Annotated in this window: 52 protein-coding genes (1 of these 52 cut by a window edge); 37 read left to right on the plus strand and 15 right to left on the minus strand. The window is 63.0% G+C overall.

The window, feature by feature from the left end; translation table 11 throughout:
- From ACQ4WM_RS00005 to ACQ4WM_RS00035, 7 genes are all read left to right on the plus strand, one after another.
- The coding region (locus tag ACQ4WM_RS00005; RefSeq protein WP_436544666.1) for an IS4 family transposase at positions 1 to 271 on the plus strand (271 nt) is incomplete at its 5' end.
- Between the two features lie 197 nt (positions 272 to 468).
- On the plus strand, positions 469 to 762 hold the full coding sequence (locus ACQ4WM_RS00010; RefSeq protein ID WP_436544667.1) for a hypothetical protein: 294 nt from the start codon (positions 469 to 471) through the stop codon (positions 760 to 762).
- Positions 763 to 817: 55 nt separating this feature from the next.
- On the plus strand, positions 818 to 1,108 hold the full coding sequence (locus ACQ4WM_RS00015; RefSeq protein WP_436544668.1) for a hypothetical protein: 291 nt from the start codon (positions 818 to 820) through the stop codon (positions 1,106 to 1,108).
- Between the two features lie 250 nt (positions 1,109 to 1,358).
- Entirely contained in the window at positions 1,359 to 1,781 is a 423-nt protein-coding gene (locus ACQ4WM_RS00020) for a DUF2061 domain-containing protein (protein ID WP_436544669.1), read from the plus strand.
- A 106-nt stretch (positions 1,782 to 1,887) separates the two neighbouring features.
- Complete coding sequence (locus ACQ4WM_RS00025; RefSeq protein ID WP_436544670.1) at positions 1,888 to 3,018, plus strand: catalase family protein; 1,131 nt, start codon at positions 1,888 to 1,890, stop codon at positions 3,016 to 3,018.
- 63 nt (positions 3,019 to 3,081) lie between these two features.
- Positions 3,082 to 3,735, plus strand: coding sequence for an SMI1/KNR4 family protein (locus tag ACQ4WM_RS00030; RefSeq protein ID WP_436544671.1), 654 nt, complete (start codon positions 3,082 to 3,084; stop codon positions 3,733 to 3,735).
- A gap of 92 nt (positions 3,736 to 3,827) precedes the next feature.
- On the plus strand, positions 3,828 to 4,211 hold the full coding sequence (locus ACQ4WM_RS00035; protein WP_436544672.1) for a hypothetical protein: 384 nt from the start codon (positions 3,828 to 3,830) through the stop codon (positions 4,209 to 4,211).
- Positions 4,212 to 4,228: 17 nt separating this feature from the next.
- Here the strand turns inward: ACQ4WM_RS00035 and cadR are convergent, their stop codons facing one another.
- Positions 4,229 to 4,660: a Cd(II)/Pb(II)-responsive transcriptional regulator gene (gene cadR / locus ACQ4WM_RS00040; RefSeq protein ID WP_436544673.1), complete on the minus strand. Its 432-nt coding sequence runs from the start codon at positions 4,658 to 4,660 to the stop codon at positions 4,229 to 4,231.
- Positions 4,661 to 4,757: 97 nt separating this feature from the next.
- On the opposite strand from cadR, the gene ACQ4WM_RS00045 reads away from it, so the two are divergent.
- The 4 genes from ACQ4WM_RS00045 to ACQ4WM_RS00060 all read left to right on the plus strand — a co-directional run bounded on the left by ACQ4WM_RS00045 (position 4,758) and on the right by ACQ4WM_RS00060 (position 9,118).
- A complete protein-coding gene (locus ACQ4WM_RS00045; protein WP_436544674.1) occupies positions 4,758 to 7,061 on the plus strand; it encodes a heavy metal translocating P-type ATPase in 2,304 nt (767 codons plus the stop codon).
- Between the two features lie 2 nt (positions 7,062 to 7,063).
- Positions 7,064 to 7,645: a hypothetical protein gene (locus ACQ4WM_RS00050; protein ID WP_436544675.1), complete on the plus strand. Its 582-nt coding sequence runs from the start codon at positions 7,064 to 7,066 to the stop codon at positions 7,643 to 7,645.
- Between the two features lie 353 nt (positions 7,646 to 7,998).
- Positions 7,999 to 8,526 (plus strand): hypothetical protein, encoded by a 528-nt coding sequence (locus ACQ4WM_RS00055; RefSeq protein WP_436544676.1) that lies wholly within the window; start codon positions 7,999 to 8,001, stop codon positions 8,524 to 8,526.
- A gap of 154 nt (positions 8,527 to 8,680) precedes the next feature.
- Positions 8,681 to 9,118 carry a PaaI family thioesterase gene (locus ACQ4WM_RS00060; protein ID WP_436544677.1) on the plus strand — a complete coding sequence of 146 codons (438 nt, stop codon included), beginning with the start codon at positions 8,681 to 8,683 and terminating at the stop codon, positions 9,116 to 9,118.
- On the opposite strand, the gene ACQ4WM_RS00065 is transcribed toward ACQ4WM_RS00060, so the two are convergent.
- Positions 9,102 to 10,262: an acyltransferase family protein gene (locus ACQ4WM_RS00065; protein ID WP_436544678.1), complete on the minus strand. Its 1,161-nt coding sequence runs from the start codon at positions 10,260 to 10,262 to the stop codon at positions 9,102 to 9,104. The genes ACQ4WM_RS00060 and ACQ4WM_RS00065 overlap by 17 nt on opposite strands.
- A gap of 68 nt (positions 10,263 to 10,330) precedes the next feature.
- On the minus strand, positions 10,331 to 11,332 hold the full coding sequence (locus tag ACQ4WM_RS00070; protein WP_436544679.1) for a site-specific integrase: 1,002 nt from the start codon (positions 11,330 to 11,332) through the stop codon (positions 10,331 to 10,333).
- Positions 11,333 to 11,552: 220 nt separating this feature from the next.
- Between ACQ4WM_RS00070 and ACQ4WM_RS00075 the strand changes: the two genes are divergently transcribed.
- On the plus strand, positions 11,553 to 12,572 hold the full coding sequence (locus tag ACQ4WM_RS00075) for a DNA-binding protein (protein WP_436544680.1): 1,020 nt from the start codon (positions 11,553 to 11,555) through the stop codon (positions 12,570 to 12,572).
- A gap of 18 nt (positions 12,573 to 12,590) precedes the next feature.
- Here the strand turns inward: ACQ4WM_RS00075 and ACQ4WM_RS00080 are convergent, their stop codons facing one another.
- The 6 genes from ACQ4WM_RS00080 to ACQ4WM_RS00105 form a co-directional block, all read right to left on the minus strand.
- A complete protein-coding gene (locus tag ACQ4WM_RS00080) occupies positions 12,591 to 13,241 on the minus strand; it encodes a hypothetical protein (RefSeq protein WP_436544681.1) in 651 nt (216 codons plus the stop codon).
- A gap of 281 nt (positions 13,242 to 13,522) precedes the next feature.
- Positions 13,523 to 14,251, minus strand: coding sequence for a hypothetical protein (locus ACQ4WM_RS00085; RefSeq protein ID WP_436544682.1), 729 nt, complete (start codon positions 14,249 to 14,251; stop codon positions 13,523 to 13,525).
- Entirely contained in the window at positions 14,248 to 14,607 is a 360-nt protein-coding gene (locus ACQ4WM_RS00090; protein WP_436544683.1) for a hypothetical protein, read from the minus strand. The genes ACQ4WM_RS00085 and ACQ4WM_RS00090 overlap by 4 nt, the downstream gene beginning before the upstream one ends.
- A gap of 28 nt (positions 14,608 to 14,635) precedes the next feature.
- The gene (locus ACQ4WM_RS00095) at positions 14,636 to 15,826 is read right to left on the minus strand and encodes a low temperature requirement protein A (protein ID WP_436544684.1); all 1,191 of its coding nucleotides are present in this window, start codon (positions 15,824 to 15,826) and stop codon (positions 14,636 to 14,638) included.
- Between the two features lie 19 nt (positions 15,827 to 15,845).
- A complete protein-coding gene (locus ACQ4WM_RS00100; RefSeq protein ID WP_436544685.1) occupies positions 15,846 to 16,799 on the minus strand; it encodes a 2-hydroxyacid dehydrogenase in 954 nt (317 codons plus the stop codon).
- 74 nt (positions 16,800 to 16,873) lie between these two features.
- Positions 16,874 to 17,539 carry a hypothetical protein gene (locus tag ACQ4WM_RS00105; RefSeq protein ID WP_436544686.1) on the minus strand — a complete coding sequence of 222 codons (666 nt, stop codon included), beginning with the start codon at positions 17,537 to 17,539 and terminating at the stop codon, positions 16,874 to 16,876.
- 257 nt (positions 17,540 to 17,796) lie between these two features.
- Here ACQ4WM_RS00105 and ACQ4WM_RS00110 point away from each other — a divergent pair, with 257 nt between their 5' ends.
- The 8 genes from ACQ4WM_RS00110 to ACQ4WM_RS00145 all read left to right on the plus strand — a co-directional run bounded on the left by ACQ4WM_RS00110 (position 17,797) and on the right by ACQ4WM_RS00145 (position 27,250).
- A complete protein-coding gene (locus ACQ4WM_RS00110) occupies positions 17,797 to 19,995 on the plus strand; it encodes a TonB-dependent receptor (protein WP_436544687.1) in 2,199 nt (732 codons plus the stop codon).
- 149 nt (positions 19,996 to 20,144) lie between these two features.
- Complete coding sequence (locus ACQ4WM_RS00115) at positions 20,145 to 20,885, plus strand: hypothetical protein (RefSeq protein WP_436544688.1); 741 nt, start codon at positions 20,145 to 20,147, stop codon at positions 20,883 to 20,885.
- Positions 20,886 to 21,099: 214 nt separating this feature from the next.
- On the plus strand, positions 21,100 to 22,542 hold the full coding sequence (locus ACQ4WM_RS00120; protein WP_436544689.1) for a circularly permuted type 2 ATP-grasp protein: 1,443 nt from the start codon (positions 21,100 to 21,102) through the stop codon (positions 22,540 to 22,542).
- Positions 22,542 to 23,486, plus strand: a complete 945-nt coding sequence (locus tag ACQ4WM_RS00125) for an alpha-E domain-containing protein (RefSeq protein ID WP_436544690.1) — start codon at positions 22,542 to 22,544, stop codon at positions 23,484 to 23,486. Before ACQ4WM_RS00120 ends, ACQ4WM_RS00125 begins: the two co-directional genes overlap by 1 nt.
- Complete coding sequence (locus ACQ4WM_RS00130; protein ID WP_436544691.1) at positions 23,486 to 24,295, plus strand: transglutaminase family protein; 810 nt, start codon at positions 23,486 to 23,488, stop codon at positions 24,293 to 24,295. Before ACQ4WM_RS00125 ends, ACQ4WM_RS00130 begins: the two co-directional genes overlap by 1 nt.
- Before the next feature lie 103 nt (positions 24,296 to 24,398).
- Positions 24,399 to 25,277: a proteasome-type protease gene (locus ACQ4WM_RS00135; RefSeq protein WP_436544692.1), complete on the plus strand. Its 879-nt coding sequence runs from the start codon at positions 24,399 to 24,401 to the stop codon at positions 25,275 to 25,277.
- An 87-nt stretch (positions 25,278 to 25,364) separates the two neighbouring features.
- Entirely contained in the window at positions 25,365 to 26,729 is a 1,365-nt protein-coding gene (locus tag ACQ4WM_RS00140) for an alpha/beta hydrolase (protein ID WP_436544693.1), read from the plus strand.
- A 98-nt stretch (positions 26,730 to 26,827) separates the two neighbouring features.
- Positions 26,828 to 27,250, plus strand: coding sequence for a Fur family transcriptional regulator (locus ACQ4WM_RS00145; RefSeq protein WP_436544694.1), 423 nt, complete (start codon positions 26,828 to 26,830; stop codon positions 27,248 to 27,250).
- On the opposite strand, the gene ACQ4WM_RS00150 is transcribed toward ACQ4WM_RS00145, so the two are convergent.
- The gene (locus ACQ4WM_RS00150) at positions 27,222 to 28,253 is read right to left on the minus strand and encodes a CobW family GTP-binding protein (protein WP_436544695.1); all 1,032 of its coding nucleotides are present in this window, start codon (positions 28,251 to 28,253) and stop codon (positions 27,222 to 27,224) included. The genes ACQ4WM_RS00145 and ACQ4WM_RS00150 overlap by 29 nt on opposite strands.
- Entirely contained in the window at positions 28,250 to 28,408 is a 159-nt protein-coding gene (locus tag ACQ4WM_RS00155) for a hypothetical protein (RefSeq protein WP_436544696.1), read from the minus strand. Before ACQ4WM_RS00155 ends, ACQ4WM_RS00150 begins: the two co-directional genes overlap by 4 nt.
- Before the next feature lie 160 nt (positions 28,409 to 28,568).
- Here ACQ4WM_RS00155 and ACQ4WM_RS00160 point away from each other — a divergent pair, with 160 nt between their 5' ends.
- Together ACQ4WM_RS00160 and ACQ4WM_RS00165 are read left to right on the plus strand one after the other, a co-directional pair.
- Positions 28,569 to 30,665 (plus strand): bifunctional 2',3'-cyclic-nucleotide 2'-phosphodiesterase/3'-nucleotidase, encoded by a 2,097-nt coding sequence (locus ACQ4WM_RS00160; protein WP_436544697.1) that lies wholly within the window; start codon positions 28,569 to 28,571, stop codon positions 30,663 to 30,665.
- A gap of 23 nt (positions 30,666 to 30,688) precedes the next feature.
- Positions 30,689 to 31,381, plus strand: a complete 693-nt coding sequence (locus ACQ4WM_RS00165; RefSeq protein ID WP_436544698.1) for a tetratricopeptide repeat protein — start codon at positions 30,689 to 30,691, stop codon at positions 31,379 to 31,381.
- Positions 31,382 to 31,385: 4 nt separating this feature from the next.
- Here ACQ4WM_RS00165 and ACQ4WM_RS00170 read toward each other — a convergent pair whose 3' ends face one another.
- Together ACQ4WM_RS00170 and ACQ4WM_RS00175 are read right to left on the minus strand one after the other, a co-directional pair.
- A complete protein-coding gene (locus ACQ4WM_RS00170; protein WP_436544699.1) occupies positions 31,386 to 32,435 on the minus strand; it encodes an SDR family oxidoreductase in 1,050 nt (349 codons plus the stop codon).
- The gene (locus ACQ4WM_RS00175; RefSeq protein ID WP_436544700.1) at positions 32,435 to 33,727 is read right to left on the minus strand and encodes a nucleotide sugar dehydrogenase; all 1,293 of its coding nucleotides are present in this window, start codon (positions 33,725 to 33,727) and stop codon (positions 32,435 to 32,437) included. The genes ACQ4WM_RS00170 and ACQ4WM_RS00175 overlap by 1 nt, the downstream gene beginning before the upstream one ends.
- Before the next feature lie 218 nt (positions 33,728 to 33,945).
- On the opposite strand from ACQ4WM_RS00175, the gene prsT reads away from it, so the two are divergent.
- Genes prsT through ACQ4WM_RS00190 form a run of 3 tightly spaced genes read left to right on the plus strand, consistent with a single transcriptional unit; the run spans position 33,946 to position 39,953 of the window.
- On the plus strand, positions 33,946 to 36,723 hold the full coding sequence (gene prsT / locus ACQ4WM_RS00180; RefSeq protein ID WP_436544701.1) for an XrtA/PEP-CTERM system TPR-repeat protein PrsT: 2,778 nt from the start codon (positions 33,946 to 33,948) through the stop codon (positions 36,721 to 36,723).
- 3 nt (positions 36,724 to 36,726) lie between these two features.
- Positions 36,727 to 39,147 (plus strand): O-antigen ligase family protein, encoded by a 2,421-nt coding sequence (locus ACQ4WM_RS00185; protein WP_436544702.1) that lies wholly within the window; start codon positions 36,727 to 36,729, stop codon positions 39,145 to 39,147.
- Complete coding sequence (locus ACQ4WM_RS00190; RefSeq protein WP_436544703.1) at positions 39,144 to 39,953, plus strand: S1 family peptidase; 810 nt, start codon at positions 39,144 to 39,146, stop codon at positions 39,951 to 39,953. Before ACQ4WM_RS00185 ends, ACQ4WM_RS00190 begins: the two co-directional genes overlap by 4 nt.
- Here ACQ4WM_RS00190 and ACQ4WM_RS00195 read toward each other — a convergent pair.
- Together ACQ4WM_RS00195 and ACQ4WM_RS00200 are read right to left on the minus strand one after the other, a co-directional pair.
- The gene (locus ACQ4WM_RS00195; protein WP_436544704.1) at positions 39,922 to 40,722 is read right to left on the minus strand and encodes an N-acyl amino acid synthase FeeM domain-containing protein; all 801 of its coding nucleotides are present in this window, start codon (positions 40,720 to 40,722) and stop codon (positions 39,922 to 39,924) included. The genes ACQ4WM_RS00190 and ACQ4WM_RS00195 overlap by 32 nt on opposite strands.
- 142 nt (positions 40,723 to 40,864) lie before the next feature.
- Positions 40,865 to 41,488: an XrtA/PEP-CTERM system exopolysaccharide export protein gene (locus ACQ4WM_RS00200; RefSeq protein ID WP_436544705.1), complete on the minus strand. Its 624-nt coding sequence runs from the start codon at positions 41,486 to 41,488 to the stop codon at positions 40,865 to 40,867.
- 58 nt (positions 41,489 to 41,546) lie between these two features.
- Between ACQ4WM_RS00200 and ACQ4WM_RS00205 the strand changes: the two genes are divergently transcribed.
- The 12 genes in view from ACQ4WM_RS00205 to ACQ4WM_RS00260 are tightly spaced (at most 52 nt apart) and all read left to right on the plus strand, a layout consistent with a single transcriptional unit that may run on beyond the window.
- On the plus strand, positions 41,547 to 41,717 hold the full coding sequence (locus tag ACQ4WM_RS00205; RefSeq protein WP_436544706.1) for a hypothetical protein: 171 nt from the start codon (positions 41,547 to 41,549) through the stop codon (positions 41,715 to 41,717).
- A complete protein-coding gene (locus ACQ4WM_RS00210; RefSeq protein WP_436544707.1) occupies positions 41,705 to 43,234 on the plus strand; it encodes an XrtA system polysaccharide chain length determinant in 1,530 nt (509 codons plus the stop codon). The genes ACQ4WM_RS00205 and ACQ4WM_RS00210 overlap by 13 nt, the downstream gene beginning before the upstream one ends.
- 19 nt (positions 43,235 to 43,253) lie before the next feature.
- Positions 43,254 to 44,108, plus strand: a complete 855-nt coding sequence (locus ACQ4WM_RS00215; RefSeq protein ID WP_436544708.1) for an XrtA-associated tyrosine autokinase — start codon at positions 43,254 to 43,256, stop codon at positions 44,106 to 44,108.
- Positions 44,092 to 45,615, plus strand: coding sequence for a TIGR03016 family PEP-CTERM system-associated outer membrane protein (locus ACQ4WM_RS00220; RefSeq protein ID WP_436544709.1), 1,524 nt, complete (start codon positions 44,092 to 44,094; stop codon positions 45,613 to 45,615). Before ACQ4WM_RS00215 ends, ACQ4WM_RS00220 begins: the two co-directional genes overlap by 17 nt.
- Before the next feature lie 9 nt (positions 45,616 to 45,624).
- Positions 45,625 to 46,770 (plus strand): non-hydrolyzing UDP-N-acetylglucosamine 2-epimerase, encoded by a 1,146-nt coding sequence (gene wecB / locus ACQ4WM_RS00225; RefSeq protein ID WP_436544710.1) that lies wholly within the window; start codon positions 45,625 to 45,627, stop codon positions 46,768 to 46,770.
- A complete protein-coding gene (locus ACQ4WM_RS00230) occupies positions 46,767 to 47,615 on the plus strand; it encodes an XrtA system polysaccharide deacetylase (protein WP_436544711.1) in 849 nt (282 codons plus the stop codon). The genes wecB and ACQ4WM_RS00230 overlap by 4 nt, the downstream gene beginning before the upstream one ends.
- Positions 47,615 to 48,709 (plus strand): FemAB family XrtA/PEP-CTERM system-associated protein, encoded by a 1,095-nt coding sequence (locus tag ACQ4WM_RS00235; protein WP_436546176.1) that lies wholly within the window; start codon positions 47,615 to 47,617, stop codon positions 48,707 to 48,709. The genes ACQ4WM_RS00230 and ACQ4WM_RS00235 overlap by 1 nt, the downstream gene beginning before the upstream one ends.
- A gap of 2 nt (positions 48,710 to 48,711) precedes the next feature.
- On the plus strand, positions 48,712 to 49,998 hold the full coding sequence (locus tag ACQ4WM_RS00240) for a TIGR03087 family PEP-CTERM/XrtA system glycosyltransferase (RefSeq protein WP_436544712.1): 1,287 nt from the start codon (positions 48,712 to 48,714) through the stop codon (positions 49,996 to 49,998).
- Positions 49,995 to 51,569 (plus strand): exosortase A, encoded by a 1,575-nt coding sequence (gene xrtA, locus ACQ4WM_RS00245; protein WP_436544713.1) that lies wholly within the window; start codon positions 49,995 to 49,997, stop codon positions 51,567 to 51,569. Before ACQ4WM_RS00240 ends, xrtA begins: the two co-directional genes overlap by 4 nt.
- A complete protein-coding gene (locus ACQ4WM_RS00250; protein ID WP_436544714.1) occupies positions 51,559 to 52,764 on the plus strand; it encodes a TIGR03088 family PEP-CTERM/XrtA system glycosyltransferase in 1,206 nt (401 codons plus the stop codon). The genes xrtA and ACQ4WM_RS00250 overlap by 11 nt, the downstream gene beginning before the upstream one ends.
- Positions 52,765 to 52,774: 10 nt before the next feature.
- Entirely contained in the window at positions 52,775 to 54,703 is a 1,929-nt protein-coding gene (locus ACQ4WM_RS00255; protein WP_436544715.1) for an XrtA/PEP-CTERM system amidotransferase, read from the plus strand.
- A 52-nt stretch (positions 54,704 to 54,755) separates the two neighbouring features.
- A protein-coding gene (locus ACQ4WM_RS00260) for a TIGR04063 family PEP-CTERM/XrtA system glycosyltransferase (RefSeq protein ID WP_436544716.1) crosses the window boundary here: on the plus strand, positions 54,756 to 55,714 show its 5' portion. 289 nt of this gene lie beyond the right edge of the window; only the first 959 of its 1,248 coding nucleotides appear in the window; the start codon lies at positions 54,756 to 54,758; the stop codon falls past the right edge of the window.

The following is a 55,714-nucleotide window of genomic DNA, read 5'->3' on the forward strand; positions in this document are numbered from 1 at the left end:
GGGCAGGACCTGTCCGGATTTGGATGCGGAACTTTTCTTCGACCCCGATGAGATTCAAGCAGCCTACCTGCTGCGCAAAAAGACACCGCCAGACAAACCCCGCTTGAACGAGGTTCTACGCCAAGTGGCCTGCATTGGCGGCTTCCTCGCCCGCAAGGGCGATGGCGAACCGGGCGTTAAGACGATCTGGCTTGGTTTGAAGGATGTTCATGTGGCGGCGCAAACAATACGCACCCTACGTGAAATGGGGGCGCTCAACAGTTATGTATAACGAGGTGGCTATAACTTCAACATGAATCACCCGCCTTAGTTTTTTATTTTACATAATATAAATTATGCGAAGTCATACCATGATTTATGAGAATGATCGTTTTACCATTTTCTCAATCGCAAATGCGATTTTGCGTAATCATGCTGCCCCGTCTTTGATCGGCGCAGTTTCCTCCAACACAAGCACACAGGATCAACATGATCAACAGCTGCGATAGCGTTCGCACTTCAGGCAACGTGCAGGCGCCAGATCCGCGGACTCAACACCAAACTCTTGAACAACGGCTCGGCTATATCGACCAGTTCACCCTCTCTGCCGATGTGCCCGACGAAGTGCGGATTCATTTCGAGACTGGCAGAAATCTGTTCGTCTATGCCTGGTACGTGTATCGCTTCAACATGGTGGCGGAACAGCATATTCTGGCGAGCCTGGAAATGGCGGCGCGCATTCGCCTGGCAAGTTTTACAAGTGAGGAACCGCCACGGGGATAGACGAAGTTGTTACGCGCAGCCAGCGTCCATGGACTGATCGCTAACGAGCGTTGAAGTGAAAGATGAACGGGCGCTGGAGATGGCGCGGGATCGCCATCGTCGTGCCGAGATGCGCAGAATGAACGAGGAAGGTTTGGACAACTGCGTTGTTGACGATATGAATGTGCAGCCAACCGAGGAAGAGATTCAATTCGACTGGATTGGGCGTTTTATTACGACACTGCCGCATTTGAGAAATATGCATGCCCATGGGACAGATAATCTTCGTCCCAACGTTGGCCTGAGCTTTGATATCGTTCGTGAACTCATCAATCAGCTGTTCGAACAGCATGCAGGCCAGGAATAGTCGGTTTTTGATTGAATCTGTTTTTTGCCCATTTCGGACACTTTTTCGATGGTGATCACACCGGCGTCCTTGCCCGCTAGCGGTCCCCCGCAGCAGGGCAGCCTCAACCGTGCTTCCCTGCCCCTCCCCGTTCATCAAGCAGCGTCATAGTCACAGCCTACTGCTTTGGTTGAGAAAATTTACTTTCATTCGCAAATGAGAATCATTACTATGTAAGTCAATGATCAGCCAGCTCAGAAAGGAGCCTTCCATGCTCACCGCTATCAAAACCGTCAGTCAAGTCATTACCCATATGTCGATCGCATTTGGCCTTGCTTACCTGCTGACGGGCTCACTTGCCCTCGGTGGCCTGGCCGCGATTATCGAACCGGTCATCAATGTGGCCTTGCTGCCGCTGCATGAAAAGTTGTGGCACGCGATTCGCAGCCGCCAGGCAAAAGAACAGTTGGGCATGGCGGCGGTGGCAGGCGAAAAGCTGAGCCAGACCATGATGCATATGGGCGTGGCCTTTTCCGTGATGTACCTGGCCACGGGTTCGGCGGCGTTTGGCAGCTTGCTGGCGATTGTCGAACCGATCTGCAATGTGATCGTGCTGCCTTTCCATGATGGTTTCTGGGAACGCCTGCGCACGCGCCTTGAGGTGCGCGACGCGCTGCGCCTGGCGCCGCTCTGAGCGCACTGCGGCGCGGCTGAATGTCTGCACTCTGTATGCCAGCATACAGAAGGGAAAGCTGCTTGCGGTAATCATGGCCCACACCTACTATTTTCAAGGAAAAGCCATGTCCGCCATTCCCCGCCCGCCCCTGCCTTACGATCCTCGCTATGAATACGAAGAGGAAGGCGAGCAAGATACCAAGGCGCAACTACTGCAAACCTTGCATGGCATCTCGTCCACGACGTTTAAAGACTCCGGCCACCCGATCCGCAGCGTGCACGCCAAGAGCCATGCCTTGCTGCGCGGCCAGTTGCAGGTGCTTGATAACCTGGCGCCCGAGCTGGCGCAGGGGCTTTTTGCGCAGCCGGGCACTTACCCGGTGGTGATGCGCGTATCGACCATTCCAGGCGACATGCTTGACGACAATGTATCAGTGCCGCGCGGCATGGCCATCAAGGTCGTTGGCGTGCCGGGCACGCAGCTGTCCACGCTGGACGGTGAAGACAGTACGGCCAGCGTGCCGGCGGCCACCCAGGATTTCGTGATGGTCAACGGCCCTGTGTTCCAGGCGCCGACCGCGAAGAAATTTCTCGGCAGCCTGAAGCTGCTGGCCAGCACCACCGACAAGGTTCCGCGCCTGAAGCAGGCACTGTCGACCGTGCTGCAAGGCGCCGAAAAAGCGCTGGAAGCGGTTGGCGGCGAAAGCGCATTGCTCAAAGGCATGGGCGGCCATCCGGAAACCAATGTACTTGGGGAAACCTATTTCAGCCAGGTGCCGATCTTGTATGGCGCGTACATGGCCAAGCTGCAGCTGGTGCCGGTGTCGCCGGAACTGGCGGCGCTGAAAGACGCGCCGGTCGACCTGGACGGCAAGCCGAACGGCTTGCGCGAGGCGGTACAAGCGTTTTTTGCCAGCCATGCTGCGACGTGGGAGCTGCGCGTGCAACTGTGCCGCGATATCGACGCCATGCCGCTAGAAGACGCTTCAGTCGAATGGCCACAGGAAGACAGCCCTTTCCTGCCGGTAGCGCGCATTACGGCGCCGCCACAGGCGGGCTGGAGCGAGGCGCTGTCACGCGCCATCGATGACGGCATGTCGTTTACGCCGTGGCACGGCGTGCTGGAGCACCGTCCGCTGGGCTCGATCATGCGCGTACGCAAGGCAGCCTACGCGATGTCCGCGCGCTTTCGCTTCGAGCGCACGGGCATCGAGGCACGCGAGCCACGCGGCGAGCAAGACTTGCCTGTCGTCTAAGGGAACACGGCCTGGCGGCCAGATTGCTTACACTAACGGTTTTGACTTGCCGCCAGGATACCCATGAGCTATTACAACCGCTATCGCCATCTCGCCATCGACGAAGCCAAGCCGGCGCCCACGCCCGGGCAGATCGCTGCCATAGAAACCGAGCTGCAAGCAAGCCTGCCCGCGAGTTTCCTGGAGTTTCTGCAGGTAGCCAACGGCGGCGAGATCGACTACTACTGCGACGTGCCCGATGGTCGTGGCGGCTTCGAGCAGATGTCGTTTCCGGGTATCTTCAGTGCTGACGAGGGCGATTTTTGCGATTGCACGCTGGTGGGCGAGCTGCGCGCCGCACGCAAGCATATGGAGATGCCGGAAAAAATCCTGCCGTTTACCCGTGATGGCGGCGACTCCATGCTGTTCCTGGACTTGAGCGACGAAGGCCAGGGCCGGGTACTGGCCCATATCCGCGAGCTGCCGGCCTGGACCGGGCCACGCGCACCAGCCGGCCTGATGGTGCTGGCGCCCTCTTTCGATGCCTATATCAGCAGTCTGTATCTGGACAAGGACACCGTCGTTCGTGACCTGGAGCAATACGCTAGCCAGCCATCGCACCTGGCAGCCACCGCCGAATATCTCGATATCGGCCTGCCCGGCTGGCGCGAGGACCCGGATATTGGCCCGCTGTTTCGCCGCCTGGAAGTTGAGCTGGGCGGCAGCACCGTCGAGTAAAAGAAGCCCGCGCCGGGCGGCCCTGCCTTGGCGCGCGCCCGGGTGCTGGCCGCATGGCTTACAATGCTTTCATCTTGTCTTCCATGTCTTTCATGTCTTCCATACTCAAGAAAAGTCTGCTGATGGTTGCCGGCCTGCTGTTGGCCATGCTGCTCGCCATCTGGCTGTCGGTCAAGATCAATGCCGCCGAGCACGCCAAGCTGTACGCCCAAGCCTGGAGCCCCAGCGGCAAATGCGTGATCAATACCTATTCGCCCGCCTATGGCAGCGGCACGGTATCGAATATTGTGCGCTCGCTGAGCACGCAATCGTTCTTCCGTGTGTATGACAAGCAGGGAGAAATGCTGGAAAGCACCGAATGGGTGCTCGATCTGCATGAGGATGGCTTGCAGGACTTTGCCCGCTGGGGCAAGGAACGCGCAATCTACCCGACCGACATGGGTTATGAGGGCTGGACCCTGCCACAATGCGCGTAATTTGAACGCTTGCCCGATTAATGCAGTTCGGTATGGCAGGCGCAATCGTTGGCGCTGGCCGCTTCCGACAGGTTTTGCAGGATTGCGCAGTCTTGCGACGGCGTCGGCTGGTCGCACTGGTGGCGCAGGCTGACCAGTTGCTGCTGCAAGGTTTGCAGGTTGGCCATCTGCTCGGCGATGCGCTCGATATGATGGTCCAGCAGTTGATTGACGCTCTGGCAGCCTTCGGCCGGGTTGTTCTTAAATTCCAGCAAGGCGCGTATATCGCTCAAACCGATCTGCAATGAACGGCAATGGCGGATGAATTGCAGCCGTTCCTGGTGCTCCGCCTTGTATTCGCGGTAGCCGGCGCTGCTGCGGCCTGGTTCCTGCAGCAAGCCCGCCTTTTCATAGTAGCGCACCGTTTCAACGTCGCAATGGGTGCGCTTGGCCAGTTCTCCGATACGCATGGCAGTCCTTTTCTTGTATCGTGTAAATTTCGCTTGACCCTGTAGCGGCTACAGGGTTTCTAATGCAAGCATACACGAATCCCTGAAGGATGATGCGATGCCGCACGATCACCACCACCATACGCCAACGCCAGCACCGTCGAACGACCAGCCGCACGATCACGGCCATGACAAGCCAGATGCATCTGCGCATTCCCATGGCGGCTGCTGTTCCCACAGCCATGCCGAGGTGGCTGCGCCAGCGGCGGCATTCGAACTGCCCAGCGCTGCGGGTGCGCCTGCTGGCGCGCAAACGGCCAAATACCGCATCGCGAACATGGATTGCCCGGTGGAAGAACGCCTGATCCGCAACAAGCTCTCCGGCATGGACGGCGTGGTCGGGCTTGATTTCAACCTGATGAACCGGGTGCTGGACGTGCACCACACCCTGCCGTCTATGGCGACCGTGGAAGCGGCGATGCACGGCATCGGCATGCAGGCCGTGCCGGTCGAAGATGGCGTGGCCACCGTGACCAATCCCGACGAAGGCAAGCTCTCTGGCATGCAGAAAAGCCTGCTGGCCGTCTCCGGCTTAGCCGCCGTGGCCGCCGAGGCCTTGGCCTGGACCGCGCACCAGGACAATTCGCCGCTGGTGATCGCGCTGGCCCTGCTGTCGATCGCCACCGGTGGCTGGCCGACCCTGAAAAAGGGCTGGATCGCCCTGAAAAGCTTGACCCTGAATATCAACTTCCTGATGAGCCTGGCGGTGCTCGGTGCAGTGGCCATCGGCCAGTGGCCGGAAGCGGCGATGGTGATTTTCCTGTTCGCGATTGCCGAACTGATCGAAGGCCTGTCGCTGAACCGCGCGCGCAATGCCGTGCACAGCCTGATGCAGCTGGCACCGGACGTGGCCACCGTGCAGACTGGCAATGAGTGGCACAGCGTGCCGGTGGCGCAGGTGGCCGCAGGCAGCCTGGTGCGCGTGAAGCCGGGCGAACGCATTGCCCTGGACGGCATCGTGCAAAGCGGCCAGTCCGCCGTCAACCAGGCGCCGATCACGGGCGAAAGCATGCCGGTGGACAAGGCTGCCGGCGATGTGGTGTATGCCGGCACCATCAATGAACTGGGTTTGCTCGATATTAAGGTGACGGCCAGCAGCGGCAATAGCACGCTGGCAAAAATCGTCAGGGTGATCGAGGAAACCCAGGGCAAGCAGGCACCCACCCAGCGTTTTGTCGACCAGTTCGCGCGCTATTACACGCCGGTGGTGGTGGTGTTCGCCATCCTGGTGGCCGTGCTGCCGCCCTTGCTGCTGGGCCAGCCGCTGATGGACTGGATCTATAAAGCGCTGGTGATGCTGGTGATCGCCTGCCCTTGCGCCCTGGTCATATCCACGCCGGTCACGGTGGTCAGCGGCCTGACGGCGGCGGCGCGGCGCGGCATCCTGGTAAAAGGCGGGCAATTCCTGGAAACCGGCCATCAAATCAAGGCGATCGCCGTCGACAAGACCGGCACCTTGACCATGGGCAAACCTGCCGTAACGGAGGTGGTTGCCTTCGATGGCCGCAGCCGTGAAGATATCCTGTTGCTGGCCGCCAGCCTGGAAGCCGGTTCCGCCCATCCGCTGGCCGCTGCGATTGTCAAGGCGGGCCCGCCGGCGGACCAGTTGCAAGCGGTAACGCAATTTACCGCACTGCATGGCCGTGGCGTGCAAGGCCTGCTTGCCGGCCAGACCTATTACCTTGGCAACGCGCGTCTGATGCAGGAGTTGAAGCTGCTGACACCAAAGCTGCAAGCGGTTCTTGCTCGGCTGGAACAGCAAGCCTATACGGCAATGGTTATTGCCGACGGTCGCCAGGCGCTGGGCGTAATCGCCGTGGCCGATGTGCTGCGCCCACAAGCGGCCGCCGCGATTGCTCGCTTGACTTCCATGGGCGTGACCACCGTCATGCTGACCGGCGACAACGCACTGACGGCGCAGCGCATCGCCGATGAAGTCGGCGTGACGCTGGTGAAGGCGGAACTGCTGCCGGAAAACAAGCTCGATGAAATAGTTGCCCTGCAGCGCCAGTTCGGCGTGGTGGCCATGCTGGGCGATGGCGTCAACGATGCGCCGGCCCTGGCGCAAGCCAATATCGGCTTTGCCATGGGCGCGGCAGGCAGCGATACGGCAATCGAAACAGCGGACGTGGCACTGATGGACGATGAACTGGGCAAGCTGCCGGAATTTATCAGCCTCTCCCGCCGTACGCGACACATCCTGATACAAAATATCAGCTTTGCCATCGGCATCAAGCTGGTTTTCTTCGGCCTGGCGCTGTCTGGCCTGGCGACCTTGTGGATGGCCGTGTTTGCCGATGTGGGCGCCAGCTTGCTGGTGGTGGCCAATGGCTTGCGGCTGCTGCGAAGCGCAAAGGATTAACCATGTTGCAACATCAAAAAATCACACTGGAAACGCCGGGCATGGTGCTGTTCGATCCTGTCACGCTGGCTGCGTTTATCGAGCAGCAACAGATCAAGGCCATCGATCTGCTGCAGTATTTCAATGATTTTCCCGCGGTGGGAAACGCCGCCATCGCCCAGGGCTGTTTGCTGCCGGTTTATTATATTTCTCCATGGGACTACCAACTGGTCTTCAACGACGGCGCCGCCTTCAGCACCCAGCCTCCGCTGCTCGATACCGTGCTGGACATTGTTTTGCCTTTGAAAATCACCAGTAGCAGCCTGATCGTGACGGATCTGTTCGGCATCATGGACTTCGACCTCGATTACTGCCTGAACTTCCCGCCAGCGCACGAGCGCCTGGGTGTGGACGCGCAAATCAGCGTGGCGCCGGGAAACTATGCGGTCAGGGTCGCCAAGTTTATCGACCGGCAAGATAGCGATCTGGAAAACCGTGTCTGCGGTTATGAGTTCCTGCTGCAGCCAGTGGCAAGCCTGCCGGCCATGCCTGATCTCGATATCGATGACATCGCCTACGACATTGACGGCCTGATGCAGGCCTGAGAGGCTTGCGTAGGCAGCCCCCTGCCGGAATGCACTGCGCTATATCCGGGGTGGACAGTTGCCATAAAAAAACGTTCCATCAGGGTTAATTTCACAACAAAATTCAAGGACCCGTGAGTAAGCTCGCAACCGCCCTGCTCCTGCTATTTTGTGCCGGCGCCGCCGCAGCTGCCCCGCCCGCCGCGCTAGCTACGGCCTGCACTTCACCTGCGCAGGCCGTGCGCGAACACGGCTATGTGATCATAAATGGCATTGAGCATAGTCAATCCCGCCCTGGGCTGGCGCAGGTGGCATATCGTGACGCACAATGATACGCGTGCCTGCATCTGGCTACCACTACAAGGAATAATTTCATGCATCATTTTTATCGCGCGAAGCTGCAGATAGCCGCCGTTGTGCTGGCGATGGCATCCTCGCTGGCATGCGCCGAGACCGGCCCTGAACTGGAAAATGGCCTGACCAGCGCGCTGCACCTTAAAAAAGGCGGCAGCGAACGGGTGGGCACTTCCGGCAAGGCGATCCAGGCATATGCGCGTGCCGGCTATATTGACGCCAGGCCGGACTTGCGGGCCGACTATACCGACTACTACCTGCTCAAAAAGCCGGCGCCTTTCATGGGGCACGAACTGGTGATGATCGAAGAAGAATATATGTTGCGCTATATCGGCTGCTGCGTCAGTCCCGGTGCCGGCCTGAGCGTGAAAGTCAACGGCAGTATCAGAGCACTGGAGGCCTTTGCCCATGCACACCGCTGCAGCCTCATCGATAATGCTGATATGCAAGGTGAATTGGCCAGCCTGGGTATCCGCCGAAAGCTGGCGCCGGGCCGCTATGCGACGCTGAGTTGCCGTGAACGCGATGCCGAACGCGAACGCGATTGAGCATGCGCGTGCTGTCCGGCCAGCCTGAATGCGCAGCTGAAACCGGGTTTCAGCGAAGAGGAGCTGGCGGTTGTCGCCCGCTTTCTGATGCCTGCGGCAGGGCTGCGCTTCCGGCAGGATCACCCACCATTGACCAACCCACCGGAGCAAGACCATGCAAGTAAATGAAATGAGCGGCCTGGAACTGATGCAGGCTTTCGCCAAGGGCCTGTTTCCGCGCCCGGGTATTGCCTATGTGATGCCGATGGAAGCCGACACCATCGAGCACGGCCGCGTGGTGTTTACGGCCACCGCGAATCACACCCACACCAATCCGATGGGCGGCGTGCATGGAGGGTTTGCCGCCACCGTGCTCGATACCGTGACCGGGTGCGCCACGCACACGGTGCTGCCGGCCGGTGTCAGCTACGGCACGACCGACCTGAATATCAAGATGTGCCGGCCGCTGCCGTTCGACCAAACTTTATATGCGGAAGGGAAAGTCATCAATGCGGGGCGCAATCTGGTCATTTCGGAAGGCACCATACGCGACGAGGCTGGCAAAATCTACGCGCACGCCACGGCCACCTGCATGATTATCCGCCCGTCCTGAGCACCACTGCCGCTGCCGTGCGCCGGGCATGCCACGCGCGCAGCGCGCGGTTGGCCGGTTCGGACACGTAACGGCTGACCAGCATCGCCAGCAAGGCTGACAAGGCCACGAACAGCACCAGATACGGCAGCCGCATGGCGTAACTCACTTCCGCCCTGGTCAGGAAATTGCGCATCACCGCCAGCACGATCACGTGAAACAAATACAGCTCATAACTTTGGCGCCCGGCCCAGCGCAGCGGCGTTCCGAGCTTGCCCGTGGTCCAGCCCGGCGCGCTTTCACCGTGGGCGCCCAGCAGGATGCCGGCAGTCGCCAGCGCGATTGCCGTAAAGCCAAATATTTCGTGGCCGCCAATGCCGCGCAGGTAAATCAGCGGCAGCGCCATGCCGCAGGCCACGCGCAAGATGCGTCGCGCCTGGAAGGGCAAGGCCAGCTGCGGCGCCAGCAAGGCAGTCAGGCAACCGATCGAGATGGCATCGAAGCAGGCAAAATAGCCGTACATGAAAAACAGCTCATTGCCAGCGTGTGCGGCGCGATACAGCGGGCCGGTCACGACCGCAGCAAGGCACACCAGGGCTACCAGCCAGGTGCGGCGCAACAGCAGGCAGAGCGGCGGCAGGCTCAGATAAAACATTTCTTCGACCGATAGCGACCAATAAACGTTGAGGCAGTAGTTGAAATAGCCAGCTGACTGCATCAACACGTTATGCCAGAAGGTCAGGATGGACAGGATGGCGATGCCAAAATAACTGGCCGGCAAAGGTGGCTTGGCGTCACCGTTGTTGAAGAAGGGAACGTCCAGCACGCCCAGCACCGTGATGATGGCCAGTGCAAGCAGCAAGCTGGGCACGATGCGAGCGGCACGCATCACATAAAAGCTGCGTGCATCGATGTTGCGCAAGCTGCCCCAGCGCCGCAGAATGCCGCTGGTGATCAGATAGCCGGAAATGACAAAAAAGATCGTCACGCCATAGTTGCCGTTGAAGGCAATCGCCTTGATGGCGTCACGGCCCAGCAAGCTGCCCAGCGGACTGTCAAACAGGCCAAAGGCCAGTGTAAAGTGCAGGACCAGCACGCAGGCAATCGCCACACCGCGCAAAAAATCGATGCGCGCGCTGCGCGTGCCGGTATTGTTGTGATTCATGAAGCTCCTTGGGCGAGAGTCGGGTGCACGCAGTATCTGGCATGGCGCGCTGAACCCCAAGCACTGTTTTACGCCGACGGGGTTTTCTTGCGCAGCAGACTGCCCGCCGCATTGCTGTCGAAACGCCCTGCCTCTTCGATATAACCATGCACGGTGCCGTCATGGCGCCAGCCGCCCTGGCGCTTGATGGCCTGGAAGTCGGCGCCGGCGCGGTGCGCGCTGGTGGCCATGCCGCGCCGCAGGCTGTGGCTCGACAGTTCCGGTACATAATCGAGCCCCGCCAGCCGGGCGCAGCTTTCCAGTATGGTGTTGATGCTGCCCGCATGCAGCGGCTTGTCGGCCACATGACCCCATTGATTGACGGTGCGCAGCAGCGGCCCGGCGGCAATCCCCGCGGCTGCCAGCCAGTTCTTCAGTGCCGTCGCCGGGCAGCACTCCCCTTCCCCATACGGCACCGCCTTGACGATGCCCTCGCCCGTTTGATCCGTTTTCGAGCGCGGCAAGGTGATCACCATGCCTTGCGGCTCCCAGCTGACATCGTCCACGCGCAAGGCCACCAGCTCGCTGCGGCGAAAACCGCCGAAAAAACCCAGTTGCAGCAAGGCGCTGTCGCGCAGCGCCTTCAGCGTGCCCAGTTCATGCAGGCGCGCAACGATGGTTTCCAGGTCTTCCAGGGGCAGCGCCTTGGCCTTTTTTTTCGGCTTGCCGTGCAGGCGGGCGATACCGGCCAGCGTTTTGCGCACGGTAGGCGTCGCCGCTGCATCAAAAAAGCCCTGATAAACATGCCATTGCGACAGCGCCGTCAGGCGCAAGGCCAGGGTGCGTGCGTTCAGGGTATCGGCATGGGCCAGCAGATAGCGGATCACAGCTGCTTCATCAGCCGGCAACGCCCCACCCCAGGCCTGGAAGTGGCGGATCGCCGAGCGGTAGGCGCGGCGCGTGTTGTCGGCGGTGGCGGCGGCCAGGAAAGCCTGGTGTCGCGCGACCAGTTCGGCATTGATCAGGGCGCCGCGTAACGGCACGACGGCTTGCGTGGCGGCGGGTGATTTTTTCAGGGGGTGCTGGGCCATGGAATGCGGGAAAACAGGGTTTTGTACTGGGTATGACGCAGGATACCACGCACAACGCCACCATAACCCACGATAATACATTTTATCGAGACTTATTTTTTACATTTTTTTGAAAATTTATATCGTAATATTATCTCGTATTACGTATCATGTAATACGTTACTAAATTTCGTTCATAGGTGGTTTTATGGCTCGCGCCGGCATTTTGTACTCTGATGTTATGAAAGCAGCCCAAATCGTGGCCGCCGATGGGCGTAATCCCACGGTCGACAATGTGCGCGAGGCGCTGGGCAGCACGGGTAGCAAAAGCACCATCGCCCCGCTGCTCAAGCGCTGGAAGGAGGAGTTCCAGGGCGCTGGCGCCGTGAAAACGGAAGGCGGACTGCCGGCCGAACTGATGGAAGCGATGCGCGGCGTGTATCTGAAGCAGCAGCGCGATGTGGCGCAGCAGCTGGAAGCGGCCATGCAGGAAAGCCGCATCGAGCTTGATGCAGCGCTGGAAAAACTGAAGAAAACCGAGGCGGAACGCCTGAAACTGACGGAAGTGCGCACTGCCCTGACGCAGGAACTGCGCGCCACGCAGCAGGCGCTGGCCCAACTGAAGGAAGAACATCATTTTCGCGCCGTCACCCTGGCCAGCCTGCACAGCGACAATGCGGGATTGACGCAGCGCCTGGCCGACCGGGGCGAGGAAATTGCGGCGCTGAACCGGCAACTGGCGCAGGTACGCTCGCAGTTCGATCATTACCAGGAAGCGTCGGCGGCGCAACGCAGCGAGGAACGACAAACCCAGCAGCAGCAACTGAGCCGTCTGGAACAGGAAAACGCCCAGCTGCAGCAGCGCTTGCAAGGCCAGCAGGCGACCCTGGTGCAACAGGACATGCGCCTGGCCCAGCTGCAAGTGGAGCAGCAGCGCCTGGAGCACAGCGCGGCGGCCGACCGCGAGGCGCTCGCCACCGTGCGCCCCGAGCGCGATCAGTTTGAATATCAGTATGGCCAGGCGGCAGCCTCGGCCGACGCCCTGCTGGCCAAGCTGGAAGCGGCCATGCTGGCGCTCAACGAATCAAAGGTGGCGCTGGCCACGCAGGACCGGCAGCTGGCGATGCTGGCCGACAAGACCGAAGCGGGCTTGCAGCGCACGCGGCAACTGGAACAGGAGCGCGACACCCTGCTGCGCGAGCACGCCGGCATGGCGGCGCTGCTGGCGCTGCTGGACGAACGGCGGCAAGAGAAAAAATAGCTGACGGCGCGCGCCGCGCTACCAGAACTTCCACCACGGCCGCGCCTCCATCACCACCTCGGCACCATTGGATTCGACACGCGGCTCAGGTTCCGGCAAGGCCGGCGGCCAGCCCTCGGCGCTGATCGCCGTGCCGGCCAGCACAAAGCCGTTGCAGCGCCGCAGTTCGGCAGGATGTGGCAGGCCAGCCAGGCTGGCCAGTACGGCGCTGACCTCCAGGGTGCCGCTGGCGCAAGCCGCGTCGAGGTCGGCCAGCGCCGCCAGCATATCGTGCTGCAAGGACCCTTCTTCGTCCATCATGTCCAGTTCTGCCGTGCGCACCAGTATATTGCTGTGACTCTCGCGGGCCAGGCGCGCCTGCCATTCCAGGTACAGCGCGTGGCGCTCCTCACCCAGGGCGCGCCGCATGACCGCCGAGCGCGCTTTCAGGCGCGCCAGGCCCTCGTCGCGCGGGCAGACCAGGTAAGCATAGTCGCGCGGCCCATCGTCCAGGTCTTCCTCTGCGGGCGCCAGGTACACATCCTGCGGTCCGAACAAGCACAGCCAGAAAAACGGCACACAGTAGGCCGCCTCGTATTCCATGCCGGACTCATCGCCAAAGGCCGGCCAATCCGTTTCCTGCGGCGGCGTGGAAAAATTCGTGCAACACAGATAAACACGGTTGGACATGCGTCGCTTCCTGGCAAAAGTGAGCCAGCTGGCAGCCTGGCATGCCCATTCTGCCATCAACCATCGTCTTCTTCACGCGAAATTCACCCTGCGCGGCTAACATGCCAGCCGCGCTGGCCGCCACCGTGCCTCCCCTGGGCTGTGCACCGGCCGTCGCCGCGCCTGTGCTTGACCTTACCGTGCGCGAACGCGCCGAACTGCTCACCCGCGATGTGGCCAGCCTGATACCGGGCACCCTGGCGCCACTGGAAGCGGCACCAGAACAACACAAGCAGCGGCGCTCAGCCGCAGGAAGGCAGCACGATGTTCCTGTCTTGTTCGATGGCGCGCACTTTCACGGCTTGCGCGAAAGCGGCACCGCTGACCTGGCTGAGGCAGGCGGTAATCAGCACCAGGGGAATCGACCACGAAAAGGCGCTGAACGCCGGCCAGTGCGACTTTATGACCAGGCCGGTGATCATGCCGATAATAAAAACAATCCAGACAGCGGCGGCCCATTTGGCTGGTACGCCGGGAATCAGGATCGCCGGCTCGATCCGCATTTTCCGCACCACCTTGTCCCAATTGACGCTGCCGTCCCTGGGATTGAATTCCTGCTCGAAAGCGGGAGCGGCCAGGTCCGCCCAGCGCCGGTTGACGAGTCGCCAGCCGACTACCAGGTTATACAGAAAGATGGCGGCGAAAACGGCCGCCAGGATGGCCTTGGCCGGCACAGCCATGACACTGAGCCAGAACACGGGGAGTATGATGGACAGCATGAAAAACGTCAGCGTCCAAGCCATCGAACCCATGAACAACAACTGATACAGCAGCCGGGTGCGGGCCTTGGGAAACAGCAGGCACTGGCACAGGAAGAGCGCCAGGCAGAACGGCAGCCACCACCAGAAAAAACTCCAGCCCAGTTCGTCATTGCGGTTGGCCAACTTGCGCGTCATGGCGGCGCCGCCGGTCGTGCCGAACAGCAAAATGAACAGCGACAGCAACAGATAATTGATGCTGACCCTGGTCATGCCGTCAGCCCGCGCTTAGGCTGCGCCATGAACCCTTCCACGTACGCCACGAAATCGGCCTTGCTGCGCGTGCGGAAGTCGCCGAGGAAGACTTCGCTTCCCTTGACGGCCTTGCCTTGCCGGTCGTAACTTACCTTGCCCCATTCGAGCACGAACTCGCCGTCGGGCTCATCCTCCGGCTCGAAATGCGAATTGAAGCAATAGCCGCTGTGGCGGCAGTATCCCCACAGCAGCAGCGCGCCGCTGAACCACTGCATGGTGTCGGGGCCGGGCTCGACCTCGAACAGGGTATTGACTGAGATGGTCCAGCCGCCCGGTACGCGCAGCGGCTGCAAGGGATAAGGAAACTCGTTCATGATGAGGCTGTGAAAACTCAGGTGTGCATTATGGATCAAGTTCCGGCGGCGGACGGCGCAGCGCCATATGTTCCCAGATCGCCACCAGGACCAGCACGCCGGTGGTGATGCAGGCCAGTATCAACGGCGTATACAAGCGGCCGAAGGCCATCGGGATCAGGGCCAGGATGATCAGGATGCCCAACACGTGCGACAGCGGCGGACCGCTGCGCTCGCTGCTCACCCATTTGAACAGCGCATTACCCAGCAGATACAGGATCGGGCCGCCGAGCATGGCGCAGATGCCGGCAAAGCTGGTTTCGTCGGCATGCAGCAGCGACAGTTCGTCGGCCACGGCGCTGACGATGACGCCGCCGATAATCAGCATATGAATATAGGTGTAGGCGCGGCGCGCGATGCGGCCCGGGTCTTTCGAGCCGGCGATGCGTGCCTGGCCCAGCTCGGCGCCCTTGTCGAAATACAACCACCACATGGCGATGCTGCCCAGCAAGGCGGAAATAAAACCGGCCCAGTTGCCGGCTGTCCATTCCAGGCCCGCAAAACTGGCGCCCGTCACCAGCAAGGACTCGCCCAGGGCGATAATCACGAACAGGCCGCAGCGTTCGGACATATGGTTGCCGTCGATATCCCAGTCGCCGGTCGAGGAGCTGCCCAGGCCCGGCACCTTGAACAGCAGCCACGGCCCGGCCAGGTCGATCAGCAGCGCGGCGGCCCACCAGTAAATACGTACGGCCGGGTCGACCGCGCCACCGATCAGCCAGAACACGCCGGCAAAGCCCGCCCACAGCGCAATACGCAGGAAATTGTGGCGTCGTGCCGTGTCTTCATGGCGCACGGCCCAAAGCGCAAACAGCGGACGACCCACCTGCATCGCCACATAGGCGCCGGCAAAACCGAGGCCGCGCGTGCCGAACGCTTGCGGGATCGAGGCCGACATCAGCAAGCCGCCCAGCATCAGCACGAACAGGCTGATGCGTACCGGCATGCGCTCGGGATCGAGCCAGTTGGTAATCCACGAGGTATAGATCCAGACCCACCAGACCGCCATCAGCAGCAAGGTCGTTTGCAGCCAGCCTGCGGCGCTCAGGTGTTCCAGCAGCGCATGCGACAGCTGGGTTACGGCAAACACGAACACCAGGTCGAAAAACAACTCGATCATGCTGACCTTGCCGCTGTCAAACCTGCCTCGCGTGCGCAGCAGCGATGTTTTCAATTCCATCCGTTTCTTTCTTTGTTATTTACAATTTAACCGGGGTCGGCAATGGCTGTCCCGCGAAATGCGCCTGCAGGTTGTCCACCACCAGCTGGCCCATGGCATGGCGAGTTTCCACCGTCAGGCTGCCAATATGCGGCGTCAGCACCACATTCGGCAAGGCGCGCAAGGCGGCCGGTACGCGCGGTTCGTCGGCAAACACGTCGAGGCCGGCCGCGCCCAGGCGGCCCTCGGCCAGCGCGGCTATCATCGCTGCCTCATCGATCAGCGCGCCGCGCGCGATATTGACCAGGGTGCCTTGCGGCCCCAGCGCGGTCAGTACTTCGGCATTGACGGCGTGGCGGGTGGCCGGCGTGCCCGGCGCGCAGACGATCAGATAGTCGCTTTCGTGGGCCAGGGCCAGCAGCGATTCAGCGCGCGGCGCGTCGACCCCGGGTTTGGCACGCGGCTGGTAGTAGCGCACCTGCACGCCAAACGCGGCCAGGCGCAGCGCGATGGCCTGGCCGATCTGGCCGAAGCCGAAAATGCCGGCCGTCTTGCCGCGCAGGCTCGATGCCGGCTTGACGGCTTCACGGCGCTCCCAGGCGCCGTCGCGCACGAAACGGTCGAGCAGCGCGATATGGCGGGTGCTGGCCAGCAGCAGGCCCAGCGCCACATCGGCCACATCGTCGGTCAGCACGTTCGGCGTGGTGGTGACAGCAATGCCGCGCGCGCGGGCCGCGTCCAGGTCGACCGCATCGAGGCCAACGCCATTGACGGCGATAATTTCCAGCGCCGGCAAGGCCGCCATGTCGGCTGCGTTCAAGCCCAGCGCGCCGGTGGTGACAACGGCGCGGATGCGATCGGCGCGTTCCTGCAGCCAGGCTGCGCGCTGTTCGGCCGCCACCTGCCAGGCATGGTGGCAGGTGTAGTGGCGTTCCAGTTGTTGATTGACGGCGGCAGACGGGCTGGTGGCGAGTATCAGTATGTCGGGGAGCATGGTTGTCCTGTACGGGTCGGTGTCATAAGCAGACGCAACTTAGCATATTTGACGCCACCCGGGGCTGGCCAGCTCTATGGACACGGTACTTGTTTCACCTTGCCGGCGGTATTGAAGGGATCGGCGCCGGCGAGCGGATTGGCCTGTATGGCGTAGCAGGCGGCGCCAGTGGCCGTTATCACGCGCGTAGCGGGCCTGCCATTGGCAGTCATATACTCTTCCAGCCTGATCGGTGGTCCGCCGCGCCAGGCGCTGGCGACCAGGGCCGAGAACTTGCTACCGCTTTTCAGCTCGGGCGCCGCCAGCCACGGTTTGTCGTTCTTCAGTTCGGCGCGCAGGGTTTTGTCGATGCTGCCAGCGGCCATCCGGGCGCGGCTGCGCAGATCGTCGGCCGGCGCCGCTGGCAGCTCATCTGCAGCGATTGGCTCTGGTGCGGTGCTGATCGCTGCGGCCGGTGCCGCGGTGACCAGTGGGGCCGGGACCGGGACGCTCGCTGGCGGCAAGCTGCGCCCCTTGCGCGATGGCGCGGTGACAGCGAGCGGAAGGGATGGCATCGGCAGCGTGCGTGGCAAGGGGCGCGGCGGCATCAGGGTCATGAAGGCCACTTCCGTGTCGTGCTTGAGCTGCCTGGCTGGCAACAGCAAAAAATACAGGCCCAGGCCGTGCATGGCCAGGATCAGCGCCACGGCGGCGCCTTTCAGGCTGATGCGGCGACTACTAACGGAAGATGGCGGCGGCATGCGAAATCCTCGAAGCGCCAGGGCGCGGTCCGCCATTCTAGGCATACTTTCCCTGGTGCATTAAGAATTCGACAAGGTAGCGCCTGGCGCTACCTTTCCAGGCGAATTTTGCACCTGTGCGCCTGCAGGTCGCCTCTGTTGCACCAAGACCTGTACTTTTTGGGCAAAAACCAAACGATTTTTGCCATCTTTCACGCAATGTCACGCACTATCATATAATGATAATCATTCTCATTAATATTTAAACAATCACTGCCATGCTTGCTTTCCGCCTCGCCCCCACCCCCATCGCCCTGGCCGTCTTCCTGCTGGCCAGTTCCGTTGCCCAGGCACAAACGCCCGCCGCCAGCGATGCCCAGACCATGCCCAGCGTGGTCGTCAGCGCGTCGGCCGATGCGTCGGCCGAGGGCTTGTCGCGCGCTTATGCGGGCGGCCAGGTGGCGCGCGGCGGGCGCATGGGCATACTGGGTTCGGTCGACATGATGGATTCGCCCTTTGGCGCCACCAGCTACACCCAGCAATTCATTGCCGACCAGCAGGCGCGCAGCGTGGGCGACCTGTTGCAAAGCGACCCGGCCGTGCGCATGTCGCGTGGCTTCGGCAACTTCCAGGAAGTGTATATGATCCGCGGTTTTGCGCTGGACTCGGACGACGTGGCGTATAACGGCCTGTACGGTGTGCTGCCGCGCCAGTATGTATCGCCGGAATTGCTGGAACGGGTGGAAGTATTTCGTGGCGCCAGCGCTTTCCTGAATGGTGCGGCGCCTGGCGGCAGCGGCGTCGGCGGCGCCATCAACCTGATGCCCAAGCGCGCCGGCAATGCGCCGCTGACAGAAGTGACGGTTGGCGTGGAAACAGGCGGCCATAGCTACGCCGCGATGGACGTGGCGCGCCGCTTCGGCGAGCAACAGGAGTTGGGCGTGCGCGTGAACGCCGCCAAGCGCCAGGGTGAAACCGGCATCAAGCATGAAGACCATGAGGTCGGCATGTTTGCCGTCGGTGTCGACTATCGCGGCCCTGGCTGGCGCCTGTCGGCCGACGCCGGCTACCAGAATTTCGACCTCGACGCGCCACGCCCGTCAGTCGCCACCTCGGGTGTGGCGGTGCTGCCGTCGGCGCCCGACGCCTCGCGCAACTTTGCCCAGCCCTGGAGTTTTTCCAGGGAACGCGACGTGTTCGGCACCGCACGCGCCGAATATGATATCGCCCAGGACGTGGTGGCCTGGGCCGCCTTCGGTGGCCGCTCGACACGCGAATCGAACAGCCTGGCAAACCCCGCACTGAGCGACAGCAATGGCAATGCCAGCGCCTACCGCTTCGACAATGCGCGCAAGCAGCAAATCCGCACTGGCGAACTGGGCATACGCGGCAAGCTGAACACGGGCGCCGTCAGGCACACCGTGGTGGCCAGCTGGTCCGGTCACTGGAATGAAGCGAAGAATGCCTACGCCATCAGCGACTTTGCCGGCTTCCCGACCAATATCTACAATCCGGTCAATGCCGCCATGCCACCAACGACGTCTTTCGGCGGCGACATGAACGATCCGCGCATCACGCAAAAGACCATACTCAACAGCTACGCGCTGGCCGACACCATGGCTTTCCTGGATGAACGCTTGCTGTTGACAGTAGGCGTACGCCGCCAGCAGATCAAGGATATCGGCTATGACTACGGCACCGCCGTGCAGTCGGGTCCGGCTTACGACAAGAGCGCCACCACGCCGGTCGCCGGCCTGGTGTACAAGGCCAACCAGAATGTGTCGCTGTACGCCAACTATATCGAAGCGCTGGTCAAGGGCCCGGTTGCCAGCGGCACCTATGGCGCCAACCTGGCGCCGGTGACCAACCTGGGTGAAGTATTTGCCCCGTACAAGTCGAAGCAAAAGGAAATCGGCGTCAAGTATGACGGCGGCAAGCTGGGCATGAGCGCAGCCCTGTTTTCCACCAACAAACCTCAGGGCGCCATCGTCGGTACCCGTGCCACGCTCGATGGCGAACAACGCAACCAGGGCGTGGAGCTGTCGATCTTCGGCACGCCGATGAGCGGTGTACGCCTGCTCGGCGGCCTGACCTGGTTGGACACCGACCAGCGCAAGACTGACGTGGCGGCCAACCAGGGCAAGCAGGCTATCGGCGCGCCGGAAACCCAGGTCAGCCTGGGCGGCGAATGGGACGTGCCGGGTGCGCCAGGCCTGAGCCTGAACGCGCGCACCGTCTATACGTCGAGCCAATATGCGGACCTGGCCAATACCAGGCAATTGCCGTCGTGGACCCGCGTGGACGTCGGTGCGCGTTACCTGACGCAAGTGGCCGGCCGCGACGTGACCCTGCGCGCCCGCGTCGACAACGTTACCGACCGCAACTACTGGGCCTCGGCGGTGTCCTCGTTCGGCGCCGGCAGCCTGGTGCTCGCGTCGCCGCGCACCGTAGTTGTTTCCGCCACGGTCGCGTTCTGATCGGCAATAATGGGCGCATGACACTGCGCCCATTATTGTTGCTAACTTTGCTCTTATCCCTGCCTGCCGCCGCTCAAACGGCGGCGGCGTGTCCTTGGGCCGCCTGGAAAAGCGGTTTCCAGCGCAATCCCCGCGCGCAAGCCAGTTGCTTGCTGCGCTCCGTCAGGATGTATGCGCGCATCGGCCAGGCAAGCGCCCTGCCCGCTTTCCTTGATCGCCATGTCGGCGAAAAAGTCACTTTGGCGCGCAGCGACCTGCGCGCTTACCTGGCGCAACAGCAGATAGATGAAAGCGCGCTCGGTGGCGCGCTTGATGCACCGCTGTCGCGTGCGTCAGGCCGTCTGATCTCGCCCGTGGCGCGCTATTTTGTAATCCACGACACCAGCTATCCGAATTTCCTGTCTGAGCCGATTCCCGCCGCCATCGATACGCGCGACTGGGATTTCAATGATTTTTCATTGCGCAACCCGACCAAAGGCGCGGGGCCGAAAGGCCATGTGTATGTCAACCGGCTGGGCGAGTCAGTGGCCGTACATGGCTTTGACGTCGCCAATTTCGCCAGCAAGCTGGAAAAGGACAAGCCCTCGCTGACCGGTTTGTTCCTGCATGTGGAGCTGGTGCAGCCGCGCAAGTGCGACCCGGCGGGTGGGCGCGGCAATGACGGCGTGGCGCCCGATCCCGGCTTTACGCCGGCCCAGTACGAACGCCTGGCCCTGCTGTATATCGCCGCCAGCGTGCGCAAGGGGCAGTGGCTGATCCCCGCCTTTCATGCCGTGCTGGACACAGGCTACGCGAACGGCCACGATGACCCGCAAAACTTTTCGCTGGCCGCCTGGTCTGAAGCGATCGCCAGGTTGATCGAAAGCATCCAGCTGGCAGGCTCCCGATAAAGCGGCGCGCCCCGTGATGGCGTCATGGAGCCTGATTTTTCGCCTGCAGCATCCCCAATACCGACCGCCTTGCCACGCCCCACGCACCAATGCGGTGCAGCGCACACAGCGGCGCATTAAAATGTGTGTTTTTTCTTATTTCGATCTGGCATGCTTCGTGCTGAGGCTACTGCTGATGTAAGCTGACAACCAGGCTCTAGGGGGAAATAATAATATGGCGACTTTTTTTAATGAAATGATGGCGGATGCGTCGGGCACCGAAACCCAGGTGCGCGAACATTATCGTGAATTCCATCAATGGCTGGGGCAGCAATCGCCGGAGACCATCGAGCGCAAGCGTGCCGAGGCCGACCTGACGTTCCGCCGCGTGGGCATTACGTTCGCCGTATATGGCGACGATGCCGGCACGGAGCGCCTGATTCCGTTCGACACGATTCCCCGGATTATTCCCGCCGATGAATGGGCGCAGATGCAAACCGGGCTGGTGCAGCGGGTCAAGGCCCTGAACATGTTTATTCATGATATTTATCATGAGCAGAACATTATCAAGGCAGGCATCATGCCGGCTGAGCAGATCTACAAGAATGCGCAATACCGCCCTGAAATGCAGGGCATTTCCGTGGCTTCGGACATCTACGCGCATATCGCCGGCGTCGATATCGTGCGTGCCGGCCAGGGCGAATTTTATGTACTGGAAGACAATCTGCGCGTGCCGTCCGGCGTGTCCTATATGCTGGAAGACCGCAAGATGATGATGCGGCTGTTTCCGGAACTGTTCGCTCGCAACCGCGTGGCGCCGGTCGACCACTACCCGGACATGTTGCTCGACAACCTGCGCTCGGTCGCGCCGATGGGTGTCGATGACCCGACCGTGGTGGTGATGACGCCGGGCATGTACAACTCGGCGTACTTCGAACACGCGTTCCTGGCCCAGCAGATGGGCGTGGAACTGGTTGAAGGCAAGGATTTGTTCGTCAATGACAATCTGGTGTATATGCGCACCACGCGCGGGCCGAAACGGGTCGACGTGATCTATCGCCGCGTCGACGACGATTTCCTCGATCCGCTGGCCTTCCGCTCGGATTCCTCGCTGGGCGTGCCGGGCCTGCTGTCGGTCTACCGCGCCGGCCGCGTGACCCTGGCCAATGCCATCGGCACCGGCGTGGCCGACGACAAGTCGATCTACCCGTTCGTGCCCGACATGATCAAGTTTTACCTGTCGGAAGAGCCGATCCTGAACAACGTGCCGACCTACCAGTGCCGCAAGGCGTCCGACCTGTCGTATGTGCTGGCCAACCTGCCCAAGCTGGTAGTCAAGGAAGTGCATGGCGCCGGCGGCTACGGCATGCTGGTGGGGCCAGCTTCCACTACCGAGCAGATCGAAGATTTCCGCCAGCGCCTGTTGGCCAACCCGAGCGGCTATATTGCCCAGCCCACGCTGGCCCTGTCGGCCTGCCCCACGTACGTGGAATCTGGCATCGCGCCGCGCCATATCGATTTGCGCCCGTTCGTGTTGTCGGGCAAGACCATCTCTATGGTGCCGGGCGGGCTGACCCGCGTGGCGCTGGGAGAAGGCTCGCTGGTGGTCAATTCCTCGCAAGGGGGCGGCACCAAGGATACTTGGGTACTGGAAAAATCTTTCGTTGGAGACAAATAATGTTGAGCCGCACCGCCGATCACCTGTTCTGGATGGCCCGCTACACCGAACGCGCCGAAAATACGGCACGCATGCTCGACGTCAACATGCAGACCTCGATGCTGCCGCAATCGCAGGAAGACGCCGAGCAAGGCTGGCGCGCTACCCTGGGCATTTCCGAGCTGCAAACCGCCTATGATGCCAAGTACGGCAGCTTCCATACGCGCGACGTGCTGGACTTCATGGTGCGCGACCCGAACAACCCGTCGTCCATCATCGCCTGCCTGACGGGCGCGCGTGAAAACGCACGCGCCGTGCGCGGCACCCTGACCACCGAGGTGTGGGAAACCCAGAACGCCACCTGGCTCGACCTGCAGAAGCGCCTGAAAAGCAATCTGCTGGAAAACGACCCGAGCGCCTTTTTCGAGTGGGTCAAGTACCGCTCGCATCTGTCGCGCGGTGTGACCCTGGGCACCATGCTGAAAGACGAAGCCATCCATTTCATTCGCCTGGGCACCTTCCTGGAGCGCGCCGACAATACCGCGCGCATTCTGGACGTGAAGTTCCATGGCGCCAAGGACGCGTCGAAAGATATCGCCCAACGCGATTTCTATTACTGGGCGGCACTGCTGCGCTCGGTATCGGGCTTCGAGATCTACCGCAAGGTGTACCGCGACGTGATCACGCCGGACCGTGTGGCAGACCTGCTGATCCTGCGTGGCGACATGCCCCGTTCGCTGCTGGCCTGCATGGATGACGTGGTCGACAATCTGCACCATATCCGCAATGATGTGTCGGCCGATACTGAACGTTTCGCTGGACGGCTGCATGCCGAACTGAAATTCGGCCATATCGACGACATCCTGAAAGCGGGCCTGCACCATACCCTGACCGAGTTCCTGGAAAATATTTATGAACTGGGCAACCGCGTCAGCCGTGATTTCCTCGTTCCCCTGGCGGCCTGATGATACTGACCATACGCCACGAAACCACCTATCACTACAGCAGAGCGCTGACGTACACCATCCAGCAGCTGCACCTTACGCCGCGCATCGAACCGCAGCAGCGCGCGCTGTCCTGGCAGATCAATACGCCAGGCCAGTGCCACGCTTATACCGATGCCTATGGCAACCTGTCGCAGATGCTGACCATCAACGGCAGGCACCAGTCGCTGTCGCTGGTGGTGCAAGGCTCGGTGGAAACCATTTACCCCTATCAGGGGCGGCTGAACCTGGTCGACACGCTTTCGCCACTGTTGTTTACCATGCCGACCCGGCTGACCGAAGCGGACCCCGCGATCGTCGAGCTGGCTGCGGCCAGCCTGCCGGACCGGGGTACGCCGGCCGCCACCAGTCATTTGCTGCAACTGGCTGAAAACATCGCTGGCAAGGTTGCCTATGAGAGCGGCGCCACCGAGGTGACCACCACCGCCAGCGCCGCGCTGGCGCTGGGGCGCGGCGTGTGCCAGGACCACGCCCATTTGTACCTGGCCTGCTGCCATGCCTGGGAAATCCCGGCGCGCTATGTATCCGGCTATATCGATCCCGGCACCACCGGCCACGCGGCCAGCCACGCCTGGGTCGACGCCTGGGTGGTTGACAGCGACTTTGCCGGCTGGGTCAGCATCGATGTCACGCATGCACGCTTGATGACGGATGCGTATTGCCGGCTGGCAATCGGCCGTGACTACGATTCGGCCGCACCGGTGCGCGGCGTGCGCCGCGGTGGCGGTAAGGAAACCATGAGCGTCGACGTGCAGATCGTACCGGCCTGAACATCGAAAAAAACGCCCTTAGGTGAGGCTGGGCCTGGCCTGGCTTGCTGGTCCGGGTAGCGGCTGGTGTAGAATGGCGATCTTTTTATTGGTACCGCTCAAGATGACATACTGCATAGGCATGCGCCTCAATCAGGGCCTGGTCTTCCTGTCCGACTCCCGCACCAATGCCGGCGTGGACCAGGTCGGCACCTTCCGCAAGATGAGCGTGTTTGAACATCCGGGCGACCGCATGCTGGTCATGATGACCGCCGGTAACTTGTCGATCTCGCAGGCGATCCGCCAGATCGTTGCCGAACACGTCGACAGCGATGGACGCAGCATCTGGAATGTCACCAGCATGTATGACGCGGCGCGCATCGTCGGCGAAGCCGTGCGTACGGTGCACCAGCGCGAGGCCAAGGCGCTGGCAGCCTGCGGCATCGACTTCAATGTCAGCATCATCTTGGGTGGACAGATCGGCGTCGAGCGTTGCCGCCTGTTCCAGGTCTATTCGGCCGGCAACTTCATCGAATCGCACGATGAAAACACCTATTTCCAGATCGGTGAAGCCAAGTATGGCAAGCCCATCATCGACCGCGTGATCAACCCCGCCACCAGCCTCGATGAAGCGGCCAAGTGCGCGCTCATTTCCATGGATTCGACCCTGCGCTCGAATATTTCGGTCGGCCTGCCGCTGGACCTGCTGGTGTATGAAACCGAACGCCTGGCCGTCACGCGCTTCGTCACCATCGACGAAAAAAACCAGTATTTCCGCATGATCCGCGACACCTGGGGCAAGCAATTGAAGCAGGTTTTCGAAGCCATCGTCGACCCGGTATGGAACGCGGCGCCGGAGGCTACCAGCAATGTGCTGTCCTCGGCCAATATGCACAGCAAACCGGTGCGCGTGGCCATTCCAGAGCATGCGGGCCGCAGCGGCCTGGCCATCACGCCTTTGCAGTCGCTGGCCCAGCAGTTCGGTAGCGGCGAACAGCACTGAGTCCGTGCGCGTCACTGGCACGCAGCGTGCTATTATGGCAAGATGAATTGATCATCGATTCATTTTGCTCAGAGAGGCGGGTGGCGCATGGACTTGATCACGTCGGCGGTGTTGGCCGCGATTGCGCGCATCGCCCATGACGCCCCTACCTGTACCGCGCCTGATTTCCTTGCCGATGCTTACCAGCGCCTGACAGCGGCCATCGGGCGGCTGGCCGGCGCTTCCGATGTGCTGGCCGCCATCGCCAGCCTGGAGGCGTCGCCCGATAGCCCCGAATTGCGCCTGGCGCTGTCGAAAGCCGTGGCCAGGGCCAGGGTGTCCGACGATATGGTCACCTTGTTTGCCGCGCAAGCGTTGCTGGAGCAATTGCCCCAGCCGGTGGCCGTGGCGGCACAGGCCAGCGTGGAAAAAAGCGCGCTGGTGTCGAACTATGCGGTGGTTACGGTGGGGTTTGCCACCGACCGCCAGCGTGACCTGGGTAAGCGGGCCGCGCAGGGTTTCACTAATGAACGCAACAACAGCGGCAGTAATGGCGGCAGTGATAGCGGTAGTAATAGCGCCGGTCTCAGCTATGGCCACTGCGAGATCAGCATCCCGCGCGACCACCGCATGGGCGAGTTGGAGTCGCCTTCCCTGTGGCAGCTCGAGTTTCGCCTTGACCCGGCCAAGCACGTGGTGCTGCTCGATGCCCGGGTGGAGGACCAGGCCCGTTTCTTTGCCGGCGTCGCTGCGCAGGTCAAGGCGTCCGCCAGCGGCAGCGCCTTCATCTTTATCCATGGCTACAACGTCAGCTTCGAAGACGCGGCACGGCGCACGGGGCAGATGGCATACGACCTCGGCTTCGATGGCGCGCCCGTGTTCTACAGCTGGCCGTCGCAGGGCGACGCGGCGCGCTATACGGTCGATGAAAACAATATCGAATGGAGTACACCGCATCTCCAGGTGTTCCTAACGGACTTCCTGCAAAAGAGCGACGCTGGCAAAGTCTACCTGATCGGTCACAGCATGGGCAACCGGGGCCTGGCGCGTGCCGTGGCCGGGCTGATCGAGAGCCAGCCCGAGCTGGCCAAGCGTATTGCCGAAATCATTCTGACAGCGCCCGATATCGACGCCGATGTATTCCGCGAGGAAATTGCACCCAAGCTGACCGCCGCACGGCACCCGGTGACCCTGTACGCCTCGTCGGAAGACCTGGCGCTGGCTGCGTCGAAACTGGTGCACGGCTACCGGCGTGCTGGCGACAGCGGCGAAGGCATGCTGCTGCTGGCCGGCGTGGAAACCATCGACGCCACCGGCGTGGACACCGGTTTCCTCAAGCACAGCTATTTTGCCGAGCAGCGCTCGGCTTTGTCGGACATGTTTTATCTGATCCATGACCATGCGCGCGCCGACCAGCGCTTTCTCGATCCGGTCGACACGCCCAGGGGCCGCTACTGGACGTTCAAGCCCTGACAGGCAGGTGGGCAGGCATGTTAAGATGCGCTAAAACGGCATGGCAAAGATACGGCGACCGCGCCGCAATGATGACCATCCGCATGCAGGCAAACATTATGTTGACTTCTTCTACCGAACAAGCTGAATCGCTGATCCGCAATACCAATGCCCGCGTTACCAAGACGCGCGTCAAAGTGCTGGACTTCCTGATGGCGCAAAGCCAGTCGATGACCCACCATGAAATCCAGCAGGCGCTGTCGCAGGACAGTGATATCGACTCCGTTACCCTGTATCGCGTACTGGAATGGCTGACCGAAAACGAACTTGTGCACCGCATCGCCGGCGGCGACCAGGTTTGGCGCTTCAGCGCCGGCGGCGGCCACCAGGCGCACGAGCATGCGCATTTCCAGTGCAACAAATGCGCCACCGTCACCTGCTTCAATGAAGTCAAGCTGCCGGCGCCCGTCGCCCTGCCCGAAGGTTTCAGCGGCGGCGACGTCGATTACCTGATCAAGGGGCTGTGCCCGCGCTGCAAGTAGGTGCCTGGTAACCGACTACGCAACGGTCCAGGCCCCGTATCAGGGTATCTTGCGGCAAGCCCCGGCCGATAAACACCATCTTGCTGGCACGTGGCTCACCGTCGCGCCACGGCGCCCCCAGCTCCGAACCCATCAGCATGTGCACGCCCTGGAACACGGCGCGGCACGGCGACTCTTCGATGTACAAAATCCCCTTGTAGCGCATCAGCTGGGTGCCGAACAGCTGCACGATGGCGTCGAGAAAGTTCTCCACCTTGATCAAATCGAGTGGCCGCGCCTGGTGGTAGACAAACGACTGCACGCCGTCGCCATGGCGGTGCGTCAGTTCACCGAGGAAATCGGATTCCAGCTCGACGATGGCGTTCAGGTTGAAACCGCGAATATTGAGGATATCGCGCAGCGGCACATTGCCAAAACTGACCTTCTGTATGCTGGCGCGGCAATTGATGGCGAGCAGGCGCTGGCGCAGCGCAGCCAATTCGCTTTTACTGACCAGGTCGGTTTTCGACAGCAGGATGCGGTCGGCAAAACCGACTTGCTCCTGCGCTTCGCGGTGTTGCGTCAGTTGCTGCTGGGCGTGGCGTGCGTCGATCACCGTCAATATCGCGTCGAGCAGGTAAAAGGCGCTGACGGAAGGCTCGGCAAAAAAGGTTTGCGCCACCGGCCCCGGAGCGGCCAGGCCCGTCGTTTCGATAATCACATGGTCAAAGGCCAGCGTGCCTGCCGCGCGCCTGGCGTGCAGTTCGCCCAGGATACGGATCAGGTCGCCGCGCACGCTGCAACAGATGCAGCCATTGTTCATCTCGACAATCTGTTCCTCGCTGTCCTGCACCAGCAGTGCATTGTCGATGCTTTCGGCGGCGAACTCGTTTTCGATCACGGCAATGCGCAGGCCATGCTTGCCCTGCAAAATCCGCTTGAGCAAGGTGGTTTTGCCGCTACCGAGAAAGCCCGTGATGATGGTGACCGGGATCAGCTCGGGTATCACATCGTCCTCCATCATGCGCTCTCCTCGATGTCTTCCATGCGCTGCCACGGCACCTGCAGGTTGCCCATCATGGCATCGAGCGGCACCACCGATTGATACGTCTCGGTGATCCTTGCGCAGGAATTCAAGGCCCTGCTCAGTGACAGTACGGTGAAGGGAAGTTTTTGCATCGATATTGTCATGTTTTTCTTATTGCAGTTAATTTGCGTTTGAAAATTATAATGCAACAGAGTTGCAAGCGTATGTTTTTCTTGCCTCTGCGCTCACTGTCATTCGGCGGTCATATGACGGCGCTACAGTTGCCTCCTTTGAATCTTTCCGAGAATTGCAATGAAAACAAACTGGATCATGATGGCGGCGCTGGCGGGTGTGGGCTTGGTGGGCTGCAACGGCAGTTCGAACAAGGCGGCCAACATTCCTGAAGGCACGACGGTCACGGTGGCGCTGCTGGAAACCACCGATATCCATTCGAACGTTCTCAGCTACAACTACTACGCGCTGGCCGAAGACACCAGCCTGGGCCTGGAACGCACCTCGACCCTGATACAGGCGGCGCGCGCAGAAAACCCCAATAACGTGCTGCTCGACGATGGCGACGTGATCCAGGGTACCTTGCTGGCCGACCTGCAGGCGGTGGCAGCGCCCGTTCCCTGCACCGCGACCCTGGCCGTGCACAAGGCCATGAACGCGCTCAAATACGACGCGGGCGGCATGGGCAACCATGAATTCAACTATGGCCTGGGCTACCTGAGCCAGATCACGAATACCGATTTCGCCATTCCCGGCGTCAGCAAACCGAGCGGCACTTGCGGTGCGCCCACCTTCCCTTCCGTGCTCAGCAATGTGGTCGGCGTGGCCAGCGGCAAGCCTATCTTCAATCCTTATGTATTGCTGCCGCGCGATTTCGCCGCCGTGGCGCCAGATGGCAGCAAGCTCAACGTCAAGATCAATATCGGCGTGATGAGCTTTGTGCCGCCACAAATCCTGGAATGGGATCAAAAAGTATTGGCCGGCAAGGTCAGCGTGACCGGCGTGCAGGAAGCGGCGAAACAGTATGTACCCGAGCTGCGCAGCAAGGGCGCCGACCTGGTGGTGGCCTTGTCGCATGGCGGCCTGGACACCAGCGCCTACAGCCCGAAAATGGAAAACGGCAGCTACCATTTGACCAGCACCGGCATCGACGCGCTGATGATCGGCCATTCGCACCTGATCTTCCCGAAAGGCAAGGAATTGGGCGCGGCCGCGCTGGACGCTTCGTTTGCCGCCTTCCCTGCCAGCGCGAAGATCGATGGCGACATGGGTTTGGTGAACGGCGTGCCGACCGTCATGGCGCAAAGCTGGGGCCGCCGCCTCGGCATCATCAAGCTGACCATGGTCTACCAGGGCGGAAAATGGGTGGTTCAGCAGGACAAGACCACGGTCGAGTCGCGCGGCTTCAAGCAGGCCGACGGCAGCAACGTCAAGGCCGACCCGGCGATCGCGCCGCTGGTGGCCACCGAGCATGATGCGACCATCGCCTACGCCAAAAAGCCGCTCGGCGTGAGCACCGACTTTGAAATGTCGGCCTATTTTGCACTGGTGGGCGACGTCAGCGCGATCCAGCTGGTGAACCAGGCCCAGCTCGATTATGTGAAGAACTTCATTGCCACCAGCACCGATGCAAGCCTGGCCAGTTACAAGAATATCCCCGTGATTTCCTGCAGCGCGCCGTTCAAGGCGGGCCGCAACGGGCCATCGGACTTTACCGACGTGGCCGCTGGCGCGACACCGGCCGCCCCGGTCGGCTTGCAGGTGCGCAATCCGGGCGACCTGTATTTGTACAGCAATAACAACCTGCAAGCCGTCAAGATCAAGGGATCGGACCTGAAAGCCTGGCTGGAAACCTCGGCCAAACAGTTTGCCCAGATCGACCCGGCCAAAACAAGCGAGCAGGACCTGGTGCCGACCTACGGCACGATCTACAACTATGACGTGTTCTACGCAGAAAACAATGCGCTCACGTACCAGATCGACGTCACCAAGCCGGCGGGCAGCCGCATCGTCAACCTGCGCCACAAGGGCGCGCTGGTGGCCGACAGCGATGACTTTATCGTCGCCACCAACGACTACCGCGCCGGCGGCGGTGGCGCCGTGCCCGGCATTGACGGTAGCAAGACCATCATCAAGTCGCCCGACGCCAACCAGGCCGTGGTCAGCAATTACCTGCTGGCCCTGGCCGGCAAGGGCGCTGGCAAGGTGACGCTGGCGGACAACGGCAGCGCGCGCAGCTGGAGCTTTGTCAAGACGGCCACCGCCGGCCCGGTGATCCTGCGTTCGGCGCCAGGCCACCTGGCGCTGGCAAAAAGCAGCGGCATCGCCAATGTGGTGGCCGAAGGCACGCTGGACGCCAGCGGCTTTGCCAAGTACGCCATCGACCTGAGCAAATAAGTTCTGCAAACAAGGAGCTGACCATGAAAACCGTCCTCGCTTTTCCTGCCGTGCTGCTGGCAACCGCACTGGCAGCCTGCCAGGCGCCGCCACCGCCGAGCACGGCGGAAATCGAGGCGACCGCCATGCATGCGCGCCAGGCTGGCGACCACCAGGCCGAGCGCAGGGTGCGCACCTGGGCCAGCAAGGGCATGCCGGTGGCCGAGCGCGAGCTGGCCCTGGTCTACCAGCCGCGTCCGGAGCGTCGCGACGACGCCCTGCGCCTGTTCGAGCAGGCGGCGCGCGCCGGCGATGCGGAAGCGGCGTTCGAGATGGGCCAGATGCGGCGCCCGGACGCGCCTGGCCAGGCCTGGTCCTGGTACCGCATGGCGGCAAAGCGGCAGCACGCCAGGGCGGCGCTCATGCTGGGCCTGCTGGCGGCAAATGGTGAGGGGGTGGCCAAAAACCCGGCCGAGGCGGCGCGCTGGCTGTCCGTCGCCAGCGAACTGGGCAATCCGCACGCCATGTTTTTGTTGTACAACGCCTATCGCGAAGGCCGTGGCGTCGAGCGAGATGTCGACAAGGGCCTGGCGCTGCTGGAAGAGTCAGCCCACCACGACTACCCGCCCGCCATCCAGGAGCTGGCCATGACGGTGCAGGCCGATGACGCGCTGCGCGCCGGCCATTTGCTGAAGGAAGCAACCGAGCACCGCCATAACAATTGGAACCGCTTCTGAACTTTTACACACGACTGCCGTGTTCCTGCGCCGCATACCAAGCCACCGTCTGCCGCAAGCCCTGGCGCAGGTCGTGCGTGGGAGCATAGCCCAGCAGGCGCGTCGCGCGGCCGATATCGGCCTGCGAATGGCGCACGTCACCGGCGCGGAAATCGCCATGCAGCGGTGCCGGCAAGCGCATTCTGGGCCACTCTTCCAGCAGCAACTCTTGCATGGCAGCATGCAGTTGCAGCAGGCTGGTGCGCCCGTTGACGGCCACGTTGAAGACCTCGTTGACGGCTTGCGGCTGGACGCTGGTGGCGGCCAGCAGATTGGCTTGCACGGCATTGGCGACATAGCAGAAGTCGCGGCTGGTGCTGCCGTCGCCGTTGATGCGCACGGGCTCGCCGGCCAGCATGGCAGCCAGCCAGCGCGGGATCACGGCCGCATAAGCGCCCAGCGGATCCTGGCGCGGCCCGAATACATTGAAGTAGCGCAAGCCCACCGCTTCAGTGCCATAGCAGCGGCCATACAGTTGCGCATACAGCTCGTTGGCATGCTTGCTCAGGGCATACGGCGACAGCGGCTCGCCGATCGCCTGTTCCACCTTCGGCAAGCCCGGATGGTTGCCATAAATGGCACTGGACGAGGCATACACGAAGCGCCCGACGCCGGCCGTACGCACAGCGTCCATCATGCACAGGAAGCCGCCCAGGTTGACGTCATGGTAGAGCTGTGGCTCGCTCAGCGAGCGCGGCACCGAGCCAAGCGCGGCCTGGTGCAGCACAAGATCGACCCCAGCGCAGGCGCGCGCGCATGCTTGCACATCGCGGATATCGCCTTCGATCAGGGTAAAACGCCGCCAGGCCTGCTCGCCAACGCGCTCGCGCACCTGCGCCAGGTTGTGGCGGTGGCCGGTGCTGAAATTGTCGAGGCCACGCACCGTCTGACCCAGTTCCAGCAAGGTTTCCAGCAGGTGCGAGCCGATAAAGCCGGCCACGCCCGTCACCAGCCAGTGCCTTGGCGATAGCCGCAACTGCGCGCAGACCTGGCTGTAATCACTGGTGCCTGCCATCACAAGCGCCACACATGCAAGCCATCCACGGTCAGCTTGAGCGGATCGAAATGCGACTTGATGTCGATAAAGCAGCCGTTGTCGACCACCTTGGCGCGAAAATCGGCCAGCGGACGTGCCAGTAGCGCCTGGTGCGAGACGGCGCTGATGATGGCCTCGGCGCGCGGCAACTGCTCCCAGTCGAGCAGTTCCAGGCCGTATTCTTCCAGCGCTTCGCGCCCGTCGGCCACCGGGTCGTGCACGTGCACCTGCACGCCATAGCTTTGCAGTTCATGGATCATGTCGACCACCTTGGAATTGCGCAGGTCGGGGCAGTTTTCCTTGAACGTCAGGCCCAGCACGTTGACATGCGAGCCTTTGAGCTTGAAACCGGCGCGCACCATTTCCTTGATGGTTTTTTCGGCCACGAATTTCGCCATGCCATCGTTGATGCGACGTCCGGCCAGTATCACATGGGGGTGATAACCGAGCATTTCCGCCTTGTGCGTCAGGTAATACGGATCGACGCCGATGCAGTGGCCACCGACCAGGCCTGGCCGGAATGGCAAAAAATTCCATTTGGTGCCGGCCGCCTGCAACACTTCCAGGGTATCGATGCCGATCCGGTCGAAAATAATGGCCAGCTCGTTCATCAGCGCAATGTTCAGGTCGCGCTGGGTGTTTTCGATCACCTTGGCAGCCTCGGCCACGCGGATGCTGGAGGCCCGGTGCACGCCGGCCTCGACCACGCCTTCATACAGGCGCGCCACCTGGTCCAGGGTGGCTGCGTCGTCGCCGGAGACCACCTTGCAGATACTGGCCAGGGTGTGCGACTTGTCGCCCGGATTGATGCGTTCGGGAGAAAAACCGACATGAAAATCTTCTTTCCAGCGCAGGCCCGAGTGTTGTTCCAGCAAGGGAATGCAGATCTCTTCGGTGGCGCCCGGGTAGACGGTCGATTCGAAAATAACGATGGCGCCCTGCTTCATGTGGCGCCCGGCCGTGGCGCTGGCTCCGGCCAGGGCGGAAAAATCGGGATTGTGCGCGCTGTCGACGGGGGTGGGCACGGCGACGATGATGAAGTCGGCCAGCAGCAGTTCGGCCGGGTCGCAACTGACGCTGAGCCACCGTGCGGCGCGCAATTGCTCGGTGCTCACTTCGCCGGTGGGGTCCACGCCTTCCCGGTAGCTGGCCACCTTGCGTGCCGACAGATCAAAACCGATGGTGCGCTGGCGTGCGCCAAACGCCACTGCCAGTTGCAGCCCTACATAACCGAGTCCGACCACTGCCACCACGCCTGCTTGCTTGTCCATGGGTTCTCGCTCCATCTGGTTGCCGGCCGGTTTGCCGCCGTCTGGAAATTCTACGGTTGCGTGCAGCACCATGCTTGAGCCGGAACAAAAAAAGCCATGCCGCACCTGGCACTGCCACGCGCAATCGCCTGCGTGTTGAGCCTCATCAACAGGCATGAGGCCCAACTTTCCTACCCTGTGCTGTGCCCTTCCTGCCAACGCCGCCATCGGAGAATGTCATGCGCTGCTCTTGTTTACACCGTACCCATGCTGCGATCAGTCTCGCCGCGTTGTCGCTGTGCTCCGCCCTGCTGCTGGGCTGCAATGACGGCCAGAGCAGTGCTAGCCTGCTGGCTGACGCCCAGCTGTACCAACAAAAAGGTGAACCGCGCGCCGCCATCATCCAGCTGAAGAACCTGCTGCAAAAGGAAGCGGACAACGCTGCTGCGCGCCTGCTGCTGGGCAGCATCTATCTCGACACCGGCGACGCCTTGTCGGCGGAAAAGGAGTTGCGCAAGGCGCAAACCCTGGGCGCCAGGCCGGCCGAGGTACTGCCGCTGCTGGGCAAGGCCTGGCTGATGCTGGGCCAGTTCGAACGGGTCCTGAAAGAGTTGCCCGGCGATCCAGGCCAGGCGACAGCCGTACTGGCCCTGCGCGGCGACGCCTTGCTGGCCCTGGGGCGCCAGGAGGAAGCCCGCGCCTTGTTTGCCGGCATGCAGCAACGCCAGCCAGGCCAGACCGAAGCGCTGCTGGGACTGGCACGCCTGGCCGCGCTCGACGGACAAGTCGCTGCAGCGCAATTGCTGATCGAGCAGGCATTGAAAGGCAGTCCGGACAGCCTGGAAGCGCTGCGCCTGCAGGGCGACCTGCAACGGCTGCAGGGCAACAATGGCCCGGCGCGGCTGGCTTACCAGCAGATACTCAAGCGCAAGCCGGACCAGGTGCAGGCGCGCATCGAACTGGCGAATCTCGATATCACGGAGAACAAGTTTGCCGACGCGGCGGCGCAGCTGGCCGGCGCGCGCAAGACTGCGCCGGGTAACCTTGGCGTGCTGCAGGCGCAAGCCCTGCTCGATTTTCGCCAGGGGAAATTCAAGGCGGCGCTGGAAAACTTGCAGTTGGTGCTCAAGGCCGCGCCCGAGCACATGCCGGCGCTGCTGCTGGGCGGCGCCGTGCAACTGGCGCTCGGTGCGCCGCAACCGGCGGAAAATTATCTGCTGCCGTTTCTTGCCGCCCATCCAAAGCATTTGTATGCGAGCAAGATGATGGCCTCGATTGAAATGGGGCGCGGCAAGACCGATGCCGCGATCGACTTGTTGCAACCTTTGCTGGTGTCCTTTCCCGACGACGTGGAATTGCTGTCACTGCTGGGTGAAGCCCAACTGCGCGCCGGCCATTATGACAAGGCCAGTGGCTACTTTGAAAAAGCCAGCCTGCTGGCGCCCGACACGTCCAGGCTGCATGCGGCGCTGGGCGTGAGCCGCCTGGGCCAGGGTGAAAACGCGCGTGCCATCAGCGAACTGGAGCGTGCCAGCGTGCTGGACGATAAAACGCCGCAGGCGGGTACCATGCTGGTGATGACCTTGCTGCGCAACAAGGAAAATGCCAGGGCGCTGGCCGCCGTGCAGGCAATGGAAAACCAGCATGGCAGCAATCCGCTGGTGCTGAACCTGAAAGGCGGCGTCTACCTGGCCTTGAGCGACCTGGCCGCTGCGCGCGCCAGCTTCGAGCAGGCGCTGGCCATCGACGCGCGCTACTTGCCGGCCTTGACCAACCTGGCACAGATCGACATGGCGGAGAAAAAGCCGGAGCGCGCCAAACAGCGTTTTGAGGCAGCATTGGCAAAAGACCCGAAAAACCCGGACCTGGCCGCCGCGCTGGCCAAGCTGGCGGCCTCGCAAGGCAAGCTGGACGAAGCGCAGCGCTGGCTGGAAAAAGCCCATGCCGACCACCCCGACGCCGTCGCGCCAGCCCTGCTGCTGAGTAATTTTTATCTGCAAACCGGCGCCGCCGGCAAGGCACTGGCGCTGGCGCGCAGCTTGCAAAACGGCCACCCCGAGGACACTGATGCGCTGTCCTTGCGCGCCCAGGTCGAATACAGTGCCGGCGAGGCGCGCGCCGCACTCGACAGCTATATCAAACTGGCGACCTTGCAAACCACTTCGGCGCCCTTGCAGATGCGCATTGCCAGCTTGCACCTGGCGCTGGGCGATCCGGCCAGTGCGCTGCAAGCGGCCAGGCGTGCACAAATAATCGAACCAGGTTTGCTCGACGCGCAGGTGGTCGAAGTGGCGCTGCTGCTGGACCTGAAGCGGCCACGCGATGCGCTGGCCGTTGCCCGCAAGGTACAACAGCAGCAACCGAAGCTGGCCGCCGGCTACAAACTCGAAGGCGATGTACTGATGGACCAGCAGCATCCGCGCGAGGCGATGAAACTGTATGAACAGGCTTTCCAGATCAGCAAGATCGGCCCGCTGCAAGTGCAGCTCTACCGCGCCGCCCTGGCCGCCGGCATGGAACAGCAGGCCGATGCGCGCATCGACGCCTGGCTCAGGCAACAGCCCGACGACAAGGCGACACGGCTGTACCTGGCTGGCGCCAAGCTTAAAGCCAAGCAATATCGCGCCGCCATCGCGCAATACCAGCAGGTGCTCGCGCGCGATGCCGGCAATATAGTGGCGCTCAATGACCTGGCATGGGCCTACCAGCAAGACAAGGACGAACGCGCGCTGGCCACCGCCGCGCAGGCCCACAAGCTGGCGCCCGACAATCCGGCCGTGCTCGATACCCTGGGCTGGATCACGCTAGACCATGGCGACAGCAAACGCGCCATCGAACTGCTGCAGCGCGCAGCAAGCCTGGCGCCGAATGCCGCCGAGATCCAATACCACCTGGGCGCGGCGCTGGCGAAAAATGGCGACAAGCCGGCCGCGCGCAAGCAGCTCGAGCAACTGCTGGCCGCCAACAAGGACTTCGCGCAGCGGGCCGAGGCCCGGGCCTTGCTGGCCAGGCTCTAGCCCGTGGCCATGATTGCCGCGCGGCTGACGGCGCTGGCCGCCGGCCTGGCCTGCCTGGTGGCGTTGGGCCAGTATCCGCTGGGCCACGGCTGGCCTGTGTGGCTGTTGTACGCCTTGTTGCCGAGCTACTTCCTGCTGTTGTGCTGGCGGCAGGCGCTGTGGCTGTTCTGCCTGCCCGCGCTGTTGCCGGTGCTGGACCTGGCGCCATGGACCGGCTGGTTTTTTTTCGAAGAAATCGATTTGCTGCTGTTGCTGACCGTGACCTGTGGCTACTGGCGCTGGCACCCCGGTGCCACGCGGCTTGCGCTGGCCCCGGGCGCACGTCTGTGGCTGGGATTGGCAAGCGCAGCGGCGCTGGCGGCGCTGCTGCGCGGCTTGTTTTCCGTGCAACTGCCGCCGGATCCCTTGAATGCCTGGAACAACTACCTGAGTCCCTATAACAGCCTGCGTCTGGGCAAGGCCTGGTTCTGGGCCATGCTGTTGCTGCCGCTGCTGCTGCGCGATGCCGCCGAGCATGGCTTGCGCCGCCTGGTGCTGCCAGGCATGCTGTGCGGCCTGGGCCTGGTCTCCCTGTGCGCGCTGTGGGAGCGGGCCGTGTTTCCGGGGATATTCAATATGTCCAGCGACTATCGCATCACGGCGCCATTTTCCGCCATGCACACGGGCGGCGCGGCGCTCGACAGCTACCTGGCACTGGCGTTGCCGTTCGCGGCGCTGTGGCTGGCCCGCACCCGCGCCCGCCGGCCAGTCATCGCCGCCTTGCTGCTGGGACTGGCCCTGCATGCGGCCATGGCCACCTTTTCGCGCGCGCTGTATGCGGCCCTGCCGGTGGCCGCCATCACCGGCCTGGCTTGCTGGCAGCTGGCCGATGGCAGGCATGGCCGGCAGCACTGGTCGCCGCACCGCGCCGCTGCTGGCTTGCTGCTGGGCACAAGCGCGGCGACATTGCTCGTGCTGATGTTCCATGCGGCCGGCTACCGTGGCTTGCTGGCTGCCGTCGTGCTGCTGCTTGGCGCCTTCATGCTGGCGACGCAAGCCTTGCCGTGGCGTCTGGCGCCGGCCAGCGTGCTGTGCGCGCTGGTACTGCAAGGCACGTTGGCGGCGCTGTGGCCGAACGACCTCACCCATGGCCTGCTGAAGGCGCCGTATGCGCTGTTCTCGCTGTCGAGTCTGTTGTTGGCGTTCTGCCTGTGGCGCCATTGGCTACCGCTGTCCATCATCGCGCTGACCATGATGGCGTGCAATACCGCCTGGATAGGCTGGCACTGGGCCGGCGCCGTCGCCTTGCAGCCGGCCGCGCTGATACTGCTGCTGGCGGCCCTGCTGTTGTTGAACAGCCGGCTGCGCCGGCCCTTGTGGCGCATGGGGCGCGCCAGTCTCAGCTTGGCGGCCTCGGTGGCGGCGATGCTGATGCTGGCGGTTCCCGTCTCGGCCAGTTATTACGCCAATGAGCGCTTCGCCACGACCGCTGGCGACTGGCAAGGCCGCCTGCGCCACTGGCGCGGCACGCTGGCGATGATGCCGGCCGACTGGGCCAGCACGGCTTTTGGCATGGGCACCGGTACTTTTCCGGCCAGCTATTTCTGGCACAACACTGGGGGTGACGTGCCAGCCCGGCTGATCTATGCAGACGAAGCCGAGGCAGGTAATCGCTATCTGCGCATGTGGAGTCCCGGCTACCGGGCTGGCTATGGGGAACTGCTGCGCCTGCTGCAGCGGGTAAACGTGCGGCCCGACACCCGCTACGCGCTGGCGCTCGACGTGCGGCGCCACGGTCCCATGCCGGTACTGCAACTGAAGCTATGCCAGCGGCAACTGCTGTATGCGCAATATTGCGTGCACGCGCCCTTGCGCCTGCTGCAGCCGACGCCGAAGCCGATCTCACCGCAATGGCAGCATTATCAGATGACGATAGCCAGCGCCCGCCTGGGCGACGGCGCCTGGCTGCTGCGCACGCCGGTACAGCTGGAACTGGCCGCCGGCGGGCTGGCCGAGCCTGCATTCATCGATGTCGACAATCTCAGCCTGCGCGCGCCGGACGGCGAAGAGCTGCTGGCCAACGGCAGCTTCAGCATGGCCAACAACTACTGGTTTTTCAGCAGTGACCATCATCACTTGCCGTGGCATATCAAGAACCTGTGGCTGCACCTGCAGGTCGAATCCGGATTGTTCGGCGTGGTTTCCATGCTGAGCCTGGTCGCGCTGGCCTGCGCGAATTTGCTGCGGCGCGCGGCGCAGGCAGGACCGGGTGCCGATTGCCCGGCCGCCATGCTGGCCGCGCTGGCCGGATTCATGGTGATCGGCGTGTTCGACAGCCTGCTCGACGTGCCGCGCATCGCCCTGCTGTTCTACATGCTGCTGCTGTGCGCGCTGATGCAGCCAGCCACGCCCCCTTCCCTTGCCGGTGAAAGGCTGCCGCGATGAAACCCTTGCTGCTGTTGTGCCTGTTATTACCGTGTGGCTTGCCTACCGCGCGCGCCCAGTTGCCGGCGCAATCGCTGGAACAGGTGATCGCGCGCATCAAGCCTTCGATTGTCGGCATTGGCAGCCATCAGAAAACGCGCACGCCGGCCGTCCAGTTCATCGGCACCGGCTTTGCTGCCGGCGACGGCCTGAGCGTGCTGACCTGTGCGCATGTGATCGACAAGCTGCTGGCGGCCAATCCCGGCGAGACCATCGGCATCCTGACGGGCCAGGGCGAGGTTGCGCAATTTCGTGCCGCCACCGTGCAGGCGCTCGACGCCGAACACGACCTGGCCTTGCTGCGCCTGTCCGGCACGCCCTTGCCTGCCCTGCAACTGGGCGACGCGGCTGAAGTGCGTGAAGGCCAGGCCCTGGCGTTTACAGGCTTTCCGCTCGGCACCTTGCTGGGCCTGCACCATGTGACGCACCGCGCCACCGTGTCAGCCCTGACACCTGTGGTCATGCCCAGCGCAAACGCCCTGCGGCTGGACCCGAAACGGCTGGCACAGCTGCAAAAGGCGCCGTACACGGTATTCCAGCTGGACGCGACGGCCTATCCTGGCAGCAGCGGCAGCCCCCTGTTCGATCCGCAGACGGGCCTGGTCTACGGCATCGTCAATATGGTCTACATAGTCAACAAGGGCCTGAAGGAAGCGGCCATGACCGCGCCGAGCGGCATCACCTACGCCATCCCGGGCCGCCACATGCAAGCGCTGCTATTGAAAAACAATGCGCTCAGTTCCGTCCCTGCCGCAGGCGCTCGGTAATGCCAGGCTCATCCCATGTAGGAAAAAAAAAGGGATAAAACGAGCGCTCGCCACCATGTCGCTCCATCAGGCCGCCGTACTTGCGGATCTGCTCGCCCATATAGGCCAGGTCCAGCCGCAGCAGCACGGCCGGCGCGCCCACGCGTGTACATTCGCGCTCGCCACCGAAGTCCTTGAAGCCCAGCATGCGCTTGTAGAACACCACGTGGCGCGGGTTGACTTCGATCACGTAATCGGTAAAACGGTGGATATTGTGGGCATAGATATACGAGATATGGATCAGCGCGGCAAACACGCGCTTGCTGACGCCCTTGTCGATCGCCAGGCGCGATGGCTCGCACAGGCGCCGGCCCTGTTCACGCAGCAGGTCGAGCTTGTCGCGGAAGTTATCGTCGGCGGGCAAGCCGGTTTCCTCGTTATCGAGGCACAGGGTCATGGTACCGACCGTATCGCCTGCCGTTTCGGCAAACAGCGTAATTTTATTGAGCGCGTGGGCGATGCCGGGATCGACCGTGTAGCCGCGCCAGCCGTACATCTTGCGGATCAGCAAGCTGGAGGCTTCGCGACGGCCGCGTGAATTGGCCATGCGGATATGAAAGCGCTGCAGGTCGATTTCATGCTCCATGGCCGGGTCGATCTTGCCTTCGCCCACCACCAGGTCACTGAGATTGACCGGGCTATCAAAGGAAATTATGGGGTCGTCTTCAAAGCTCATCTTGTCCTCGCTGTCATGGCGGTTCGCGCTGAGACGAACTGATGCCAATGCCATGTGACAGGACCAGAACTGAAGAAGTTCCCTCAATTTCTACAAAATCAGAAGAATTTACCTATTTAATGACTAAATGCAAACGTAAATTTGCTGTTTTACACCTGATGACAAATTAAAATATACTTTTTTATAAGCCGCCAGTTTAGAAGAAACTCTCGGGTATCAGCAGCACGTCGCCGGGCCGCATCATGATGTTGGCGGAAATATCGCCATCGCGCAACAAGTCATCGAGCCGCACGCGCAGTTGCTGCCTGGTTCCTTCGCGCATGCGTATCACGCTGGCTTTGTTGCCTGCCGCAAAGTCGGTGATGCCGCCGACGGTGATCAATACATCCATCAGCGACATGCCCTGGCGGTAAGGCAGCGCCTGCGGCTTGGCCGCCGCGCCGATCACGCGGATCTGTTCCTCATATGGCCCGGCAAAATTGGTGACGATCACAGTCACCACCGGCTGCTGGATGAACTTGCCCAGCGCCTGCTCGATATCGCGCGCCAGCTGGGTCGAGGTCTTGCCGCTGGCCATCAGGTCCTCCACCAGCGGCGTGGTGATCTTGCCGTCCGGCCGCACCGCCACCGTCAGCGACACTTCGGGATTGCGCCAGACCAGGATATTGACGGAGTCGCCCGGTCCGATCAGGTAGTCGTGCAGCGGTGCACTGTCTTCGGCCGGTGCCAGCGCGTGCTGCGTACGACAGCCGGCCAGCAATACGGTAGCGCTGGCGTACGCCAGGACGCGGGTGATCAGGGCGCGGCGTAACAGGTTCATGCTGTTTCCTTCAAAAAAATGGCGGCCATGCAAAAACTGCCTGGACCGGGAACTTCCCATGATTGGTAAAAGCGGGCGGGTGTCTCTTGAGGGGTATCAAGAAGCAATCATCTTGGGAAATTTTGTGGCGGCAGCGCCCTATACTTTGTTCACCCGACAAGAAAATACGCTGTTTTCGCCTATCCACGCCCTGCACCGTCACCTGAAGGAAGCAACATGGAGGATTTGATACAGCAAGTGCTCTCGGCCCTGAAAGGCATCTGGAAGTACCGCTGGCATGCGGTGCTGGTTGCCTGGCTGGTGGCCATCGCCGGTTTTATCAAGGTGATCAGTCTGCCCGATAACTACCAGACCTCGGCGCGCGTATTTGTCGATACGCAAACCATCCTCAAGCCGCTGATGGCCGGCATGACCAGCGTGCCCAATACGGAACAGCAGGTGGCCATCATGAGCCGCACCTTGCTGAGTCGCCCGAATGTCGAACGGGTGATGCGCATGGTGGACCTGGACCTCGACTCGCGCACCGTGCGCGAACATGAAGCGCAACTGGACGACCTGATGCGCAACATCAAGATCAGCGGCACCAACGCCTATGACATCTACACCATCAGCTATGGCGGCCCGCAACCGAAGGTGACGCGCGACGTGGTGCAAAGCCTGCTGACCATCTTTGTCGAGGGCAGTTTCCAGGGCAAGAAAGGCGACTCCCAAAAGGCGGTGCAATTCATCGACGAACAGATCAAGAACTACGAAGACAAGCTGAGCGCGGCGGAAAACCTGATGAAGGATTTCAAGATACGCAACAACATGCTGCTGCCGCGCCAGGGCATCGACTATGGCAGCCAACTGCTGATGATGTCCGACAGTCTCAACAACGCCAAGCTGGAACTGCTGGAAGCCGAACAGTCGCGCAAGGCCATCTTGAGCCAGATCGAGGGCGACGAGCCGGTGCTGGATCTGGAGCCGAGCGCGGCGGCCATCACCAATCCCGAGCTTGACGAACGCATCGCCACCATCAATAAAAATCTCGACAGCCTGCGCCTGCAGTACACCGAATTGCATCCCGACATCGTTGCTTCGAAGCGCCTGGTGGCGCAACTGGAGGAGCGCAAGATAGCAGAAAGCAAGCTGCGCTCGGCCACAAGCGACCCCGGCAAGAACTACAGCCCCATGCTGCAGCAGCTGAAAGTGGCGCTCACCGAAGCAGATGCCAAGGTGGCCGCCATCAAGGCGCGGGTGGCGGAATATACGGCCCGCAACGAACGGCTGCTGGCGCACAGCAACGCCGTGCCCGAAGTGGAATCGCAACTGGCCCAGTTGAACCGCGATTACGTGATCAACAAGGAAAACTATGAAAAGCTGATCGGCCGGCGCGAGGCGGCCAAGCTGTCGGGTGAACTGAGCTCGACCACCGACATGATGGCCTTCAAGATCATCGATCCGCCCACGGTACCCCTGTCGCCGGTCGGCCCTAACCGGCCGTTGCTGTTCAGCGCTGTGCTGGCGGCGGCGCTGGTGGCCGGCCTGGCCGCTGCCCTGTTGATCAGCCAGATCCGGCCAACTTTCCTCAGCCCGGCCGAATTGCGCGACGCCACCGGCTTGACCGTATTGGGCACGGTGGCGATGAACTGGACCGAGCAGCAGCAGACGCGCCAGCGCCGCGCCCGCTATGCCTTCAGCACCTGCCTGGGCAGCCTGTTCATGCTGTATGGCGGCGTGGTGGCAGCCGCCATGTTCAAATTCTAGATGCTGGCACGGGAGACCCATGGATACCAATGTAAACGACGCACGGCAAGCCGACAGTGGCGCTCCGCTGGAGCTGGCCGAAGCCGCCATCCCTTACAAGGTGGATGGCACCACAGGCGAGGCCGCTGCGGACACCACCCCGGCCTCGCCCAACTACCGCGCGCTGAACCTGGTCAGGCTGCAGGCGCAGGGCATGGTCACCCACGACGGCGGGCGCACCTCGGTGGCCGAGGATTTCCGCATCATCAAGCGCCCGCTGCTGCGCAATGCGCGCGCCACCGGCGCCGACGCCATCCGCCACGGCAACCTGATCGTCGTCACCAGCGCCATGCCCGGCGAAGGCAAGACCTATTGCGCCGTCAACCTGGCCATGAGCATTGCCATGGAAATGGACATGACGGTGCTGCTGGTTGACGCCGACGTGGCACGTCCGTCGGTGCTGAAAGTGCTGGGACTGCCGACCGAACCGGGGCTGATGGACGTGCTGCTCGACGAGCGCCTGGAAATGGCCGACGTGATCCTGAAAACCAATGTCGCCACCCTCAGCATTTTACCGGCCGGACGCAGCAACAAGCACGCCACGGAACTGCTGGCCAGCCGCGCCATGAGTCGCATGCTCAGTGAAATCGCCAGCCGCTATGCAGACCGCATCGTCGTCTTCGACTCGCCGCCGCTGCTGATCACCAGCGAAGCCCATGCTCTGGTGGGCCAGATGGGCCAGGTAGTGATGGTGGTCGAAGCGGAAACTACCACCCAGCATGCGGTCAAGGAAGCCTTGCGCCAGATCGAATCGTGCGAGCACATTAACCTGATCTATAACAAGACCAAGGGTTTTCCCGGCAGCGAATACTACGGTTATGGCTATTACGATTAGGCCGGCCGGCGCGCTGGCGCCGTGGCTGCTGCTATTGGTGGCGCCACCTGCAGCGGCCCTGGACTGGCTGGTGGCACCCTCGCTGCGCCTGCGTGAAAGCTACACCGACAACGCGCTGCTGGCGCCGCCCGGCCAGGAGAAATCCGACTTTATCACTGAAATTGCCCCCGCCATTGCCGTGATCGCCAGCGGTCCGCGCCTGCAAGTGCACCTCGACGCCAGCTGGCGCAAGTTTTTGTCGCATCAGCGCGCCGATTCCGATACCGTGCAGCTGCAGGCCGGCGCCAACGCCGAACTGCTGCGCGACTGGTTTTACCTGGACGGACACGCCAGCATCAACCGGCAGAACGTGTCGCCGTTCGGCGCACCCGTAATCGATGCCTTGCCAGACAGCGGGAACCAGAGCAGCGTGCGTGCCACCGTCGTCAGCCCCTACCTGCGGCACCGTTTTCAGGGCCTGGGCACCTTTGAACTACGTTATACGCGCGCCGATGTGTCAAGCGAAAACAATCTGCTGGCTACCCACAGCGACGAATTGCAATTGCTGCTGGGTGGCGAACCGCACGGCCGCAGCTGGACCTGGAACGCCAGCTATGATGTGCGTCGCACCGAGGACAGCATGCTGCCGCCGCAGCGCAAGGAGCGCGCCAGCGTCGGCCTGCGCTACCCGTTCAGCCCTACCTGGTCGGGCACCGCCAGCGTCGGCACGGAAAAGGAAGGCTACGAGGCCAGCGACGGGCGCAATCCGCAAGGCCGTTTCTGGTCGCTGGGCGGCGTGTGGACGCCGTCATCGCGCACCAGCGTGGCTTTCAGCACGGGCCGGCGCTTTTTCGGCCAGACCTACAGCCTGGACGCGCGCTTCCTGCAGCGCCACAACAACTGGTCGCTGCAATACAGCGAAGACATCACCACCATGCCGGCGCAATTTCTGCACCTGGGCGACAGCGACGCGGCCAGCATGCTGGACCAGCTATGGCGCGGCATCTTTCCCGACGCCCAGGACCGGCGCCTGCGCATCGATGCATTCCTGCGCTACGCCCAGGCGCAAGACCCGCAGCTGGGCGGCCTGAATTACTTCAGCCACCGCTACTACCTGCAAAAACAGCTGAAGCTGAATATGGTGCGCGCCACGCCGAAAAGCACCCTGATACTGGGTTTGTCGGCGCTCGACCGCACGGCGCAGACGAATAGCGGGGTCGACAGCGGCTTGCTGCCCGATATCGACCTGAGCACATCGGACCGGACGCGCCAGCTGGGCGCCAGCGCCGGCTGGAGCTGGCGCTCTTCCGCGCGCGGCAGCGTCAACGTGCAGGCCGGCTACGCCAGCGCGCGTTCGCTCAGCGTGCCGCGGCGCGATGACAATATCACGGTCACGGCCGGCTACAGCCGCGTGCTGCGCTCGAACATGACGGCGGCGATCGACCTGCGCCACACCCGGCACCGCAGCAACCGCGGCGGCGATTTTCACGAAAACGGCGTCAGCGCCACGCTCACCATGCGATTCTAAGGAGGCTCCATGTCCGACCCTGTTCTGCCATCGGCACGGCCGCATCTGCTGTGCATCGTTGCCGCGCGGCCCAACCTGATGAAGATGGCGCCGATCCTGGCGGCGTTTGCAAAACTGGCGCCGCAGGTGCGTACCAGCCTGGTGCATACCGGACAGCATTATGATACGGCCATGAACGCGCAGGTTTTTGCCGACCTGGGCCTGCGCGCGCCCGACATCAACCTCGAGGTCGGTTCGGGCAGCCACGCACAGCAGACGGCCGAGATCATGCGCCGTTATGAAACTGTGCATCTGGACCTGGCGCCGCACGCCGTGCTGGTGGTGGGCGACGTCAACTCCACGCTGGCCTGCGCGCTGGTGGCGGCCAAGCTGGGCACCCCGGTGATCCATGTCGAGGCCGGCCTGCGCAGTGGCGAGCGCACCATGCCGGAAGAAATCAACCGCGTGCTGACCGATCAATTGTCGGCGCTGCTGTTTACCAGCGAAACGGGGGCGCGCGCCAATTTGCTGCGCGAAGGCATCGCGGAGGAACGCATCCATTTTGCCGGCAATGTGATGATCGACAGCCTGCTGCGCGAGTTGCCCGACGCCGTGCCGCCGCGCATCAGCCTGCGGGCCCACGGCCATGATACTCCGCCCGCGTATGGCCTGCTGACCTTGCATCGGCCATCGAATGTCGACGACGGCGCACGCCTGGCCGCGCTGATGGAGGCCATGTGCACGCTGTCGACGCAGCTGACGCTGCTGTTTCCCATCCATCCGCGTACCCGCGCCATGCTCGATAAAACCGGGCTGGCGCGGCGGCTGCGCGAGCATGCCATCATGCTGCTGCCGCCGCTGGGCTACCTTGAAATGCTAGGCCTGATGCAGGGCGCGCAACTGGTGCTGACCGATTCGGGCGGCATCCAGGAGGAAACCACGGCGCTGGGTGTGCCCTGCCTGACCTTGCGCGACAATACCGAACGCCCCGTCACCGTCGACGAAGGCACCAACGTCATCGCCGGCACCGCCCCCGCCGCCATCCTGTCGCTGGCGCGCCAGGTGCTGCGCACGGGCGGCAAGCGCGGCCGCATTCCGCAATACTGGGACGGCCACGCGGCCGAACGCATCGCCACCGTCACCGCGCAATGGCTATCCGCACGGCTTGCGCCATGAACACGCCAAGCGTGCGCAATGCGCTGACCATCGATGTCGAGGACTATTTCCAGGTCTCGGCCTTTGCGCCCCATATCGCCCGCGCCGACTGGCCCCGTCTCGAATGCCGGGTCGAGGCCAACGTCGAGCGCATCCTGCTGCTACTTGGCGACAAGGGCATTCACGCCACCTTCTTTACCCTGGGCTGGATCGCCGAGCGCTATCCGGCCATGCTGCGCCGCGTGGCCGCCGCCGGCCATGAGGTGGCCAGCCATGGCCATGCCCACCTGCGCGCCTCGCAGCAGTCGCGCAGCGAATTTCTGCACGATGTGGTGCAGAGCAAGCGCATTCTTGAACAATTGACCGGTCAGGCGGTGCTGGGCTACCGCGCCCCCAGCTTTTCCATCGGCGCACGCAATCTATGGGCCTTCGATGTGCTGTGCGAGGCGGGCTACCGCTACAGTTCCAGCATCTACCCGATCCGCCATGACCATTACGGCATGCCCGACGCGCCGCGCTTCGCCTGGCACCCGCGTGGCCCGCAGGGGGTGCTGGAATTGCCGGTCAGCACGGTGCGCCTGGGCAGCCGCAATTATCCGGCCGGCGGTGGTGGCTACTTTCGCCTGCTGCCCTATTCATTGTCGCGCTGGCTTTTGCGCCGCATCAATTCACGCGATGGCCAGGCTGGCATATTCTATTTTCACCCTTGGGAGCTCGATCCGGGGCAACCGCGGCCCGCTGGCCCAGGCTGGAAGACACGCTTTCGCCACTACCTGAACCTGGCACGGATGGAGGCGCGGCTGGCACGCCTGACGAGCGATTTTGCCTGGGACCGGATGGATCGCATTTTTCTTGAGGGTACATGATGCATGAGGCGCCCCACCTTACCGACAGCGCGGCGGACGTCATTGCCGCCGCCCGGCGCAGCAGCGCGATCATCATCCGCACGCTGCTGCCGCAAGACCATGGCCGCTGGGATGCCTTCGTGCACAGCTGCCCCGATGCTACGTTTTTTCACCGCGCCGGCTGGCAAACCATCATGGAGCAAGGCTTCGGCCACGCCAGCCATTTCCTGTATGCCGAACAGAGCGGCCGCATCCTGGGCGTGCTGCCACTGGTGCACCTGCGCGGCCTGCTGTGCGGCAAGGCGCTCGTCTCGCTGCCCTTCTGCGTGTATGGTGGTATCGCCGCGATCGACCTGCAGGCCAGGCGTGCGCTGGACGCACGGGCACAGCATCTGGCGCGCGAGCTGGAAGTGGGCCACCTGGAGTACCGCCAGCGCGACGGCGCCATTCCCGACGACTGGCAAGGCAAGCCCCTGTACGCCACCTTCCGCAAAACATTGCTGGCAAATGAAGAGCAAAACCTGCTGGCGATCCCGCGCAAGCAGCGCGCCGTCCTGCGCAAGGCCATCGCCGCCGGCCTGCACAGCGTCGTCGACCACGATCTCGATCATTTCTTTCCCCTGTATGCGGCCAGCGTGCACCGCCTGGGTACGCCCGTGTTTGCGCGTCGCCACTTTGCCCTGCTGCGCACGGTGTTCGGCAACGATTGCGACATCCTCACCGTCTACCAGGGGCAACAGGCGCAGGCCAGCGTGCTGTCGTTTTATTTTCGCGGCGAGGTGTTGCCGTATTATGGCGCCGGCAGCGTGCTGGCGCGCAGCAGCGGCGCCAACGACTTCATGTACTGGGAACTGATGCGGCGTGCCAGCGCGCGCGGCGTGCACCAGTTCGACTTTGGCCGCAGCAAGCTGGGCACGGGTGCCTTTGATTTCAAGAAAAACTGGGGCTTTGCGCCGCAGCCGTTGCCGTATGCCTACAAGCTGATCCGCGCAAGCTCGCTGCCCGACGTGAATCCGCTCAATCCGAAATACGCGCTGTTCATCCGCGCCTGGCGCCGTCTGCCGCTGCCGCTGGCCAACCTGCTGGGACCGCATCTTGTGCGGCAGCTGGGCTAGCCATGCGCGATCTGCTCTTCCTCACACACCGGCTGCCGTATCCGCCCAACAAGGGTGACAAGATACGTTCCTGGCATATGCTGCAATACTTGAGCAGGCATTTCCGCGTGCACCTGGGCTGTTTTATCGACGAGCAAGCCGACTGGCAATATATGCATGAGGTGGCTGCTTTGTGTGCCAGTACGCGCATGGTCGACTTGCGTTTGACGGCTGCCCGCTGGCGTGCGGTGCGGGCCCTGCTGTCGCGCCAGGCCATGAGCGTGCAGTACTACCGCGACGCGCGCCTGCTGGAATGGGTGGACGGCCTGCGGGAGAGCGGCAAAGTACGCCATGCGCTGGCGTTTTCCGGACCTATGGCGCAGTACATCGATGGCAGGGGCGCGCGCCATCTGCACCGCGTGATCGACTTTGTCGACGTCGATTCCGACAAATGGCGCCAGTACGGTGACAGCAAGCCATGGCCCTTGTCGCAGTTGTTCCAGCGCGAGGCGCACCGCTTGCTGCAGTACGAACGCCATATCGCCCAGCAGTTTTCCGCTGCCAGCTTTGTCTCGGAAGCCGAGGCAAACCTGTTTCGCCTCTGCGCGCCGATGGTGCGGCGCAAGACCCATCACTTCAATAATGGCGTCGACACTGGCTATTTTGCACCGGAGCGATGTGCTGCTTCGCCGTATCCGCCCGGCAGCCAGGTGCTGGTATTTACGGGCGCCATGGATTACTGGCCGAATATCGACGCGGTGCAGTGGTTCGTGCGCCATGTGTGGCCAGCCCTGCGGCGCCAGTTCCCGCAACTGCTTTTTTATATCGTCGGCAGCCGGCCGGCGCCCCGCGTGCAGTCCCTGGCCAAGGTAGCCGGCGTGACCGTCACTGGCGCGGTGGACGATATCCGCCCGTGGCTGGCCGGTGCGACCCTGGCTGTGGCGCCGCTGCGCATTGCGCGCGGCGTGCAAAACAAGGTGCTGGAAGCGATGGCGATGGGCAAGATCGTACTGGCGTCGCCGCAAGCGCTCGAAGGCATCGCCGCCCAGCCCGGGCTGGACCTGCTGCTGGCGCACGACGAAGCCGAGTTCATTCACCATGCGGCGCGCGTGCTGCGCGCCGCCGCCCAGCCAGGAGCAGGTGTGGACATGGGCAGCTGCGCGCGCCAGCTGATTTTGCAAAAATATCAATGGGAAGGCAATTTGCAGGCCCTGGGTGCCATGCTGGGCCTCAAGCCACATCCGGTGCAGCAAGGCACAAGCGGCAGCACGGCGAGCCTGCGGCCAGTGCAAGAATCGGAAGCGCCATGACGCTGGCCTCGCCCACAGTCGCGGCCAGCCTGCCGCTGCCACCCATGCCGCCAATGCCACCGGTGCAAGCGCCCTTTGCCCCCGGCCATGGCGTGCCTGCACTGCTGCTGGCCATGACCGCCATCGTGGTGCTGTACCATGCCACCTTCTGGGGCATGCTGGAAGTATGGTCGCGCTCGCAGACCTTTGCCCATGGTTTCCTGATCGTGCCGATCAGCCTGTGGCTGGCCTGGCGCAAGCGCGCGCGCCTGGCCGTACTGCCGCCACGCCCATCGATGGCGGGCGGACTGCTGCTGTTCGTGCTGGGCGTGGCCTGGCTGCTGGCCGATGTGGCTTACGTGCAAGTGGCCGAGCAATATGCAGCCACCGCCATGCTGCCCGCAGCCGTGCTGGCCATTCTGGGCTGGCCCGCCACGCGCTTGCTGGCCTTTCCGCTGGCTTACCTGTTCCTGGCCGTGCCTTTCGGCGAAGTGTTTCTGCCACCCCTGATCGACTTTACGGCCGGTTTCACGGTCGGCGCGCTGCACTTGTCGGGCGTGCCGGTGTTCAGGGACGGCAACTATTTTTCCCTGGCTAGCGGCAACTGGTCGGTGGTCGAGGCCTGCAGCGGCCTGCGCTATGTGATCGCCTCGCTGGCCCTGGGTGCGCTGTTTGCTCATTTGCATTTTCGCAGCATGCGCCGGCGCTTGGCCGTGATGGTATGCGCGCTGGTGGTGCCGATCCTGGCCAACGGCGTGCGCGCCTGGCTGGTCGTGATGCTGGGCCACTACAGCGGCATGCGGCTGGCGGTCGGCGTCGACCACCTGGTATATGGCTGGCTGTTTTTTGGCCTGGTGATGCTGTTGCTGTTGCTGCTAGCGAGCCGCTGGCGCGAACGCATGCCGGCACTGACGCTGGCAACCAATCAGGCCATGCCGGCGCGCAGCGCCTCGCTGGCCGCCGTCAAGGCCGCAGTCGCCTGCATCGTGATCGCCGCCGCCTGGCCGGCGCTGGCCTGGCGCAACGACGACGCGCCGCCGGAGCGCCAGGCCGCGCAACTGGCCATGCCGACCCCGTCCGGCTGGCGCCTGGCGCATGCCAGTACGCCTGACTGGAACGCCGCCCTGGCCGGTGCGCCGCGGCGCCTGCACGCCACCTATCAGCAAGGTACGGCGCAAGTGAGCGTGCAACTGGCCTGGTATGCGCACCAGACGCGCAATGCCGAACTGCTGACGCACCAGGTGACGCCATTCGGCCCACGTTGGCTACCGCTGGGGCAGCAGACGCGCCGTTTGAGCCTGCCGGGACGCAGCTTGCAGATACGCGAAACCTTGCTGGCACACGGTAGCGAGCGGGTGCTGGTATGGCGCAGCTACCAGCAGGGCGGCGTGCTGACGGCCAGCCCGGCGCTGGTCAAGCTGCTGCTGGCCAGGGGCAAGCTGTTGGGCACGCGCCAGGATGGCGCAGACATCATGGTCTCCAGCACTTACGATGAATTGGCGCCGCCGCCACGCGAACAGTTGCAAGCCTTTTTACAGGCGGCGCTGCCCGGTATCGAACAGGCGTTGCAGGGGGTGCCGCATGCGCCTTGAGCCGCCCCGCAACAGCACGGCGGCCGGCGCGCCGCCGCTGATCGTGCATATCATCGACCAGCTCGACGTGGGCGGCCTTGAAAACGGCCTGGTGAACCTGATCAACCATATGCCGCCAGGGCGCTACCGGCACGCGATTGTCTGCCTGAAAAACGCTACCGCCTTTCGCCAGCGCTTGAGCGCGCCCGGGGTCGACGTGGTCAGCCTGGACAAGCGCGAAGGCAAGGATCCCTTGCATTACCTGCGCCTGTACCGGCTGCTGCGGCAATTGCGGCCCAGCCTGGTGCACACGCGCAACCTCGGCTGCATCGAGGCGCAACTGCTGGCCACCATCGCCGGCGTGCGCCTGCGCGTGCATGGCGAACACGGGCGCGACATCAACGACCTGCACGGCAACAACCGCAAATACCGGTTGCTGCGCAAGTTGATGCGACCGCTGATCCAGCATTTCATCGCTGTCAGCGTTGACCTGGGCCAGTGGCTGGTACAGGCCATCGGCGCGCCGCCCGCCAGCATCAGCCATATTGGCAACGGCGTTGACAGTGCGAAGTTTCACCCGCGCCTGGGTCCGCCGGCCGTGGCGGGGCCGCCCGGCTTCCTGCGCCATGGCGCGTATGTGATCGGCAGCGTGGGCCGGATGGCGGCCGTGAAAGACCAATTGACCCTGGTGCGCGCCTTTTTGCTGCTGCTGGAACAACTCGACCCGCGCCAGCGCGCGCATCTGCGGCTGATGATCATCGGCGATGGTCCGTGCCGCCAGCCTTGCCTGGCCCTGCTGGCGCAGGCCGGCGTTCAGCACCAGGCCTGGCTGCCCGGCGCGCGCGACGACGTTGCGCAATTGCTGAGGGCCATGGACGTATTCGCGCTGCCGTCGCTGGCCGAAGGCAGTTCCAACACCATCCTGGAAGCGATGGCGACCGGGCTGCCGGTAGTGGCGACGCAAGTGGGCGGCAATGCGGAACTGGTGCGCCCAGGCCGGAGCGGCGCGCTGGTGCCGCCGGCTTCGCCCGAACTGCTGGCCGCCGCGCTGCTTGACTACTACCGTGCGCCTGAACTGGGTGCGCAGCACGGCGCGTGCGGACGGCGCCTGGTGCTGGCCGAACACAGCCTTGCCGCCATGGCCGGCGCCTATCTGGCCGTGTATGACCGCTTGACGGGCGCCGAAGCGCCCTCCCCGCTTCCCACTTATCCGTGAAAGGACTTCCATGTGCGGCATCGTCGGCATCTTTGATCTGCAGGGCCAGCGCGACATTGAAGCGACGCTGCTGGCGCGCCTGACCCACAGCCTGCGTCACCGCGGGCCAGACGAGGACGGCATGCACCGCGAACCGGGCCTGGGCCTGGGCCACCGGCGCTTGTCTGTGATCGACCTGGCCAGCGGCCAGCAGCCGCTGTTCAATGCCGACCGCAGCGTGGCCATCGTCTTCAATGGCGAAATCTATAATTACCGCGCCCTGATGGCCGAACTGCGCCAGTTCGGCCATCAGTTCCGCACCAGCAGCGACACCGAAGTGATCGTGCACGCCTGGGAACAGTGGGGGGAACAATGCGTGCAGCGCCTGCGCGGCATGTTCGCCTTTGCCCTGTGGGACCGCCGGCGCCACCTGCTGTTCCTGGCGCGCGACCGGCTTGGCGTCAAGCCGCTGTACTATGGCGAACTGACAGACGGCACCCTGGCCTTCGGCTCCGAACTGAAGGCGCTGCTGGCGCACCCGGCCATGCCGCGCGAACTCGATCCACTGGCGGTGGAAGACTATTTTGCCTACGGCTACGTGCCCGAGCCGCGCAGCATCTTTCGCCATGCGCACAAGCTGCCGCCAGGCCATACCCTGTGCATCCGCGCCGGCCAGCCGCTGCCGGCGCCGCGCCAGTACTGGGACGTACCTTTCGTGCCGCATGCGCCAGCGAGCGAAGCACAGGCGGGCGACGAATTGCTGGCGCGGCTGCGCGAAGCGGTGCGCATCCGCATGGTGGCCGAAGTGCCGCTGGGGGCCTTTTTGTCCGGCGGCGTCGATTCGAGCGCGGTGGTGGCGATGATGGCCGGCGCCAGCGCGGCGCCCGTCAATACCTGCTCGATCTCATTCGGCGACCCGGCCTATAACGAGGCCCCCTACGCCAGCATGGTGGCGCGCCGCTATGGCACCTTGCACCATGCGCAGCAGGTCGAGTCCGACGATTTCGAACTGATCGACCTGCTGGCCACGCTGTACGACGAGCCGTTCGCCGACAGTTCGGCCATGCCCACCTACCGCGTGTGCCAGCTGGCGCGCCGGCGCGTCACGGTGGCGCTGTCGGGCGACGGCGGCGACGAGAGCCTGGCCGGCTACCGGCGCTACAACCTGCATACGCGCGAAGAAAAAGTGCGCGCCATGCTGCCGCAGGGGTTGCGCCGCTCGCTGTTCGGTACCCTGGGCCGGCTTTACCCGAAGGCCGACTGGGCGCCGCGTTTCATGCGCGCCAAGACCACCTTCGAAGGGCTGGCGCGCGACGCCACCGATGCCTATTTCCACAGCGTCAGCATCCTCGGCGACGCCATGCGCGCACGCCTGTTCAGCCCCGAACTGCGGCGCAGCCTGCAAGGCTACCGCGCGGTCGAAGTGCTGCGCCGCCATGCCCTGGCCAGCCCGGCGCAGGATCCGCTGTCGCAAGTGCAATACCTGGACCTGAAAACCTATTTGCCCGGCGACATATTGACCAAGGTCGACCGCGCCAGCATGGCGCATGCGCTGGAAGTGCGCTCGCCGCTGCTCGACCATGAACTGGTGGCGTGGATGTCGGGCCTGCCGCCGCAACTGAAACTGCGCGGGAGCACCGGCAAATACCTGCTGAAAAAGGCGCTGCGCCCACTGTTGCCCGACGAATTGCTGTATCGCCAGAAGATGGGTTTTTCCGTGCCGCTGGCCGCCTGGTTGCGCGGGCCGCTGCGCGAACGCCTGCACCAGCGCCTGACCAGCCCGGAAATGGCGCAATGCGGCCTGTTCGACATGGACTATGTCAGCCAGCTGATCGAGCAGCACGGCTCGGGCCGGCGCGACCATAGCGCACCGCTGTGGTCGCTGCTCATGTTTGAGTCCTTTTTGCGCCAGGTGGTACCAATGGCCGCTGCCACGGCGCGGGAACTGGCTACCGCCTGATTACCGCTACCGCTACCTCCACCCTTGCTGACACGATGACACGAAAAACGCCATGCGCATCCTGCACATCCTCGACCATTCGCTGCCGCTGCACAGCGGCTACACCTTCCGCACCGTCGCCATCCTGGCCCAGCAGCGCGCGCTGGGCTGGGAAACCTTGCACCTGACCGGCGCCAAGCAGGGCCGGTGCGACACCCTGGAGCAGACGATCGACGGCTGGCACTTTTACCGCACCGCACCCGGCCGGCAATGGTGGTCGCGCCTGCCCGTGCTGGGCCAGTGGAGCGTGATCCTTGGCCTGTCGCGGCGACTGCGCCAGCTTGCGCTGCAGCTGAAACCCGACATCCTGCACGCGCATTCGCCGGCCCTGAACGCCATCGCCGCCCTCGGCGTAGGGCGCGCCCTCGGTATTCCGGTAGTCTACGAAGTGCGTGCCTTCTGGGAAGACGCGGCCGCCGACCATGGCAGCAGCCGGCCCGGCGGCCTGCGCTACCGCCTGACGCGCATGCTGGAAAACCATGCGCTGCGTCGCGCCGACGCCATCACCACCATCTGCGAAGGCTTGCGCCAGGATTTGTGCGCGCGCGGCCTGCCGCCGGACAAAATCACCGTGATTCCCAACGCGGTCGATGTCGCCGCCTTCGATACGGCGCCCAAGCAGCCAGGCCTGGCACACGCGATGGGACTGGCCGGCCACCCCGTGATCGGCTTTATCGGCTCGTTTTACGCCTATGAAGGCCTGGCGCTGTTGCTGCGCGCCATGCCGCGCATGCTGGCCGCCACACCAGCATTGCGCCTGCTGCTGGCCGGCGGCGGTCCGCAGGAAGCGCAATTGCGCGCACTGGCCGTTGAACTCGGCATCACCGGCCAGGTGGTGTTCGCCGGGCGCGTGCCGCACGCACAGGTGGCGCAGTATTATCAGTTGATCGACGTGCTGGTCTATCCGCGCCTGCCGATGCGCCTGACGGAACTGGTCACCCCCCTGAAGCCGCTGGAGGCGATGGCGCAAGG

Source organism: Janthinobacterium longum (genome assembly GCF_051380735.1).
In the GTDB taxonomy this organism is placed as follows: domain Bacteria; phylum Pseudomonadota; class Gammaproteobacteria; order Burkholderiales; family Burkholderiaceae_D; genus Janthinobacterium.

What these genes read in the sequence shown, in the direction of transcription:
- ACQ4WM_RS00190 (WP_436544703.1), top strand. Translation starts at nt 39,144, where the DNA reads ATGAAACCCTTGCTGCTGTTGTGCCTGTTATTACCGTGTGGCTTGCCT.
- wecB (WP_436544710.1), top strand. Translation starts at nt 45,625, where the DNA reads ATGTCCGACCCTGTTCTGCCATCGGCACGGCCGCATCTGCTGTGCATC.
- ACQ4WM_RS00135 (WP_436544692.1), top strand. Translation starts at nt 24,399, where the DNA reads ATGACATACTGCATAGGCATGCGCCTCAATCAGGGCCTGGTCTTCCTG.
- ACQ4WM_RS00165 (WP_436544698.1), top strand. Translation starts at nt 30,689, where the DNA reads ATGAAAACCGTCCTCGCTTTTCCTGCCGTGCTGCTGGCAACCGCACTG.
- prsT (WP_436544701.1), top strand. Translation starts at nt 33,946, where the DNA reads ATGCGCTGCTCTTGTTTACACCGTACCCATGCTGCGATCAGTCTCGCC.
- ACQ4WM_RS00110 (WP_436544687.1), top strand. Translation starts at nt 17,797, where the DNA reads ATGCTTGCTTTCCGCCTCGCCCCCACCCCCATCGCCCTGGCCGTCTTC.
- ACQ4WM_RS00160 (WP_436544697.1), top strand. Translation starts at nt 28,569, where the DNA reads ATGAAAACAAACTGGATCATGATGGCGGCGCTGGCGGGTGTGGGCTTG.
- ACQ4WM_RS00070 (WP_436544679.1), bottom strand. Translation starts at nt 11,332, where the DNA reads ATGGCCCAGCACCCCCTGAAAAAATCACCCGCCGCCACGCAAGCCGTC.
- ACQ4WM_RS00065 (WP_436544678.1), bottom strand. Translation starts at nt 10,262, where the DNA reads ATGAATCACAACAATACCGGCACGCGCAGCGCGCGCATCGATTTTTTG.
- ACQ4WM_RS00205 (WP_436544706.1), top strand. Translation starts at nt 41,547, where the DNA reads ATGATTGGTAAAAGCGGGCGGGTGTCTCTTGAGGGGTATCAAGAAGCA.
- ACQ4WM_RS00195 (WP_436544704.1), bottom strand. Translation starts at nt 40,722, where the DNA reads ATGGCATTGGCATCAGTTCGTCTCAGCGCGAACCGCCATGACAGCGAG.
- cadR (WP_436544673.1), bottom strand. Translation starts at nt 4,660, where the DNA reads ATGCGTATCGGAGAACTGGCCAAGCGCACCCATTGCGACGTTGAAACG.
- ACQ4WM_RS00150 (WP_436544695.1), bottom strand. Translation starts at nt 28,253, where the DNA reads ATGATGGAGGACGATGTGATACCCGAGCTGATCCCGGTCACCATCATC.
- ACQ4WM_RS00215 (WP_436544708.1), top strand. Translation starts at nt 43,254, where the DNA reads ATGGATACCAATGTAAACGACGCACGGCAAGCCGACAGTGGCGCTCCG.
- ACQ4WM_RS00175 (WP_436544700.1), bottom strand. Translation starts at nt 33,727, where the DNA reads ATGGACAAGCAAGCAGGCGTGGTGGCAGTGGTCGGACTCGGTTATGTA.
- ACQ4WM_RS00050 (WP_436544675.1), top strand. Translation starts at nt 7,064, where the DNA reads ATGTTGCAACATCAAAAAATCACACTGGAAACGCCGGGCATGGTGCTG.
- ACQ4WM_RS00130 (WP_436544691.1), top strand. Translation starts at nt 23,486, where the DNA reads ATGATACTGACCATACGCCACGAAACCACCTATCACTACAGCAGAGCG.
- ACQ4WM_RS00210 (WP_436544707.1), top strand. Translation starts at nt 41,705, where the DNA reads ATGGAGGATTTGATACAGCAAGTGCTCTCGGCCCTGAAAGGCATCTGG.
- ACQ4WM_RS00060 (WP_436544677.1), top strand. Translation starts at nt 8,681, where the DNA reads ATGCAAGTAAATGAAATGAGCGGCCTGGAACTGATGCAGGCTTTCGCC.
- ACQ4WM_RS00220 (WP_436544709.1), top strand. Translation starts at nt 44,092, where the DNA reads ATGGCTATTACGATTAGGCCGGCCGGCGCGCTGGCGCCGTGGCTGCTG.
- ACQ4WM_RS00045 (WP_436544674.1), top strand. Translation starts at nt 4,758, where the DNA reads ATGCCGCACGATCACCACCACCATACGCCAACGCCAGCACCGTCGAAC.
- ACQ4WM_RS00240 (WP_436544712.1), top strand. Translation starts at nt 48,712, where the DNA reads ATGCGCGATCTGCTCTTCCTCACACACCGGCTGCCGTATCCGCCCAAC.
- ACQ4WM_RS00105 (WP_436544686.1), bottom strand. Translation starts at nt 17,539, where the DNA reads ATGCCGCCGCCATCTTCCGTTAGTAGTCGCCGCATCAGCCTGAAAGGC.
- ACQ4WM_RS00075 (WP_436544680.1), top strand. Translation starts at nt 11,553, where the DNA reads ATGAAAGCAGCCCAAATCGTGGCCGCCGATGGGCGTAATCCCACGGTC.
- ACQ4WM_RS00010 (WP_436544667.1), top strand. Translation starts at nt 469, where the DNA reads ATGATCAACAGCTGCGATAGCGTTCGCACTTCAGGCAACGTGCAGGCG.
- ACQ4WM_RS00025 (WP_436544670.1), top strand. Translation starts at nt 1,888, where the DNA reads ATGTCCGCCATTCCCCGCCCGCCCCTGCCTTACGATCCTCGCTATGAA.
- ACQ4WM_RS00170 (WP_436544699.1), bottom strand. Translation starts at nt 32,435, where the DNA reads ATGGCAGGCACCAGTGATTACAGCCAGGTCTGCGCGCAGTTGCGGCTA.
- ACQ4WM_RS00120 (WP_436544689.1), top strand. Translation starts at nt 21,100, where the DNA reads ATGGCGACTTTTTTTAATGAAATGATGGCGGATGCGTCGGGCACCGAA.
- ACQ4WM_RS00145 (WP_436544694.1), top strand. Translation starts at nt 26,828, where the DNA reads ATGTTGACTTCTTCTACCGAACAAGCTGAATCGCTGATCCGCAATACC.
- ACQ4WM_RS00230 (WP_436544711.1), top strand. Translation starts at nt 46,767, where the DNA reads ATGAACACGCCAAGCGTGCGCAATGCGCTGACCATCGATGTCGAGGAC.
- ACQ4WM_RS00095 (WP_436544684.1), bottom strand. Translation starts at nt 15,826, where the DNA reads ATGGAATTGAAAACATCGCTGCTGCGCACGCGAGGCAGGTTTGACAGC.
- ACQ4WM_RS00235 (WP_436546176.1), top strand. Translation starts at nt 47,615, where the DNA reads ATGCATGAGGCGCCCCACCTTACCGACAGCGCGGCGGACGTCATTGCC.
- ACQ4WM_RS00035 (WP_436544672.1), top strand. Translation starts at nt 3,828, where the DNA reads ATGTCTTCCATACTCAAGAAAAGTCTGCTGATGGTTGCCGGCCTGCTG.
- ACQ4WM_RS00030 (WP_436544671.1), top strand. Translation starts at nt 3,082, where the DNA reads ATGAGCTATTACAACCGCTATCGCCATCTCGCCATCGACGAAGCCAAG.
- ACQ4WM_RS00055 (WP_436544676.1), top strand. Translation starts at nt 7,999, where the DNA reads ATGCATCATTTTTATCGCGCGAAGCTGCAGATAGCCGCCGTTGTGCTG.
- ACQ4WM_RS00125 (WP_436544690.1), top strand. Translation starts at nt 22,542, where the DNA reads ATGTTGAGCCGCACCGCCGATCACCTGTTCTGGATGGCCCGCTACACC.
- ACQ4WM_RS00085 (WP_436544682.1), bottom strand. Translation starts at nt 14,251, where the DNA reads ATGACCAGGGTCAGCATCAATTATCTGTTGCTGTCGCTGTTCATTTTG.
- ACQ4WM_RS00140 (WP_436544693.1), top strand. Translation starts at nt 25,365, where the DNA reads ATGGACTTGATCACGTCGGCGGTGTTGGCCGCGATTGCGCGCATCGCC.
- ACQ4WM_RS00090 (WP_436544683.1), bottom strand. Translation starts at nt 14,607, where the DNA reads ATGAACGAGTTTCCTTATCCCTTGCAGCCGCTGCGCGTACCGGGCGGC.
- ACQ4WM_RS00155 (WP_436544696.1), bottom strand. Translation starts at nt 28,408, where the DNA reads ATGCAAAAACTTCCCTTCACCGTACTGTCACTGAGCAGGGCCTTGAAT.
- ACQ4WM_RS00250 (WP_436544714.1), top strand. Translation starts at nt 51,559, where the DNA reads ATGCGCCTTGAGCCGCCCCGCAACAGCACGGCGGCCGGCGCGCCGCCG.
- ACQ4WM_RS00020 (WP_436544669.1), top strand. Translation starts at nt 1,359, where the DNA reads ATGCTCACCGCTATCAAAACCGTCAGTCAAGTCATTACCCATATGTCG.
- ACQ4WM_RS00080 (WP_436544681.1), bottom strand. Translation starts at nt 13,241, where the DNA reads ATGTCCAACCGTGTTTATCTGTGTTGCACGAATTTTTCCACGCCGCCG.
- xrtA (WP_436544713.1), top strand. Translation starts at nt 49,995, where the DNA reads ATGACGCTGGCCTCGCCCACAGTCGCGGCCAGCCTGCCGCTGCCACCC.
- ACQ4WM_RS00200 (WP_436544705.1), bottom strand. Translation starts at nt 41,488, where the DNA reads ATGAACCTGTTACGCCGCGCCCTGATCACCCGCGTCCTGGCGTACGCC.
- ACQ4WM_RS00100 (WP_436544685.1), bottom strand. Translation starts at nt 16,799, where the DNA reads ATGCTCCCCGACATACTGATACTCGCCACCAGCCCGTCTGCCGCCGTC.
- ACQ4WM_RS00255 (WP_436544715.1), top strand. Translation starts at nt 52,775, where the DNA reads ATGTGCGGCATCGTCGGCATCTTTGATCTGCAGGGCCAGCGCGACATT.